Genomic DNA, 55,928 nt, shown 5'->3' with positions numbered 1-55,928 from the left:
CACCACAACCCCCCCCCCCGGGGGGGGTGGTGGGGGGCCCCCCCCGCCCCCCCCCCCCCGCCCCTGTTGACTCAGCGTTCGAATGCGCCGATGTCCGGCGCCGCGCCGCGCGTGCGCGCGAAGGGCGAGCCGCGCTGATCGAAGGATCGCGACAGCACGTTGTTGCCGCGATCGATCAGCGGGCTGCCCGCAAGCACTGCGTGCGTGCGCGTCGGGCCGCCGTTGTTCGAGAGCGCGCCGAGGCCGAGCGGTGCCGACGAGACGATCGTGTCGGGCGGCAACGGCAACGCGGAGCTGCCGACGAAGTTGTGGCTGCCGGTGATGGCGTCGCCGAAGTCGGCGAAGCCGCCGATGTCGCGCGGCCCCGTGCCGGCGCACGTATTGCCCGCGACCACGGTGCTTTCCATGCGCGCACTGCCGAACACCGCGCCCCAGCATTCCTCACCGGCCTGCGTGCCTTCGGCGTTGAAAACGATCGAACTGTTGAAGATCGAGGCATCGGTGCGGATCAACGACACCGCGCTTTCCACGAAGGTCGATCCGTTGCCGGAGATCGTGCTGTCGGCGATGACCACCGTGCCGTCGAAGAGCCACAGGCCACCGGCGCCCTGGCTCGCGTAGTTGCCGGAGATCGTCGACTTGTTGATCTCCGCGTCGCCGCGCACGTTGGCGCCGCCCCCTTCGGCGTACGAGTAGTTGTTCTGCAGCAGCGAATAACTCATGCGCAGGCCACCGATGGCTCTCACGCCGCCGCCGTCTCCGCCTCGGTTGTTGTAGACCTGGCTCGACAACATCGTGGTGCGGCCGTCGGAAGCGACGCCGCCGCCGTAGGAATCGCTGATCGCTTCGGCGACGTTCTCGAACACGCTGCTTCGATCGAGCAGGATGTTGCCGTCGGCCATCAGGGCGCCGCCGGTCGCGGTCGGTTCGAGGCCGCCGCGGCCCTCGGCCGTGCAATGGTGCGCACGCGATTGGCGCAGCGTGATGTTGCCGGTCGACACGATGCACCCGCCGCGTGCGCCGCCGTTGCTGACGAAGCCGTACGACACGCTGAGACGCTCGAGCGTCAGCGTGCCCGCGCCTGAATGGTTCAGCACGCGCGTCACGCGGTTGCCGTGCAGCGTCATCGCAAGGCGGTCGCGCCCGAGCAGGCGGATCGTGTTCTGCGGCAACGCGATTTCGCTGGCGAGCGTGATGCGCGTGCAGGACAGGCCCGAGAGGTCGAGCGTGTCGCCGCTGACGGCGATGGCTGCTGCGTTGCGCAGGCTGCCAGCGCCGGTGTTGTTGCAATTGGTGACGGGAATGTTGGCCGCGCGCGCTTCCTGCGCAGGGACGAGGAGGCCGCCTGCGACAAGCGCGGAAATGAATACGAAAGCAGGGAATTCCATCTCGCGAGTGCTCCAGCGTTGGGGGGTGCCCAACCTAACGGCGCGCCTCGCATGCGACGGTCAGTGTTGACCAACACTCTCTCGCGCCCGGGGTTCACCACTGCCGAATGGATATGCCGCACCTGAAGTCGCGCAGCTATTGGACTAAGATTCGGTAGGCAGTCGCTCGGAGGCGTTATGTGCAGGAACATCAAGACGCTTTACAACTTCGAACCTCCGGCCACGCACGATGAGATTCGCGCGTCGGCGATTCAGTTCGTGCGCAAGCTGAGCGGATTCAACGCGCCATCGAAGGCGAACGAAGCGGCGTTCGATCTGGCGGTACAGCAAGTCACCGACGCGGCCACGACGCTCATCAATTCGCTCACCACGTTCAGTCCGCCGAGGAACCGCGAGGTCGAGCGCAGCAAAGCGGCGATGCTTTCGGCCAAGCGTTTCGGTGCGCCGGTGCGTGCCAACCGGTGACTGATGGGGCGCCGATCGCGGCCATGGCAGCGCCCGTGCCTCCGCTTGCCGACCAGATCGCCGCGAGGAACATCGCCTGCCAGAGGCGACGAAGTCACGACGGTGCGCGCGCCGAGGTGGGCGAGGTTCCGTCCGTCTGGTGTGCTGGCAGTCGGCGCGCACCACTCAGCGATCAACGCAACCACTCATCAGGGGCTGGCGCGAGACCGTCACCCGTACCGCGCCGCGGGGCGTGGTGCTGGATGTCCTTTTGCGGAGCGTGGCTCGCTCTTCGCGGAGTCAAAAGGACATCCAGCACGGCGTGCCGATGCGCCCATCGGGTGGCGCCGCAATCAAGCCACGACGACAATCCTGCGCATCAAAAAAAGCCCCGCATCGCGGGGCTTTTTGTTTACTTCATCGACTTCAGCTGCAAGTCGACTTCATCGCTGCCGTCCTTGCGCTGCAGGATCCGCGCCGGCGCCGGCATGCCATCGACGACCCACACCACCGTCTGCTTGTTGCCATCGGTGCGCTGCACCTTCGTGGCCTGGTGCGACTTGCCGCCGATTGTGATCGTTTCCTTTCCGGCGACCGTGTACACGAGGTCCTTCGCGCGGCCGTCGTCGACCATGCGATAACGCAGCGGCTTGCCCGCGGCGACGTCGCGCGCGATGGCCAGGTTCACCAGCATCGCGTCGAGATCGCCGGGCTTGAGTTCGACCGGGCCCGCACGATCGGGCTTCACGTTGCCGGTCCACGTGGCGACGCCCTTGTTCCAATCGTATTGCGCGTTCTTCGACGACTTCTTGATCAACACCGCCGCGTTGTCGCTGCCCGTCAGCGGGCGCCACTGCCCGCCGTTCTCCTCGAAGGTGGTCACCTGGCTCACGTTGGCCAGGCTGCTCTGGATGCGCAGCGAGTACTTCCACTGCGCGCCGGTCTGCGCGAGTTGCATGTGCGCGTCGCCTTCCATGCCCATGTAGTTCGCGACGTACTCGGCGTCGAAAGGCTTGAGCGACGGCGCGGCGGCGAGCGCGGGCAAGGACGCGAGCGCGACGAAAGCGGTCGCGGCGAAGGCGTTGCGGAAACGATGGAAAGTCGGACGCATGGGCATTGTTTCCTATTGGTACTCGACCAGTTGCAGTTCGAGATCGCCGTCATCGTCTTGCTGCACGATGCGGATGGGCGTCGGAACGGATTCGACGACCCAGAACGTGGTGGTGTTCCCGCCGCCGCGCACGCGGTCCACGCGCAATGCGGCGTAAGCGAGGTCTTCGACGACCTGGGGCTCGCGCGCGGCGCTGACGCGGAACTCCTCGTCGCGCGCGCGGCCGTAGTCGACGAACCGGTAGTGCAGAGTGGCGCCGGGCGCGGCGTCGCGCAACATCGCCAGGTTGATCAGCAGGGCGTTCATGTCCCCGGGCTGCAGCGGCACGGCTGCCCGGCGGTTCTTTTTCACGTCGCCGGTCCACTGCGCCACGTTGCGCGACCAATCGTAGGTCCCCGTGGCCTGCTTGCGGCTGAAGATCGCCTTGCGGACGGTGCTCTGGCTCAGCGGTCGGAAGCCGGCCGCGGTTTCGTCGAAGACCGTGCTCTGCTGCAGATCGAGGTTGGCCAGGGAGTACAGGCCATGCGTGGCTTCGATGCGCAGGTCGATCCGCCAGCGTGCGCGCTCGACCGACACCAGGTTCAAGGTCGCTTCGCCCAGCGGTTTGCCGCCGCGGAACACGACGTAACGCGCGTTGAAGGGCGCGAGCGCCTGCACCTCCGGCGCCGGCAGCGCGGGCGCCACGGTGGACGCAGACACAGGCGTCTGCTGCACGGCCGCCGGGCACGCCCCTGCGACCACGACAAGCGCGGCAACCAGCAGGGGTGGCGTGAGGGATTTCACCGGGTGGGGAGGGCCATGCAGTCGGAATTGGCGGAATCTAAGCTCAGCGGGGCCAACAGGGGGTGACCGTCGAACACGACCGTTTCGCCCTGTTCAGCGATCCGGCCAGCGACGGCGAGCCGGACGACCTGGACCAGCAGCGGATGTTCGACCGCCAGCACGCGTTCGGCCAGTGCATCCGGCGTATCGCCGGCCAGCACCGGGACGCGCGCTTGCGCGATCACCGCGCCGGCGTCGAGTTCGGGGCTGACGAAATGGACGCTGACCCCGTGTTCGGCGACGCCATCGGCGATCGCGCGCGCATGCGTCTTCAAGCCGCGATACGCCGGCAGCAGCGAGGGATGGATGTTGAGCACGCGCCCGCGGAAGCGTTCGACGAATTTTTCGTCGAGCACGCGCAGATATCCCGCGCATACGATCCAGTCCGGTTGCACCGCATCGATCGCATCGGCGAGTTCGGCGTCGAATTCCTCGCGCGGCGAATACGACTTCGCATCGCGACTCCAGCGCAGCGCGGCCGGCACGCGTTCGAGCGCCGGCGCGTTGAGCCGATTGGAAAACACGCCGACGATCTCCGCATCGAGCGTGCCCGCAGCGATCGCATCCAACAACGCCTGCAGGTTGCTGCCGCGTCCGGAGGCGAGGACGGCGAGCCGGCGCTTCATGCGGTCACCGGCTTGCGTGGGAATGCGCGCGGAAAAGCGAACAGCGCCCCGATCGTGGCGAGCAACATGTCCGCGTGCGCGTCCCACGCATCGCCCTGCTGGCCGTTGTAGGACTCCGCATCGGTGGGCGAAAGCGAGAGCGCGACGCCCCATTCGAACCACTCGTACGCAAGGCTGCTGCACATGATCGCGCCCACGGCGAGCGCGAAGGCCTGGCGGGGCGACAACGCGGGCCAGCGACGCAGCGCGTGCTCGCGCAAGGCGGGTGCAAAGCACAGGCCGTAGAGGAAGTGGATGACGCGATCGGCGGGATTGCGTTGCAGCGCGAACGCTTCGGTCGGCGACCACGTGAACAGCGTGCGCGACCACGCATCGAACGGCACGTACGAATACAACCAACGCGACGCGATGGCGTGTGCGGCGATGAAACCGCAGATCGCGACGAAGTCCTGCACGCGCATCGACCAGCGGCGATCATGCAAGACCAGCCACGCGAGCGCGACGACGGTCAGGCTCGAATGCAGCGCTTGTTCCGCCGGCCACATCGGTTTGATCCACGACGCGGCGAACACGATCAACGTGAGCGCCAACGCGACGTGCTTGCCGCGTTGCGCGGGGGCCGCGTCGACCGGCCGGGGAAGAGGGCGGGCCGACACGATGCCGTTCCTCAGGCGATGCGCACGCGTTCCGCGCCGCTCGCCGCCACGACCTGGCCGATTTCGCGATGGGCGAGGCCGAGGCGTTGCAGGTCGTCGGACACCGCGGACACCGCTTCGCGCGCGAGCACGAGCACGAAGCCGACGCCGCAGTTGAACGTGCGCCACATCTCTTCGCGCGGCACCGCGCCTTCGCGCTGCAACCAGTCGAACACGGGCGGGAGCACGATGCTCGAGGCTTCGATGTCGAGGCCCAGGCCGTCGGGGATCACGCGGATGATGTTCTCGGTCAGGCCGCCGCCGGTGATGTGCGCCATCGCGTGCAGGTCGTGCTTGCCGAGCAGTTCGAGGATCGGCTTGACGTACAGCTGCGTGGGCGCCATCAGCGCGTCGACGAGCTTCACGCCACCGACGTCGAGGTCGGCCGGGCGACCCGCGCGATCGTAGATGCGACGCACGAGCGAGTAACCGTTCGAATGCGGACCCGAGGACGCGATGCCGAGCAGCACGTCGCCCGCGCGCACCTTCGCGCCGTCGAGGATCTGCGACTTCTCGACCGCGGCGACGCAGAAGCCGGCCAGGTCGTATTCGCCCGGCGGATACATGTCGGGCATTTCGGCGGTTTCGCCGCCGATCAGCGCGCAGCCGGAGAGTTCGCAGCCCTTGGCGATGCCGCCGACGACGGCGACCGTCGTGTCGACATCGAGCTTGCCGGTGGCGAAGTAATCGAGGAAGAACAGCGGCTCGGCGCCCTGCACGAGGACGTCGTTGACGCACATCGCGACCAGGTCGATGCCGATGGTGTCGTGGCGATTGAGCTGCTGGGCGAGCTTGAGCTTGGTGCCCACGCCGTCGGTGCCGGAGACCAGCACGGGCTCCTTGTACTTGCCGGACAGGTCGAACAGCGCGCCGAAGCCGCCCAGGCCGCCCATCACTTCGGGCCGGAAACTGCGCTTGACCAGCGGCTTGATGCGTTCGACGACTTCGTTGCCCGCGTCGATGTCGACGCCGGCGTCCCGGTAGGTAAGCGGAGTGGGGGTGGTCACTGCGGGTGGCCGTGGGGCGCCGGAAAGCGGCAAGGACGGAGATTTTAGCAGGCGTGGCGGACCGGCCGGGTTGGCGCTGCGTGCCTGCCTGCGGCACCATGCAGGCCGTCGAGCAGGCAAGGATGGATCGATGCACCTGGCATTTCGCAATGGCAAGGCGTTCGTGGCGGTCGCTGTGTTGTGGCTCGCGTTCGGGACGGCGTTCGCGCAACGCACCGAAGGCGACGTCGTCGCCGGCGCGCGCGGCCTGTACGAGGCCGAAGTCCGGGTCAACAGCCAGGGCGAGGCCGAACGCAACGGTGGTTTCGCGCGGGCCATGACCATCGTGCTGGGCAAGCTCACCGGCGATCGGTCCGCGCAGAGCCGGCCGGGCGTGGGCCAGGAGCTGCGCCACGCCAAGGATTTCGTGAAGAGCTACGACTACCGCCAGGACGAAGGCCGCTCGGTCACCGGCGCGCCCACGTTCAACACGACGCTGGTCGTCCGCTTCGACAAGGACCAGATCGATGGCGTCGCCGCCACCCTCGGCCTGCCGGTGTGGGCCGAGCCGCGGCCCAAGCCCGTGCTGTGGCTGGCGATCGACGACGGCCGCGGGCCGCGCCTGGTCGCGCTGGCCCAGACCAACGCGGCGCGCGCGGTGCTCGATCGCGCGCAGGAACGCGGGTATCGCCTCGGCCTGCCCTCGGGCAGCGCCGCCGAACAGGCGGCCGTCGGCGCCATCTGGCGCGGCGACACGGCCGCCATCGCGCGCGCGTCCTCGCGCTACAGCCCGCCGATGCAGCTGATCGGCAAGCTCTACCGCGCGAAGGAAGGCGGCGGCTGGACCGCCGAATGGACCTTCGTCGATGCGGGCAAGGTGCTGTCGACCTGGACCGCCTCGCAGCCCGACGCGCGCCGCGCGATGGCCTCCGGCGCCGATGGCGCCGCCGATGCGCTGTCGAGGAAGTACGCCAAGCGCAGCACCGCGGCCGGCGAACCGGGCCGCTACACCGTGCAGATCGACGGCGTGCGCAACGCCGCCGACTACATCCGCCTGATGTCCTACCTGCAGGGCCTGCCGGTCGTGCGCGGCATGGCGCCGGTGCGCGCGGCGCCCGACGGCTTCATCGTCGAACTGGAGCTGATCACCGGCATGCCGGGCCTGCGCCGCATGGTCGCCAACGGCGACGTGCTGCTGGCCGAAGAAGACCAACCCGTCCTGCACCTGCGCTGATGAACACCGTCCTGTCGCCCTTCGCGCGCCGCATCCAATGGGCGGCGATCATTCTGATCGCCGGCGTGCTGGTTTGGTTGCTCGCGCCGATCCTCACGCCCTTCGTGTTCGCCGCGATGCTCGGCTGGCTCGGCGATCCGCTGGTCGATCGCTTGCAGAAGCGCGGTTGGTCGCGCCACATCGCGGTGGTCATCGTGTTCTGCGCGATGACCTTCGTCGTGCTGATCACGCTGGTGTTGTTGCTGCCGTTGATCGAGCGGCAGATCGTCACGCTCGTCGAATCCTTGCCGACGTATCGCGATTGGTTCATCGGCACCGTGCTGCCGTGGTTCGAACGCCACACGGGCCTGGATCTGATGGCGTGGCTGGATCCGGACCGCCTGTTCCAACTCGTGCGCACGCACTGGGAAAGCGCGGGTGGCGTGGCGACGACCGCGCTCGGCTACCTGTCGAGCTCCGGTTTCGCGCTGATCGGCTGGATCGCGAACATCGTGCTGGTGCCGTTCCTCACCTTCTATTTCCTGCGCGATTGGGACGTGCTGGTGGAGCGCGTCGCGGCGCTCGTGCCGCGCGACCACATCGAAACGGTCACGCGCCTGGCGAAGGAATCCGACCAGGTGCTCGGCGCTTTTCTGCGCGGCCAGTTCAGCGTGATGCTCGTGCTCGGCGTGTTGTATGCGCTCGGGTTGTGGGCGGTGGGCCTGGATCTCGGGCTGCTGATCGGCTTCATCGCGGGCATCGTCAGCTTCGTGCCCTATCTCGGTCCGGCCAGTGGCGTCGTGCTCGGCGTGATCGCCGCGCTCGTGCAGTACGGCGATTGGAAGCACGTGGCGCTGGTGCTCGGCGTGTTCGGCATCGGGCAGGTGATCGAAAGCTATTTCCTGACGCCGCGCCTGGTCGGCGACAAGATCGGCCTGCATCCGGTCGCGGTGATCTTCGCGATCATGGCGGGCGGGCAGTTGTTCGGCTTCCTCGGCGTGCTGCTCGCGCTGCCGATCGCGGCGGTCGCGAACGTGTTGCTGCGTTACGCGCACGACCGTTACACGCACAGCCGCCTGTTCACGGGCGACCGGGCGGGCATCGACCTGGATCCGTATGTCGACGCGGGACTCGAACGGCCGGCGCCCGACGAAGACCACATCTGACCGCATGCCTGCGCCGCAACTCCCGCTTGCCCTGCGCTATCCGCCGGACCAGCGCCTCGAAACCTTCGTCGGCGCGCCCGAGGGCGCGCTCGCGCAAGTGCGTGCGCTCGCGGAAGGGACGGGGGGCGATTGGTTGTTCGTCGCCGGTCCCGCCGGTGTCGGCAAGACGCATGTGTTGCTCGCGGCGTGTGCGGCGGCGGAATCGGCGGGACGCACCGCCGCGTACCTCCCGCTGAAAACCGCCGCAGGGCGTTTGCGCGATGCGCTCGAAGCCTTCGATGGTTTGGCGCTCGTCGCGCTCGATGGGCTCGAAGCGATCGCGGGTGTGCGCGAGGACGAAGTCGCGCTGTTCGACTTCCACAATCGCGCGCGGCAATCGGGCACGAGCGTGTTGTATGCGGCGCAGGCAGCGCCGGATCAATTGGCGTTGACGTTGCCGGACCTGCGTTCGCGCCTGTCGCAATGCGCGCGCGTGGTGTTGTCGCCGCTCGACGATGCCGCGCGTCGCGATGTGTTGCGTTCGCGTGCGCAGCGTCGCGGGCTGGTGCTCGATGAGGCGGCGATCGATTGGTTGTTGCGTCGGCGCGGGCGGGATCTTGCAACGCTGACCGGATTGCTCGACGTGCTGGATCGTGCGTCGCTTGCGGCGCAGAGAAAAATTACAGTTCCTTTCCTGCGCGAAGCGCTGGAAAAATAAGCACGCACTGCGCGAAGCCTTACACGACGAGTGACGCGTCCAACTCCGCGAGTCGTTGCGGCGTTCCCACATCCGTCCAACGCCCCATGTGGTGCGCCCCCTGCACCGCGCCGCGCGCCATCGCCGCGACCAACAGCGGCGGCAGCTTGAATCGCGGCGGCGTGCGCTCCACGCCTTCCACGTCGCCGATGATCTCGCGCCAGCCTTCGAACAAGGCCGCGCGATACACGCCGATGCCGGCGTACGTCAGCTTCTCGTGGCCGTGCGCCCTGACCGTGCCGTCGGATTGCAGATCGTAATCGCCGCCCGGGTGCTGCGGCGGGTTGTCGACGAACACCAGGTGCGCCTCGCGATCCAGCGTGCGCGGCAACAGTGCGAAATCGAAATCCGTCCACACATCGCCGTTCACCGTGAGGAACGGATCGTCGCCGAGGATCGGCAGTGCGTTGAGCATTCCGCCGCCGGTTTCCAGCGGGGTTTGGCCTTCGTAGCTGTAATGCAGCTTCATGCCCCAGCGGCTGCCGTCGCCGAGCGCTTCGGGGAATCGCTCCGCCAACCAACTCGTGTTGACGACCACCTCGCGCACGCCGAGCGCCGCGAGCTTTTCCAGGTGCCACACGATCAACGGCTTGCCGCCCGCTTCCAGCAGCGGCTTGGGCGTCGTGTTCGTCAGCGGCCGCATGCGTTCGCCGAGGCCGGCGGCGAAGATCAGGGCCTTCACGATTCGTCGCCGGTGCCGTCGGTCCAGTGCGTGTATTCCTTCAGCGTCGGCCGGATGTGGCGATCGATGATCGCGACGAGCGGCGCGAGTTCCGGATACTTCGGCAACACGCGATCCAGGTACGCGAAGAAGCGCGGTGCATCTTCGAGGTAATGCGGCTTCGCGTCGCGATGGTGCAGCCGCGCGAAGATGCCGATCACTTTCAGATGGCGATGCACGCCGATCCAGTCGACATCGCGGCGGAATTGCTCCAGCGACGGCACCGGCAAACCGGCCGCTTTCGCGCGCTGGTGGTAGCGCTCCAGCCATCCATCCACGCGCGCCTGCGGCCAGCTCACGAACGCGTCCTTGAACAGGCACAGCGGGTCGTACGCGATCGGGCCGCGCACGGCGTCCTGGAAATCGAGCACGGCCGGACCATCGTTCGCGGGCATCAGGTTGCGCGGCATGAAGTCGCGATGCACGAAGACCTGCGGTTGTTTCAGCGCCGCGTCGATCAGCAGGCGGTGCACCTGTTCGAGGTTCTTCTCGTCGTGCACGTCCGGCACCACCGCGAGGTGCTTGCCGAGGAACCATTCGTCGAACAGGCGCAGCTCGCGCAACAGCAGCGCTTCGTCGTACTTCGGGAAGTTGTCGGGCACCGGCACGGCCTGGATGCGCAGCAACTGGCCGATCGCGTCGTCGAACAGCGCGTCTGCGTTGTCCGCGTGCAGCGCGGCCAGATAGGTATCCGCACCGAGGTCTTCCATCAGCAGGAAGCCTTGTGCGTCGTCCTCGCAGGAGACCTGGGGCACGCGCACGCCGGCGTCTTCGAGCATCGCGCGGATGCGCAGCCACGGCTTCACGTCTTCCTTGTCGGGCGGGGAGTCCATCACGATGCGGCTGGGCTCGGCGCCGAGGGTGCGCCAGTAGCTGCGGAAGCCGGCATCGGCGGAGGCGCGCGCCAGGCCCACGTTCCGGTCCCCGAGGATCTGCCGCGTCCAGGCCAGGCGCTGTTCTTCGCGCGGGAGGGTTCCGGAGTCCATGGGCGTGTCTGCGGCGGTCGGGATCGCGAAGGGTAAACTGCCGGCAATGAATTGGGCGAGACGGACATGATTCCAGTGCGGCCGGTGTTGCTGTCGGGGGGCTCGGGCACGCGGCTGTGGCCGTTGTCGCGCGAGGCCTATCCCAAGCAGTTCCTGCCGCTGGTGGGCGAGGACACGATGCTGCAGGCGACGTGGGCGCGCATCGGTCCGCTCTCGGGCGATGCCCCCATCGTGGTCGCCAACGAATCGCATCGCTTCCTCGTGGCCGAGCAGTTGCGGCAGGTCGGTGCGCCGGTGCCGCGCATCCTGCTCGAACCGGTCGGCCGCAACACCGCCCCGGCGATCGCGGTAGCGGCGCTGCAGGCGCTCGCCGATGGCGGCGATCCTTTGCTGCTGGTGCTGCCTTCGGATCACGTGGTCGCCAATGTCGATGCGTTCCGCGCCGCCGTGCGCGAAGCATCGAACGCGGCGAACGACGGCGCGCTCGTCACATTCGGCATCGTGCCCACGGCGCCGGAGACCGGCTTCGGTTACATCGAGGCGGATGGCGCGGGCAACGGCGTGCGCCCGGTGAAGCGCTTCGTCGAAAAGCCCGACGCGCAGACGGCGCAGCAATATCTCGATGCGGGCGGCTATTACTGGAACAGCGGCATGTTCCTGTTTCGCGCCTCGCGCGTGCTGGAAGAACTCGAGCGCTATCGCCCCGACATCGTCGCGGCATGCCGCGCGGCGTTCGACGACGCCAAGCGCGACGGCGACTTCGTGCGCCTGGATGGCGATGCCTTCGCTGCGTGCCCGTCGGATTCGATCGACTACGCGGTGATGGAACGCACCGACGCGGCGATGGTCCTGCCCGTCGACATCGGTTGGAACGATGTCGGTTCGTGGTCGGCGTTGTGGGATGTCACCGAACGCGATGCGGACGGGAACGCGCACCACGGCGACGTGATCGCCGTCGATACGCGCAACTCGTATGCGTATGCGCGCAGGCTGGTGGCGCTGGTGGGCGTCGACGATCTGGTCGTGGTCGAAACCGACGACGCCGTCCTCGTCGCGCGCAAAGACCGCGTGCAACAGGTGAAGGATGTCGTCGCGCAACTCAAGGCCGCCGATCGCACGCAGGTCGCACTGCATCGCGAAGTGCATCGTCCGTGGGGCAGCTACGATTCGGTGGATGTCGGCGACGGCTTCCAGGTCAAGCGCATCAAGGTCAAGCCTGGTGCGACGTTGTCGCTGCAATCGCATGCGCATCGCGCCGAGCACTGGATCGTCGTGCGCGGCTTGGCACGCGTCACGCGCAACGACGAGGTGTACGACCTGCGCGCGAACGAAAGCACCTACATTCCCATCGGCGCCAAGCATCGCCTGGAAAACCCCGGCCGCGAGACGCTGGAACTGATCGAAGTGCAGTCCGGCGAATATCTCGGCGAGGACGACATCGTCCGCTACGATGATGTCTACGGCCGCACGGGCCAGGGAGCCTGATCGATGGCGTTGAGCCACCTGGATCGCCTCGAGTCCGAAAGCCTGCACATCCTCCGCGAGGTGGCGGCCAGCTTCCGCAACCCCGTGCTGCTGTATTCGATCGGCAAGGACAGCTCGGTGTTGCTGCACCTGCTGATGAAAGCGTTCGCGCCGGGCCGGCCGCCGATTCCGCTGCTGCACGTCGATACCGGCTGGAAGTTCCGCGAGATGATCGAATTCCGCGACCGTCGCGCGGCGGAAACGGGTGTCGATCTGCGCGTGCATACCAATCCCGACGGCGTCGCGCGCGGGATCGGCCCGATCACGCACGGTGCAACCGTGCACACCGACGTGATGAAGACGCAGGCGCTGAAGCAAGCGCTGGATCAATACGGGTTCGACGCCGCCATCGGTGGCGCGCGCCGCGACGAGGAGAAGTCGCGCGCGAAGGAACGCGTGTTCTCCTTCCGCAATGCGCAGCACCGCTGGGATCCGAAACACCAGCGTCCCGAGTTGTGGGACCTGTACAACGCACGCATCGCCACCGGTGAGAGCGTGCGTGTGTTCCCGCTGTCGAACTGGACCGAGCTCGATGTGTGGCTCTACATCTTCCGCGAAGGCATCCCGGTGCCGTCGCTGTACTTCGCGCAGGAACGCCCGGTCGTCGAACGCGACGGCGCGCTGCTGATGGTCGACGACGCGCGCCTGCCGTTGCGCGAAGGCGAAGCGCCGCAGATGCGTCGCGTGCGCTTCCGCACGCTCGGTTGCTATCCGCTCACCGGCGCCATCGAATCGGACGCCGACACGCTGGAGAAGATCATCGCCGAGATGCTCGTGGCGACGACCTCAGAACGCCAGGGGCGCGTGATCGATCAAGATCCCACCGCGTCGATGGAGAAGAAGAAGCAGGAGGGCTACTTCTGATGAGCGTCATCGATCCCGCGGCCAGCGTCGCCGAAGCCCTGCGCCGGCACGAACACAAGGACCTGCTGCGGTTCATCACCTGCGGCAGCGTCGACGACGGCAAGAGCACGCTGATCGGGCGATTGTTGTACGACAGCAAGCGCCTGTTCGACGATCAGCTCGCAGCGCTCGCCGCCGACAGCCGACGCCACGGCACGCAAGGCGCGGAGATCGACTACGCACTGCTGATGGACGGCCTGGCTGCCGAACGCGAGCAGGGGATCACCATCGATGTCGCGTATCGCTTCTTCGATACCGAACAGCGCAAGTACATCGTCGCCGATTGCCCGGGGCACGAGCAGTACACGCGCAACATGGCGACGGGCGCATCGACCGCGGAACTGGCGGTGGTGCTCGTCGATGCGCGCAAGGGCTTGCTGGTGCAGACGCGCCGGCACACCTACATCGCGGCGTTGCTTGGGCTGCGGCACGTCGTGCTTGCGGTCAACAAGATGGACCTCGTCGGGTACGACCAGAGCGTGTTCGAAGCGATCGCCGACGATTACACGCACCTGGCGCACGCGCTCGGCATTCCGCATGTGCAGTGCATTCCCCTGTCGGCGCTGAAGGGCGAGAACCTCGTGCATCGCGGCGAATCGATGCCGTGGTACGAGGGTCCGGCGCTGCTCGAATACCTGGACACGGTGGAGATCGAACGTCCGCAGGTCGAAGGCGGGTTTCGCTTGCCGGTGCAGTGGGTGCAGCGACCGGATCGCAGCGACGCGGATCGTGATTTCCGCGGTTACGCGGGCACGCTCGTCGCGGGCAGCGTGAAGCCGGGCGATGCCGTGGTCGTGTTGCCGTCGGGCCGGCGTTCGCGCATCGCGCGCGTGCTCGGGCCCGAAGGCGCGCTCGAAGTCGCCGTCGCGGGACAAGCGGTGATGCTCGTGCTCGACGATGAAGTGGACATCAGCCGCGGTGATGTCATCGCAGCGGCGGAGGACGCGCCGGAAGTCTCCGACCAATTCGCCGCGCACGTGTTGTGGATGGGCGAAGGGCAGTTGCTGCCGGGGCGTCCGTACTGGTTGAAGCTCGGAACGCGCACGGTCGGTGCGACCGTGACTTCACTCAAGCACAAGGTCGACATCGATACGCAGGCGCCGCTCGCGGCGACGCACCTTTCGCTGAACGAAGTCGGTTACTGCAATCTGTCGCTCGACCAGGCGATTCCGTTCGAACCCTACGCGCGCAATCGCGCGCTGGGCGGTTTCATCCTGATCGATCGCATCGACAACGCCACGGTCGCGGCGGGCACGCTCGATTTCGCGCTGCGTCGCGCGGGCAACCTGCATTGGCAACACATCGACGTCGACCGCGCCACGCGTGCGCGCAGCCTCGGGCAGGCGCCGCGCTGCGTGTGGTTCACGGGTCTGTCGGGTTCGGGCAAGTCGACAGTGGCCAACCTCGTCGACAAACGCCTGCACGCGATGGGCAAGCACGCGTTCGTGCTCGACGGCGACAACGTGCGCCACGGCTTGAATCGCGACCTCGGCTTCACCGACGAAGATCGCGTCGAAAACCTGCGCCGCGTGGCCGAAGTGGCGAAGCTGATGACCGAAGCGGGCCTGATCGTGCTGGTCAGCTTCATCTCGCCGTTCCGCGGCGAACGTGCGGCGGCGCGCGCGATGTTCGACGAAGGCGAGTTCATCGAAGTGTTCGTCGACACGCCGCTGTCGGTGGCCGAGTCGCGCGACGTTAAAGGCTTGTACGCGAAGGCGCGGCGCGGCGATCTGCCGAACTTCACCGGCATCGATTCGCCTTATGAAGCGCCGGAAGCGCCGGAATTGCGGCTGGAGACGACGGTGGAAACGCCGGAGGCGATGGCCGAGCGCGTGGTGCGGATGTTGCTCGGCGAGTAACGACTCGACCTCAACGCAACCCCACCCCAACCCTCCCCTGCATGCAGGGGAGGGAGCTGAGTCGGAATGCTGTTACGCAGCCCGCGGCTTCTTGCCGCGCACCGCTTCCCAAAGGAACAACAACACGATGGCCGCGACGATGGCGATCGCCCAGACGACCATGCGGTTCGTTACGTTGAGCATGCCTGCGATGTAGCCGCCGGCCGCGGCGCCGAGTGCGCCGAGCAGGATGGTCATGATCCAGCCGACCGGGTCCGCACCGGGCTTGAAGAAGCGCGCCAGGATACCGATCACCGCACCACCCACGATGTACATCAGGAGCCCGTCGAACATGGTGTTCCTCCTCGTGGCGCCGGATGACGCCGAGGGGGATGCTAGCGATGTGTGCGCCGCAGCAAGCCGCGACGCCGACCGGCGGTTGAGCCCCTCTCCCCCCGGGAGAGGGGTTGGGGAGAGGGTTGGGACTTCAGCGCGTTAGCAACACCCGTGGTCGCCGCGTTCCTTCCCGCCCGCGACCACCGCGCTGCCACGCGTGTCGCCGCGCTGGCTGGCTTCATGGTGCCGCGCGATCACGCGCGCCACGCACGAGGTCACGCGCTTGCCCATCGGGATGTGCAGGAATTCGTTCGGGCCGTGCGCATTCGAATGCGGGCCCAGCACGCCGGTGATCATGAACTGCGCGTCGGGGAACTTCTCGCCGAGCATGCCCATGAAGGGGATCGTGCCGCCTTCGCCCATGTACATCGCCGGCTGGCCGAAGAACTCGCGGCTCGCTTCGTCGATCGCCTGGTTCAACCACGGCGACATCGCCGGTGCGTTCCAACCGGTCGACGCCTTTTCCAGGTCGAGCGAGACGTGCGCGCCGTACGGCGGATCCTTTTCGAGCGTCTGCTTGAGCAGATCGCCGGCGCGCTTGCCGTCGAGCGTGGGCGGCAGGCGCAGCGAGAGCTTCACCGACGTATGCGGGCGCAACACGTTGCCGGCCGACGACAGCGGCGGCATGCCGTCGACGCCGGTCACCGACAGCGCGGGGCGCCACGTGCGATTGAGCACGAGTTCGGTCAGGTCGTCGGCCATCGGCTTTTCGCCGGGCAGGAAGGGGAACTTGTCGTACACCGCGGTGCCGACGACCTTCGCCGCTTCCTTCGCCTGCACCAGGCGTTCGTCGGGAATCTTGTCGTGCAGGCCGTCGATCAGGATGCGGCCGGTGTCTTCGTCCTCGATGCGCGAGAGCAGGTCGCGCAGGATGCGGAAGCTCGAAGGCACGATGCCGGACGCGTCGCCCGAGTGCACGCCTTCGCTCAACACCTTCACCGTGAGGTTGCCGCCGGCCAGGCCGCGCAGCGAGGTGGTGCACCACAGTTGTTCGTAATTCGCGCAACCCGAATCCAGGCACACGACGAGCGAGGGCATGCCGATGCGATCGGCGAGGTGATCGACGTAGGCGGGCAGGTCGTAGCTGCCCGATTCCTCGCAGGCTTCGATCAGGATCACGCAGCGCGCATGCGGCAGCTTCTGTTCCTGCAGCGCGAGGATCGCGGCGAGCGAACCGAAGATCGCGTAACCATCGTCCGCGCCACCGCGGCCGTACAGGCGATCGCCCTTGATCACCGGCTTCCACGGGCCGAGGTCGTCGTCCCAGCCGGTCATCTCCGGCTGCTTGTCCAGGTGGCCGTAGAGCAACACGCAATCGTCGTCGGTGCCGCCGTTGGCCGCGGGGATCTCCAGGAAGATCAGCGGCGTGCGGCCGGGCAGGCGCACGGTTTCGACCACCATGCCGGGGATCGTCTGCGCCTTCGCCCAGGTTTCCATCAGCGCGACGGCCTGGTCCATGTAGCCGTGCTGCACCCAGTCGGTGTCGAACATCGGCGACTTGTTGGGGATGGCGATGTATTCGATCAGGCGCGGGACGATGTCGTCGTCCCACTTGCCGTCGACGTAGCGTTCGAGGGCGGGGGCGTCGAGGGAACGATCCATGCGGGGAGTACCTGGGTCGGGAAAGCCGCGATTCTAACGCGGGGGGTCTGAAGGGATCAGACATTCCCTACACGCAGGGCCTGAAAACAGCGACGCGGCGGCGCGGCAAACCCTGATGGGTTCAGCGGCCCCGGATCGGGAGACTGCACCTGTCCGTCGCATCGTGCGGCGGGCAAAGGAAGCACTGCCCATCCTCGTCAGGGAGAGACCCATGCACTCGTTCGTCAAGACCACCACCGCCGCGCTGCACGCGGTGGCCCTGTCCATCCTGTTCGCCGGTGCCGCCCACGCGGCGGAGTCGGTGGACATCAACACCGCCGACGCAAAGACCATCGATCGCGTCCTGGTCAACATCGGCCCGTCGAAGGCCGAGGCCATCGTCGCCCATCGCGAAGCCAACGGGCCTTACAAGAGCCTGGAGCAACTCGCGAAGGTAAAGGGCATCGGGCTGAAGACGGTGGAGAAGAACCGCGACCGGATCCAGCTGGGCGCCAGCGCGAAGGGGTCGGCCAAACCGGCAACGGCGGCCGCCGCCCCCTGATCGCGCGCCAACGCGACGGGCTCCAGAGGTGACGCCCCGGCGGCATGCGCCGTGGGGCGGGGCGTCGTGCAGGGATGGGTCGCAATGGATTGCGCCCATCCCCGCCCTTTTTGTTCCTGCCTTTTTTGCAGGTAGGCTTGCCCGCATGCCGACCGCTCGCTCCCGCGTGGTGCCCGCCAACGAATATCGCCGCGAACGCTGGCGCAACGGCGCCGGCTGGACGCGCGAGATCGCGGCCGAACCGGCGCACGGCGAATGGGCGTGGCGCTTGTCGATCGCGGAGATCGAGCAGGACGCGCCGTTCTCGCGCTTCGAAGGCATCGATCGCGAAATCGTGTTGCTGTCCGGCAACGGTGTTCGCCTGCATTTCGACGATGGCAACGTGCATGCGCTGGAACCGCCACACGGGCGTTTGCGTTTCGCGGGCGAGGCCGGCGTCAACGGCGTGCTGATCGACGGCGCGACGCAGGACTTCAACCTGATGTGGCGACGCGATGCGATCGAAGCGCAACTCTGGCATCGGCCGCTCGTGGGGCCGATGGTGATCTTCGCCGACCCGGGCACGACCTGGGTCGTGCATCTGCTCGCGGGGCAGGCGCGCTTCGCGGATGACTCGGGTTTGCGGCCGCTCGCCGCGGGCGACACTGCGCTGTTGCAGGCGGGCGATGCGCGCCTGCGGCATGTGCTCGATGGTGGCGGCGAAGTGTTGCTCGCGCAGTTGCGGCCGCGCTGAGCGTCAGCGCGAATCGCTTAGAACAACGCCGGCACCAGCACCACCAGCATCACCACGACCGAGACGCCGAGGACACTGACCACCAGTTCCTTCGCGTTACGGCCGCGCGCCCACATCCAGATGCCGGAGAGGCCGAGCAACAACATCGCGATGGCGAAACTGTCGGCGAGGATGCGCCAGCCGATGCCGCCGCCGACGGCCTTGTGCAAACGATTCAACGCAGCGAGCGTGTCGTTCTGCGTGTGCTTCACTTCGGCGGTCGGCTTGCCCGGCGTGTAGTCCATCGACCACGCGTCCTTCGCCGTGCCGCCGGACAGCGTCCACTTCGGCGCGTCGGGCTTCTTCGCTTCACCGCCCTTCGCTTCACCACCCTTCGCTTCACCACCCTTCGCGCCTTCCTTGCCGCCACCCGGCGGACCCTTGCGGATCACCTGCGCGTCGAGACCCTGCGTCGAACGCAGCCACAACGAGAGCGCTTCCGGCGAAGTCTGCGCATCGGCCGGGATCTGCAGCGTCACGCGCGCGACTTCATCGCTCTTGCCCTGCGGCCAGGCGCTGTCGCCGAAGCGGTGGTTCATCATCAGGCCGGTGAAGCCGTAGATCACGGCGGCGAGTGCGCCCCACGCGCCGATCCACAGATGGATCTGGCGGATCCACCGATACGTGGTGTTGCTGCGGCGAACGGACGTGGCGGCGGTGGCGGTGGTGGCGTTCATGGCGTTCCGTAGTGCGCGTGCGTCAGGTGTCGGACCAGCGACGCAGGAGGTTGTGATAGACGCCGGTGAGTTGCACGAGCGCCGGATGATCGGGCACGTCCTGCGTCAATCGACGGATGGAGAGGTCCAGTTCGAACATCAGCCGGCGTTGCGCGTCTTCGCGCAGCAGGCTCTGGATCCAGAAGAACGAAGCGATGCGTTCGCCGCGCGTGACCGGCGTGACCTGGTGCAGGCTGGTGCCGGGATACAACACCAGGTCGCCGGCCTGCAGCTTCACGCGTTGCATGCCGTAGGTGTCTTCGATGACCAGTTCGCCGCCGTCGTACTCCTCGGGCGAGGAGAGGAACAAGGTCGCCGACAGGTCGGTGCGGATCGCTTCCGCGCCACCGCGACTGCGGTCGTAGCGGATCGCGTTGTCGACATGGAAGCCGAAGGACTGCCCGCCGCCATAGCGATTGAACAGCGGCGGGTAGATGCGTTGCGGCAGCGCGGCGGAGAAGAACGTCGCGTTGCGCGCGAGCGCTTCGAGCACGAGCGCGCCGAGTTCGCGCGCCACCGGATCGGTCTCGGGCAGCTGCGCATTGTCCTTCGCCTTGCCCGATTGATGACCCGCAGTGACGCGGCCATCGGCCCACGCGGCGGCCGCGAGCCGATCGCGGCAATGCGCGACCTGCTCGGGTGTCAGCACCTGCGGAATGGGCAACAGCATCGCACTCTCCGGGTCGGTGGACCCGTTCGACTAGAACGCGTACGTCGCGGTCAACACGAGCGATCGGGCATCGCCCGGCGTCGCCCAGCCGTTGTTGCGCACGCGCACGTAGTACTCCTTGTCGAACAGGTTGTTGGCGTTGAGCTGGAAGGACAGTTGGTCGTTCACGGCGAAGGAGACCATCGCTCGGTGCGTCGTGTAGCCATGCACGTTGCCGAACGAGGTCGCCAGGTTGTTGCCGTAGAACACGTAGTCGCTCTGGTAGGTCACGCCGTAACCGAAGGTCCAGCGCTCGAGGTCGTACGTGGTCCAGATGCTACCCGAACGCTCCGGCGTGCCGCTGATCGGCAGGCCCTTGAGCGGATCGCCCGTGGTGGCGGCAACGTAGTCCGACACGCCGTGCAGCACTTCGCTGTCCAGCCAGGTCACGTTGCCGAAGATCGCCCAGTCGTGCGTGATCTGCCCGGCGACGCCGAGCGAGACACCGTCCACGCGCGCTTCGCCGTCGAGCTGCTGCTCGCCGCTGGGATTGGCGGGATTGCCCGGGTCGGCGACCTTGAAGTTCTGGCGGTCGTTGCGGAACAGCGCGCCGGTGACGGCGAGCGCGTTGGTCACGTCCCACTTCGCGCCGAGTTCGATGTTGACCGCGGTTTCCGGATCGACGTTGCAGGTCTGCGCGGTGCACGCGCCGTTGACCGAGGTCTTCGAGGGCGTCTTGCTGTTGGAGTACGACAGGTACAGCGTGCCGGCCTCGACCGGCTTGAACAGCACGCTGGCGCGATACGAGAACAGGTTGTCCGAGTTTTCGAACACCGCGCGCGTGGACGTCCCGAACGCCGGGTCGCCGGGGACGATGTTGAACGTGTCGACGACCGAGTCGCCCTCGTTGTGTTCCCAGCGTGCGCCGAGGTTGAGCATCCAGCGCTCGTCGAACTTCAGCGTGTCGAACGCGTACACCGCTTCGTTGTCGAGCGTGCCGTTGTTGATGCTGCTGCGGATGTAGTTGCGCTGGCCGTCGTAGAAATGGTGGGGGTTGGAGATGTCCATCACCGGAAGGGTGGGCAAGGACCCGTCCGCGTTGCGCTGCAGGTTGCCGGTATCCAGTTCGAAGTCTTCGCGCGCGAGCGAGAAGCCGGCCACCATCGCGTGCTCGACCGTGCCGGTGTTGAAGCGCATCACCAGGTCGGACTGCAGCGTCGAGATGCCGTTGGTGGTGTCGCGCGAGTTGCCGCGCGGGCCGCTCGGCTGGTACTGGCCCGGGAGCAGCGTGCCGCACGTACCGTTCGGTGCGGGGTTGATGCCGCCGGCCAGGCACCAGGTGCCCTGCGGCGGATTCACGATGCTCAGCTGGTCGACCTGCTGCACGCGCGCCAGGGTGCGCAGCGTCGCGTTGTCGGAGATGTCGTGTTCGATCACGCCGGTGAGCATGTCGACGTCGATGTCCTGCGAGTCGACGTTCGCGTAACCGTAGTAGTTCGACGGATCCACGCCCGGGAGCGCGCCGCCCACGCCGCTGAAGTACGGCACGCCGTACTGCGGGGTGTTGTTGTCGGTCTGGTGGAAGTAGGCCAGCGTGACGCGCGTGTCCGTGCCCAGTCCGAAGACGATCGACGGTGCGATGCCCCAGCGCTCGAAGGTTTCGACGTCGCGGCCGGGCGCGTCGTTCTGGTGCGCCATCGCGTTGATGCGGAACGCGGCGCCGTCGCCGATTTCCATGTTGGTGTCGAGCGTCGCGCGGCCGTAGCCGTCGGTGCCGCCGCCGAGTTGCACGGTGGTGAACTCACCTACGCCGGCGACCTTGCTCACCAGGTTGATGTTGCCGCCGACCGAACCGGCGCCCGAATACACCGAGTTCGCGCCGTTGACCAATTCGATGGCCTGCAGGTTGAACGAGTCGGTGCGCGAGTACTGCGCGCTGTCGCGCACGTTGTCGGTGGTGATGTCGGAGTTGGCGTTGAAGCCGCGCAGCGTGATGCTGTCGCCGTAGCCGCCGCCGCCTTCGCCCGCGCCGAAGGTGATGCCCGGCAGCGTGGTGAGCGCATCGCGCAGGCCGAGCAGGTTCTGCTCGTCCATCACTTCGCGGTTGATGACGGTGATCGTCTGCGGCGTGTCGCGCAGTTGCTCGGTGTACTTCACCGACGCCGGCTTCTCCACGTACTTGCCCACCACTTCGACCTTGTCCAGGTCGGAGGCCTTCTTCGACTGCTCGGGGGTCTCGGCGGCGAAGGCGGCGGGGGTGGCAATGACGGTGGCAAGCGCGAGCGCAAGCGGCGTCGCGCGGAAAGCGGCGTGGGGCATGACGTCCTCAGGATTGTCGGTGCGGCGTGGGGGGCCGCGGCGGGCGCCATGTTAAATGCGAGCCATTCGCAAATGCAAACGAATTGCATCAAGGGCCGATCAGCGGTCGCGAAACCCGCTGGAAAGGCCGGGAAATCAGGTGTCGTCGCGGGTCCAGACCGCCCCGTCTTCGACCTTCACCGGGAACTTGCGCACCGGCGCATAGGCGGGCGCGTTGAGCGCACGGCCATCGCGCACGTCGAACTTCGAACCGTGCAATACGCATTCGATCGTCGCTTCCTCGCCGTCGTACGGGCCGGAGGAGAGGTCGAAATCTTCGTGCGAGCAGCGGTCTTCGAGTGCGTAGAAGTCGCCGTCGTAGTTGAAGACGACGATGGGCGTGTCGCCGTCCCAGGCGACCTTCGATTCGCCGGGCAGGATCTCCGACGTCGCGCACACCCGCACCCAGGTCACAGCGCCTTCTCCATCACTTCGAAGCGCAGGTCGTCGCGCAGCGGAATGCCGAAGCGCGTGTCCCCGTAAGGGAAGGGTTTCTTGATGCCGGTGCGCACGTAGCCGCGGCGTTCGTAGAAGGCCATCAGTTCGTCGCGGATGTCGATCACCGTCATGCGCATCGTGGGCAGCGCCCATTCGTCGCGCGCGATGCGTTCGCCTTCGGCGAGCACCGCCTTGCCGATGCCGCCACCCTGGATGCCGGGCTGCACGGAGAACATGCCGAAGTAACCCGCGCCGCCTTCTTCGCACACGTGCGCGCAGGCGAGCAGCGCGCCGTCGCGTTCGGCGACGAGCACGCGGCTGCGGTCGCGCGTGATGTCTTCGCGCAACACGTCGACATCGATGCGTGCGCCGTCGAGGAAGTCGGCTTCGGTGGTCCAGCCCACGCGGCTCGCATCGCCGCGATAGGCCGAGGTGACGAGCGCGACCAACGCGTCGAGATCTTCGACGCCGGCCGCGCGGAAGTGCAGTTCGCCCATGTGCTGCGCAGTCCCGGATTTCACAGGGGGCACAGTCTAGCCGAGCAGGCGCCGCACCTTGCGCAGGGCGGCTGCGAAGGCTTCGATTTCGTCGTGCGTGTTGTAGAACGCGAGCGAGGCGCGGCACGTGGCCGGCACGCCGTAGAAGGCCATCAGCGGATGCGCGCAATGGTGGCCGGAGCGCACCGCGACGCCTTCGAGGTCGAGCAGCGTGGCGAGGTCGTGCGCATGCGCGCCTTCGACGAGGAACGACACGACCGCGGCCTTGCGCTGCGCCGTACCGATGATGCGCACGCCGTCGATCGCCGTCATTTCTTCGGTCAGGTGCGCGAGCAGTGTGGCTTCGCGCGCGGAGATCGCATCCATGCCGATGTCGTCGAGATACGTGACGGCCGCGCCCAGGCCCACGTGGCCCGCGATGTTCGGCGTGCCCGCTTCGAAACGATGCGGCGGATCGGCGAAGACCGTGCCGTCGTAGCGCACTTCCTTGATCATCTCGCCGCCGCCGAGGAAGGGCGGCATCGAGGCGAGCAGTTCCCGACGCGCCCACAAGGCGCCCGTGCCGGTCGGTCCGCACATCTTGTGGCCGGTGAAGGCGTAGAAGTCGCAACCGATCGCGGCGATGTCCACCGCCATGTGCGGCAGCGCCTGCGAGCCGTCGACGACGCTCGTGATCCCGCGCTTGCGGGCTTCCTTGCAGATGGCCGCGACCGGATTGATCGTGCCGAGCACGTTCGAGACGTGCGCGACGCCGAGCAGCTTCACTTCGGGCGTCATCGCCGCGTACAGCGCGTCGAGATCCAGCGAGCCGTCGGGATGCAGGTCCGCCACGCGGATCGTCGCGCCCGTGCGTTCGCAGATCAGCTGCCACGGCACGATGTTCGCGTGGTGCTCCATGCGCGTGAGCAGGACGACGTCGCCGGCCTTCAGGCGCGGCAGGCCCCACGAATATGCGACGAGGTTGATCGCGAACGTGGTGCCGCTGGTGAGCACGAGGTCTTCGCTGGCGACATTCAGATGCTTGGCCAGACGCACGCGCGTGGCTTCATAGGCTTCCGTCGCCTCGCTGCCGAGCGCATGCACCGCGCGGCTGACGTTGGCGTTGTGGTTGCGATAGAACGCATCGACTTTTTCGATCACGCACGCCGGCTTCTGCCCGGTGTTCGCCGAATCGAAATAGATCAACGGCTTGCCGTGGACTTCGCGGCGCAGGAGCGGGAAGTCCGCGCGAATGCGGGCCCAGTCGATGTCGACGACCGGTGCGACGGTGCTCATGCGGTGCGCTCCAGGGCGGCGAGGGCGCGATCGAGCGCGGTCTCCGCGAACGGACGCAGCGCTTCGTCGAGGCCGATGAGCACGTCACGGCAGAACGCCGCGGTGAGCAGGCGACGCGCATCGGCTTCGGGCAGGCCGCGCGAACGCAGGTAGAACAACGCATTCGGATCGAGGCCGCCGACCGACGCGCCGTGCGCGGCCTGCACTTCGTCGGCGTGGATTTCGAGCACGGGCTGCGCGTCGATTTCCGCGTTCTCGCTGAGCAGCAGGTTGCGACTGGACAACGCGGCGTTGCTGCCGTCCGCACCAGCGCGAATGAGGATACCGCCGTGCAGGACGGCGCGGCTGCGATCGGTCGCGAGGCCGCGCCACTTGAGATCGCAACGCGTGTCGCCGGCGACGTGGTCGATGTTCAAACGCGTGTCGATGTGGCGGCGGCCGGTGCCGAGCAGAACGCCGTCGGCTTGCACGTTCGCATTGGCGCCGATCAGCCGGCAGCCGAATTCGTGTCGCGACAGCGCGCCACCGAGCTCGAGGTCGAGGCGGCGATAGAGCGCATCACCTTCCAGCGACGCCTCCGTGCGCGCGAACAAGGTCGCGCCCGCCGATTCATCCTGCACCCGCACATGCGTCAACGTTGCGCCCCGTGCGACGCGCACGGTCGCGATGCTGTTCGACAGATGCGCATGTGCGCCGGAAGCAAGGTGATGTTCGACGATTCGCACCGACGCGCCTTCGGCCACGTCGATGGCATGCCGCAGATGCCACGCCTGGTCCTGCGCGGCGGCGACGCCGACGAACACGAGATGCACCAGCGCATCGACCTGCGCATCGGCAGCCACGCGAACGATCGCACCCGTGGTCGCCAATGCGAGATTGAGCGAAGCGAAGACGCGATCCGGCCCGCCGACATCGACCGGCTCGGCGATCGAACCGGCCTCCAGCGTCACGCCATTCGGAAGCGCATCGCGCGATGAGAGACCCGCATCGAACACGCCATTGACGAACACCAGACGCGGTCCGTCGATGCCGGCAAGCAACGCCGGATCGATCGCGCCAGCCTGCGCAGGCGCGAACTCGCGGCGCTCCAGCGCACGCAACGACGTGTACTTCCACGCCTCGCTGCGCGGCTTCGGCAGCCCGTCGCGCAGCGCGGCATCGAGCGTCGCGCGACGCGCGTCGTCGCCTTCAAAACCGCGAGCCAACGATTCCAGCAACGCGCTCATCAGGCAGCGGCCTCCGGCGCCTTGCGATCGGCGACCCACGAATAACCGTGTTGCTCGAGTTCGAGCGCCAGTTCCGGACCGCCCGATTCGACGATGCGGCCATCGGCGAGCACATGCACCACGTCCGGCTTGATGTAATCGAGCAGGCGCTGGTAATGCGTGATCACCAGGAACGCGCGATCCGGCGAGCGCAGCGCGTTCACGCCGTCGGCGACATTGCGCAGCGCATCGATGTCCAGGCCCGAGTCGGTTTCATCGAGGATCGCGAGCTTCGGTTCGAGCACGGCGAGCTGGAAGATCTCGTTGCGCTTCTTCTCGCCGCCGCTGAAGCCTTCGTTGACGCCGCGATGCAGCAGCTCGTCCTTCAGGTGCAGCACGGCGAGCTTTTCGCGCACGAGCTTGAGGAACTGCATCGAATCCAGTTCGGGCTCGCCGCGCGCCTTGCGCTGCGCGTTGAGCGCCGAGCGCAGGAAGTAGGTGTTGTTCACGCCCGGGATCTCGACCGGGTACTGGAACGCGAGGAACACGCCGGCCGCGGCGCGTTCTTCCGGTTCCTGCGACAGCAGGTCCTGGCCGCCGAACGTGACGGCGCCCTCGACGATGTCATACCCGTCGCGCCCGGCGAGCACGTTGGCCAGCGTGGACTTGCCCGCGCCATTGGGACCCATGATGGCGTGCACCTGTCCGGGCGCCACGTCCAGCGAGAGGCCCTTGAGGATGTCGCGCCCGGCGACGCGGACGTGGAGGTTGTCGATCTTCAACATGTGTGGGGTTGTCCTGTTCGGTCAGCCGACTGCGCCTTCGAGCGAAACCTCGAGGAGCTTCTTGGCTTCCACCGCGAACTCCATCGGCAGTTCGCGGAACACGCTCTTGCAGAAGCCGTCGACGATCATCGACACGGCGTCTTCTTCGGTAATGCCGCGGCTGCGGCAGTAGAACAGCTGGTCGTCGCTGATCTTCGAGGTCGTCGCTTCGTGCTCGACGATCGCGGTCGGGTGCTTCACTTCGATGTACGGATGCGTGTGCGCACCGCACTTCTTGCCGATCAACAGCGAGTCGCACTGCGTGTGGTTGCGTGCGCCTTCGGCGCTGCGTTCCACCTTGACCAGGCCGCGATACGCGTTCTGCCCGCGACCGGCGCTGATGCCCTTGCTGACGATCTTCGACTTCGTGCGCTTGCCGACGTGGATCATCTTCGTGCCGGTGTCGGCCTGCTGGCGATGGTGCGTCAGCGCGACGCTGTGGAACTCGCCGACCGAGTCGTCACCGAGCAGCACGCAGCTCGGGTACTTCCACGTGATCGCCGAACCGGTCTCGACCTGCGTCCACGAGACCTTCGAACGCGCGCCCCGGCACTCGGCGCGCTTGGTCACGAAGTTGTAGATGCCGCCGCGACCTTCTTCGTCACCCGGGTACCAGTTCTGCACGGTGCTGTACTTGATCTCGGCGTCTTCGAGCGCGACGAGTTCGACGACCGCTGCGTGCAGCTGGTTCTCGTCGCGCATCGGCGCGGTGCAGCCTTCCAGGTACGAGACGTAACTCTTGTCTTCGGCGATGATCAGCGTGCGTTCGAACTGTCCGGTGTTCACCGCGTTGATGCGGAAGTACGTGCTCAATTCCATCGGGCAACGCACGCCCTTGGGAATGAACACGAAGCTGCCATCGGAGAACACGGCCGAATTGAGCGCGGCGAAATAGTTGTCGCCGGTCGGCACGACGCTGCCGAGATACTGCATCACCAGCTCGGGATGTTCGCGTATCGCTTCGGACATCGAGCAGAAGACGATGCCTTTCTCGGCGAGTTCCTTGCGGAAGGTCGTGCCCACGGAGACCGAGTCGAACACCGCGTCGACGGCCACGCCCGCGAGCTTTGCGCGCTCGTGCAGCGGCACGCCGAGCTTTTCGTAGGTGTCGAGCAGTTCCTGCGGCACTTCGTCGAGCGAGGCGTACTTGGCCTTCGGCGCGGAGTAGTAGCTGATGGCCTGGAAGTCGATCGGCGCGATGTCGAGCTTCGCCCAGTTCGGCATCGGCATCGTCAACCAATGGCGATACGCGGACAGGCGCCACTGCAACATCCACTCCGGTTCGTCCTTCTTCGCGGACAAAAAGCGAATGGTGTCTTCCGACAAACCCGGCGGCAGTGCGTCGGATTCGATGTCGGTGACGAAGCCGGCGTCGTAACGACGGCCGAGCTGTTCGAGGATTTCGGCGTTGCTTTCGTGGTTCATGGCAGCCTCACGCCGTCGCCAACGTGGCGGGAATCGAACGGCGCGACTTGATGGGAGTGGGGGAGAGCATGTCGGCGAGCGAGACTTCACGCAGCGCGTCGGCGACGACGTCGTTGATGCGGCGCCAGTTCGCGCGCACGCCGCAGGAGGATTCGATGCCGCAGTTGCTTTCGTGCAGGCTGCATTCGGTCATGCCGAGCGGGCCTTCCATCGCTTCGACGATGTCGACCAGCGAGATGGCGCGGGCTTCGCGCGCGAGGCGATAGCCGCCGTGCGCGCCGCGGAAACCGGCGACGAGGCCGGCCTGCGCCAGCGGCTTGAGCAGCTTGGCGACGGTGGTGACTTCCAGGCCCGCGCGTTCGGCAAGCTCGGCCGCGCTGTGCACGCGCTCGGGCGCGGCAGCGAGCACCGTCAGCACGACGGTGGCGTAGTCGGTGAGTTTCGTAACCCGCAGCATGGGCAGGGCGACCTGTAAAACGGACTGAAATTGTACGTTTTACCGGCCGCCGGTCCAACTCCCACGTGCGCGAAGGGGCGCTCCCTCCCCCGCGAAGGCAGGGGAGGGTTGGGGAGGGGTTAAGTCTGGAGCCCCCGTTTCAGCCCGCAGAAGCAGGCTTGGCCTGAGCCGCACCAGCCGCCGCAGGCGGCGGCGGAAGATTGAATTCAACAAACGGCACCGGCGGCTTCTCCCCCGGCGGCAGGTAGGCCGGGGCCGGTTCGCCGCCCGCGCCCAGCGACTTCACGAAGCGCAGGATCGCCAGGCGGTCCTGTTCGCTCATGTCGCGCACCGCGAAGTCGGGCATCGGCGGGCGCGTGTGCAGCGTGGCGGTGTAGGCCAGCCATTTCGCATCGTCCATGTCGGCGGCTTTCAGGCGCAGGTTGGCGGGGTAGGTCGTGCCCCACGGGCCGTTCCAGCCCAGGCGCGTGCCGACCAGCCATTGCGCCTTCGGCACCTTGCCGCCGCTCTCCGGATAGCCCGGCGTGTGGCAATCGTTGCAGCCGGCGATGCGCACGATGTAGTCGCCGCGCTCGATCAATTGCGCATCGGTCAATGCGACGGGCATGGCGGACGGGTGCGGGGTCGCGACTGCGGCATCGGTCTTCGCGTCATTGGCGGCGGGCTTGCACGCAGCCATCGCGAGGACGAGGGCGGCGGGAATCATGAGGTTCGAAACGCGCATCGGTGGGGGTCGGTACTTGGATGGAACCGGTGAATACGCGCGCCGCGAATCCGAACGGCCACGAAGATGGCGACTTCACCGAGGAACCCGCACAATCCGCATCTTTCCTCGTTCGGATGCCTGCATGCCCCGCAAGATCATCGCCCGTCGTTCGCAGATCCATGGCAACGGCGTGTTCGCCGCGGCCGCCCTCAAGAAGGGCGAACGCCTGATCGAATACAAGGGCCAGCGCCGTACCCACGAAGAAGTCGACAACGACACCACCGGCGACATCGAGAGCGGCCACACGTTCTTGTTCACGCTCAACGACGAGTACGTGATCGACGCCAACCATGGCGGCGGCACCGCGCGCTGGATCAACCACAGTTGCGATCCCAATTGCGAAGCCGTGCTGGACGAAGCCGACGGCGACGACCGCCGCAAGGATCGCGTATTCATCGAGGCCATCCGCGCCATCAAGCCGGGCGAAGAGCTGACCTACGACTACGGCATCACCCTGGACGAGGCCCACACGGCCCGCCTGAAGAAGATCTGGGCCTGCCATTGCGGGTCGAAGAAGTGCACGGGGACGATGCTCAAGCCCAAGCGCTGAGCCACCACCCCAAAGGGCACGATGCCCGGAGTAGGGAAAAGGTTTGCATGACTCTCGGGACGCGGCGCGCGCGTCCCGCGTGAATAGCCTGCGCGCATCTTCCACGACTCGGATGTCCCTCCCCATGCGCAGCCGCTTGCCCGCCGCAACGCTGACCGCCGCAATCCTGCTCGCGCTCTCGGGACAGGCCTTGGCCATCACGGTCGACGGCAAGATCGATCCGGCCGAGTGGCAAGGTGCGCAACACATCACCGACTTCCGCATCACCCAACCGCTCACCGGCGCGCCCGGTTCGCAGGTGACCGAAGCGTGGGTGCTCGCCACGCCCGAAGGCCTGGCGATCGGTTTCCGCAACGTGCAGCCGGCGTCCATCCCGCGCAACCGCCAGAAGATCCGCCGCGACGAGCAGGCGCAGGTCGACCGCAACAACCTCATGATCGACTTCGACGGCGACGGTCGCACCGGCTACAACTTCATGGTGACCTCGACCGACGGCATCAACGATGCGGTCATCACCAACGAGAACCGCTTCTCGACCGACTGGGACGGCAACTGGCAACACGCCGCGAGCGAAGACGAGACCGGTTGGTACAGCGAAATGCTGATCCCCTGGTACATCGCGCCGATGGCCAAGGGCAAGGACGGCAAGCGCACGTTCCGGATCTACCTGGATCGCGTGATCGGCAGCACCGGCGAACGCAGTGCGTGGCCGGCGGCGAGTTTCGAGCGCCCGCGCTTCTTGTCGGACTTCACGCCGATCGAGTTGCCCGTCTACAACCAGGCGCTGATCGCGATCACGCCGTATGTGTCGGGGCTGTACGACAACATTGCGAAGGACAACAACTTCGACGCGGGCGCCGACATCTTCTGGAAGCCCAACGGCCAGTTCCAACTGACCGCGACGCTCAACCCCGACTTCGGCCAGGTCGAGAGCGACGACATCGTCGTCAACTTCGGCGCGAACGAAACCTTCTTCAGCGACAAGCGCCCGTTCTTCACCGAGAACCAGGGCCCGTTCGAATTCACCACGCCGTCGGACTTCAGCCAGCTCGTCTACACGCGCCGCGTGGGCGGCAACGCCGACGACGGCAGCGGCGCGGGCGACATCACCGCCGCGGTGAAGGCCAACGGCAGCTTCGGCGCGACCAAGTACGGCGTGCTCATCGCCGACGAAGCCGATGAAGCGGGCCGCACGTTCTCCGCGTTGCGCCTGTCGCACGACTTCGCCAAGCAGAACGTCGGCATGATGGTCACGCAGGTCGACCGCCCGTATTACGACCGCACGGCGACGGTGGTCGGCTTCGACCAGAACTGGCGCCCGAACCAGAAGTGGAACATCCAGAACCGCCTGATCTTCAGCGACATCGACGAAGGCGCGCTCGGCAGCCGCGACCTCGGCCGCGCAGGCAAGGGCGACGGCTTCACCACCATCATCGATTACGAGATGGACCACGGCTGGCGCCAGCAGCTGCTCGGCATGCACTTCAGCGGCGATTTGCAGATCAACGACTTCGGCTTCCTCTCGCGCCCGAACCTCAATTACCTGCACTACGAGGTCAAGAAGCGCATCACCGACCTGCCGAAGGACTCGCGCTACTCCTCGAAGGATTGGCGCGGCCGCGTCAGCGCGACGTACAACGACCATGGCCTGAACCTGTCGGAGCAGTTCCGCCTCAGCCGCCAGGACCAGTTCAAGAACGGCGGCAGCGGCTACCAGCAGATCAACGTCAACAGCTTCGGCTACGACGACCGCGTGCTGCGCGGCAACGGCATCCTGCGCATCCCGCCGAACTTCAACGCGTTCATCGAACGCTCGCGTCCGCGCAAGGGCGACTGGGAGTTCTACGGCAACTTCGGCCTGAGCAACTACGGCATCGGCGACGAATCCAACGAGCGTCGCGTCGGGTGGAATACGCAATTCCAGCCGACGTACTACATCAACGATTCCTTCAGCGTGTACACGATCCTGTTCGCCGAGAGCACGCCGCAGTGGGTGGTCTGGCAGGGCGAGAATCTCGTGGGCTCGTTCGACGAGCACGCGCAGCAGCTCGACTTCGGCGTGAACTGGAACATCGGCAACCAGCACGAGATCCGCGTCAAGATGCAGGCCCTCGGACTGGATGCGGATCTGCGCCAGGCGTATCGCGCGTCGGCCGACGGCACGCCGGTCCCGACCGATGATCCCGTCCAGGATTTCAGCCTGAGCAACCTGGGCTTCCAGGTGCGCTATCGCTGGGAGTTCAAGCCGCTGTCGTATTTCTACGTCGTCTACGGGCGCGGCGGCGATCTGTTCAACGAATACTCGCAGCGTTCGCAGGACGCGCTCACCGACGCGTTCTCGCTGCGCGACGACGAGCAGCTGGTCGTGAAGCTCAGCTACCGCTTCGAGCTGTAAGGGTTACTGCGCGAGTTCGCGCAGGTCCGCCGAAGAAATGCGCCACGCACGCTGGTCGGGCGTGGCGCCATCGACCACCGAACGGCGCAGCGTGTACGCACCGACGAAGCGGCGCACCTTGCCATCGCGCGCGGTGGCTTCCACCGAAACCGGCACTTCGATGTAGCGCGATCCCATCGCGCCTTCCAGGCGCGCGGGCGCATCGAGCGTCACCAGGACATCGGTCGTATCGGCGAAGCCCGCGGCGAACTGCTCCGGCGTCTGCCCGCTCGCGCGGCCGCCGTCGCTCCACAACGCGTAGGCGCTGGGGTAATTCTTCGAACGGATCGCGTCGTAGTACTGCTGGATCGCCTGCACGGCGTCGTCGGACGTGGGCTCGGCGTCGGTCGCGGCGCCCTCTTCGCTCGCGGTGTCGTCGTTTTCCGCGAGGTCCGACTCGTCGATCGCGATGTCCTCTTCCGCCGCGATGCTCGCGTTGTCGTCGGGCTGCCCCGGGCCGGGCGTGGTCGGCATGCCGGTGACGGAACCACGCGCGCCTTCGGGCGTGGGCAAGGGATCCATTGCGCTACCGTCGGGGCGGCGCGCGACGCCTTCAGGCTCCTTGCTGCACGCCGCGATCGACAAGGCGGCGAGGAGCGACAACGACATCAGGCTAACGCGCGGCATGGAAGGTCCGAAGGCTATTGGTCGAGGTGCAGGACGATCTTGCCGTCGCCGATCGTGGTTTCCCCGATGCGGCGCCCGGCCAGCGTCCCCCACGCATTATCGTCGAGACGGTAGACCGGTTCCTGCTTTGCGTAGTCCACGAGCCAGGTGTTGATCGCGCTGCGGGCCGGCGCGGTCATGGCGCCGCCGAGCGCCGGGACGTCGACGTCGATCAGTTCCGGGTTCACCAGGTGCAGGCCGCGCGTCGACGGATCGAATCGCAACCCGCTTTGCAGCGCGAAGTGCCCGGCTGTCGTTTCGGTATTCATCCCGAGCCCGCCGAAGCCGACGTCGAAATCCATCTGCAGGCGATTGCTGTTCTGCGGGATCGTCAGCCGCGGGTGCATCACGCGCAGCGTGACCAGGCCGCCGAGCTTCTCGTAGTCGCGCGGGAATTGCCGATCCAGGTAGCGCTGCAACTGTGGTTCGGTAAACGAGACCTGGTTGCCCACCAGGGCACTGATCGTCGTACAGGCCGTCAGCGCGGCGGCGAAGGTGGCGGCAAACAAAGCGAAGGCGAGGGCGGGGCGGCGCATCCGGCGGTTCTCCATCGAGCGATGCGCGCAGCGTGCGCCACCGCACGTGAATCGTCGACCCACCGCCGCCAGGCAAAAAAAACGCCCGGACAAGCCGGGCGTCTTTCATGAAGCCTTGGTCAGGCGCCTCAGGCGGCCGCGTCCTTGAGCTTCTTCAGCGGGCGCACCTTCACCTTGACGGTGGCCGGCTTGGCGGCGAACCACTGCTCTTCCTTGGTGAACGGGTTGATGCCCTTGCGCTTCGGCTTGGCCGGAACGTTGACGACGGTGATCTTCAGCAGGCCCGGCAGGGTGAACGCACCCGCGCCCTTCTTGCTGACCGAACCGTGCACGGCGCCTTCCAGCGACGACATCACGGCGCGCACGTCGCGCGGCGCGACGCCCGTCTGTTCGGAAATGTGCGCAACCAGACCCGACTTGCCCAGCGCTTCCTTGATCGGCTTCGGCGCGGCCGACTTGGCAGCGGACTTCGGAGCGGCCTTCTTCGATGCGGCTTTCTTCTTCGCCATATGTGTCCTGATGACTCTTGTGTGAGTTGATGGAATGCCTGGTTGTCCCCCTCGGCCAGCGGAATGTAGGGCATGCCCGCGTTGCCGCCAAGCCCCGGAGGCGGTTTTTTTCGGGCTTTTTTTCATCGCGCGGACGAGCGGGGCTTGTTTGGCCGGTCAATCCTCTTCGATCCGTGGCTTGAAGGCTTCCACCAGGCGTGATTGCACCTGCGCCGGAACCGGCTCGTAATGGCTGAAGTCCAGCGCGTAGCGACCGCGGCCGGCGGTCACCGATTTCAGCTCCGCGGCGTAGCCTTCCAGTTCCGAAAGCGGCACCTGCGCCCGGATGACGATCTCGCCGCCGCGCAGCGAATCGGTGCCGCTGATGCGCGCGCGCTTGGACGACAAGCCGCCGCTGATGTCGCCCATGTGCTGCTCGGGCGCGGCGACCTCCAGGTCGACGATGGGTTCGAGCACCTGCGGGCGCGCCTTCGCGATCGCATCCAGGAACGCCTTCTTGCCCGCGGCGACGAACGCCACTTCCTTGCTGTCCACGCTGTGGTGCTTGCCGTCGTAGACGACCACGCGCACATCCTGCAACGGATAGCCCGCGACCGCGCCGGCGCCGAGCACCTGCCGCACGCCTTTTTCCACCGCGGGCATGAATTGGCCGGGGATCGTGCCGCCTTTGACTTCATCGACGAATTCGAAACCCGCACCGCGCGGCAAGGGTTCGATGCGCAGGAACACTTCGCCGAACTGGCCCGCGCCGCCGGTCTGTTTCTTGTGGCGATAGTGACCTTCGGCGTTCCCGCTCACGGTTTCGCGATACGCGATACGCGGCGGGCGCGTCTTGACTTCCACGCCGTGCTTGTCCTTCAGGCGCTGCAACATCACGCGCAGGTGCAGGTCCGACAGGCCACGCACGACGGTTTCGTTGAGTTCGCCATGATGTTCGACGGCGAAGGCCGGATCTTCTTCGGCCAACTTGTGCAGCGCGGTGGAGAGCTTCTGCTCCTGCCCCTTGTGCGCGGCTTCCACCGCCAGGCCGAACATCGGCTTCGGGAATGCGCCCGGCGCCAGGTGGATCTGGTCCTCGTCGTGGGAATCGTGCAGCACCGCGTCCAGGTGCAGGTCGTCGATCTTGGCGACCGCCGCGATGTCGCCGGGCACCGCCTGCGCGACTTCGACGTGGTCCTTGCCCTTGATCTTGAACAAGTGCGCGACCTTGAACGGCTTCTTGCCGTCGTCGATGAACAACTGCGAATCCTTTTTCACCGTGCCCTGATAGACGCGGAAGATCCCGAGCTTGCCGACGAAGGGATCGTTGACGATCTTGAAGACATCGGCGATGACGTGTTTCGACGGATCGGGCTGCGCGTCGATCGACGTGGCGTCGTCGCCGAGCCCCTTGATGAAGTTCGGCGGATTGCCTTCGCCCGGATGCGGGAACAACTTGCCGGTGATCTGCAGCAGGTCGTCCATGCCCACGCCGCTGCGCGCGCTGACGAAGCACACGGGCACCAGGTGGCCTTCGCGCAGGCATTGCTCGAACGCGTCGTGCAACTCCTGGCCCGACAGACCGTCCTCGCCGAGGTCGAGGTAATGGTCCATCACCGTTTCGTTCACTTCGACGACCTGGTCGAGGATCTTTTGGTGCCATTCGGCGACGGGGCCGAGGTCGGTGTCGCCTTCGCCGAGCTTGCCGGAATACCCGAAGCAATCCACCACGCGCGTGCCGCCATCGGCGGGCAGGTTGAGCGGAAGGACTTCGGGGCCGAAGGCTTCGCGCAGCGCTTCGAGCAGGCGCGCGTTGTTGGCTTCGGCGTGGTCGATCTTGTTGACGATGATGACGCGGCACAGGTTGCGCGCCTTGGCGTACTCCATCATGCGGCGCGTGCCGTATTCCACGCCGGCGCCGGCGTCGCACACGATCGCGACGGTTTCCACCGCGGCGAGCGTGGAGAGCGTGGGCCCGCGGAAATCCGGATAACCGGGCGTGTCGAGGAGATTGACGTGCACCGGCGCGTTGTCGCTGGCGGTGTCGATGCTTGCGATCGCTGCATCGATCGAGTGGCCGCGTTCCTTTTCGATCGGGTCGAAATCGGACACCGTCGTGCCGCGCTCGATGCTGCCTGCCGTCTGGATCGCGCCGCCGGCATGCAGCAGGGCTTCGAAGAGCATTGTTTTGCCGGCGCCGGGGTGGCCTGCCAGGGCCACGTTGCGGATGTTTTCGGTCGTATAGGACATGAGGCCGTCTCTCCCGATATGCGGGTGGAAGGAGGCCGTCATGGCTGTCCGCGGGTGCGAGACGAACCGGAGCGTGTCTGCCGTCCTGGCTGTTCGCCGGGCGGGCCGTCATGGCGGGAGCCCCGGCGACGATGCCGCCGGGACAGCAAATCTCCCGCAGCAGCGGTGAAGGGTCAAGCATGGCGGTGGAGTAGGCTGCCCATCCCCCACCCGTGACTCACGGAGCGCAAGCCATGGCCTCGATCACCCGCAAAGCCACCGCCCATTGGGAAGGCGACCTCAAGTCCGGCCAGGGCCGGCTCGACACGCCGCAAAGCGGCCTGATGGCGGGCACGCGCTATGGCTTCAACACACGCTTCGGTGCCGAGAAAGGCACCAATCCGGAAGAACTGATCGCCGCCGCGCACGCGGGCTGCTTCACGATGGCGCTGTCGGCCAAGCTGACCGAAGCCGGCCACCCGCCGCAATCGCTCGACACCCAGGCCGAAGTGGAACTGGGCATGGAAGGCGGGCCGACGATCGTCGAGATCCGCCTGAAGACGCAGGCGCGCGTCGCCGGCCTGGATGCGGCGAAGTTCCGCGCGCTGGCCGACGATGCGAAGCAGAACTGCCCGGTGTCCAAGGCGCTGAGCGCCGTGCCGATCTCGCTCGACGCAGAGCTTGTCGAGTAACGCATCGACGCTACGCACAACGCGCGCTGACGCCGTGCTGTCGGCGCGCTAAACGATTTTGGCTGCAAGCGTTTCCACCCGCGATCGATTCAGGGTGCATTGCCCGCGCCGACCCGACGATCCCCTCCGCGCCATTCCGGCGCCTGGAGTGACGCCATGAAGCGCTTGTCCGCCACCTTGCTCGCACTGGGCCTGGCCGCTGCCGTGGGAACGGCGTCGGCGCAGAACTACGGCGGTTACACCAACCAGCAGAACGCGATCTACGACTGGGCGCGCGTGGTGCGCGTGGATCCGGTGATCGACTCGCGCTACTCCAATGGCTACGGCAACAACGGCTACGCGAACAACGGTTACGTCAACAACAACGGCAATCGCTGCTACACCTCGGGCGGTTCCTATCCGACCAATGGCGGATACGCGTCGAATGGCCAGTACCCTTCGAACGATCCGTACTACCCGCAACAGGGCCGCTATGGCACCGACACGGGCCGCACGATGGCGACCGTCGTCGGCGGGCTCGCCGGTGCGGTGCTCGGCAGCAAGGTCGGCGGTGGTAGCGGACAAGTGGCCGCGGCCGCGATCGGTTCGATGGTCGGTGGCCTGGCCGGTCGCCAGATCTACGAGGGCACGCAGCGCCGCAAGTACGAGCGCAGCAGCGTCACGGTGTGCGACGACCAGTACGGCAACAACACGTCCAGCAACGGCGGCTACAACGGCAACAACAATTACGGCAGCTACAACGCCAACAACGATGGTCGCGTCGTCGGTTACGACGTGACGTACGAATATGCGGGGCGCCAGTTCAAGACCCGCACCGATCACCACCCGGGCGATCGCATCCGCGTGCGCGTCGACGTCAACGCCGAGCAGTAAGTTTCAGGGAAGGGGGGTCGCATCTTGCGGCCCCTTTTTTTGTCACGGCCAGTTGATGTGGCCTTCGACTACCGTGCAGGTGCGGCCTCCCGACCACACTTCGCCTTCGGCATCGACCGTGAGTTCGATGATCGCGTCGTGGCCGACTTCGCGCCCCTGGCTGATGCGATAGAAGCCGCCGCTTCCCGGCAACGCACCCTGCGACGCGAGGAACGCGGCAAGCGTCGCGTTCGCCGCGCCCGATGCCGCATCTTCGAACTGCGCCGGCGCACCGACCCACGCACGCACCGCGAGGTAGTACACCGGATCGTGGCTGCGCGCGAAGACGCACACGCCCATGCTTTCGGTGTCCTGCGCGAGCTTGCCGATCGCGGCCCAGTCGGGGGACGCGGCGCGCAAGGCCACTTCGTCCGCCATTTCGACCAACCACCAGCGGCGCCCACCTTCGACCAGCGCCGGCGGCAGCGCGCCGAGCGGCAGGCCGGCGAGGGCGGGGCGCAGGCGCGGATCGTCGGGCGAGGCGATTTCCACGACATTCGTGTGCGGCGTGCGCACGGCGATCGTGCGTTTTTGCCCCGAGCCCGTCACGCGCAGGGGAAGTTTGCCGGCGATGCCGTCCTGCACGAGCAGCCCGTCCTTCACCTGCGCCAAGCCCGCGGCCAGCGCGACGTGCGCGCTGCCCACGCTCGGGTGGCCGGCGAAGGGCACTTCCCGGCGCGGCGAGAAGATCCGGAGCCGGTAGCTGCTGTCCGGCGACGCGGCCGGGAACAGGAAGGTCGTCTCCGGCAGGCGCGTCCAGCGCGCGATGGCCTGCATCGCCGCATCGTCCAAGCCCTGCGCATCCAGCACGACCGCCAGCGGGTTGCCCGCCCCGGGCCGATCGGCGAACACGTCCACCTGCATGTAGCGGCGCAAGGCCATGGCAATACCCTAGAATCCCGGAGCCGCATTTTGCAGGCAATCTCGCGCGCGCGTCGCGCATTCCTTCGAACGCAACGAGGATCGGTGGTGTCGCAACCAGTGCGGTGGGTGGTCTTGAAGTTCGGCGGCACCTCGGTGTCGCGTCGCAATCGCTGGGACACGATCGGCCGCCTCGCCGCGAAACGGATGGGCGATGAAGGCGTGCGGGTGCTGGTGGTCGTTTCGGCGCTTTCGGGCGTCACCAACGAGCTGCAGGCCATCGCGTACTCGGCGGTGGGCGAGAATTTCGACGCCCGCATCGACGCCTTGGTCGAACGCCACCGCGCGTTCTGCGCCGAACTCGACCTTGATGCCGATGCAGTCCTCGGCTCGCGCCTGGAAGCGTTGCGCACCCTCGCGAACGACCCGCGCGCAAAAAACCGCGAACTGACGTGGCAAGCCGATGTGCTTGCGCAGGGGGAGTTGCTCTCTTCGACGCTCGGCGCGGCCTACCTGCGTTCGCAGGGCCTCGATTTCGGTTGGAGCGATGCGCGCGACTGGCTCGATGCCGTGTCGCTGCCCAACGCGAGCCCGTGGGCGCAGCGCCTGTCGGTCAATTGCCGTTGCGCGCCCGATGGGGCCTTGCAGGCGCGCTTCGATGCGCAGCCCGCGCCGATGTTGGTGACGCAAGGCTTCATCGCGCGCCACGCCGATGGCGGCACCGCGATCCTGGGCCGCGGCGGTTCCGATACCTCGGCCGCGTACTTCGGCGCGCTGCTGCGTGCATTGCGCGTGGAAATCTGGACCGACGTGCCCGGCATGTTCAGCGCGAACCCGCGCGACGTCCCCGACGCACGCCTGCTCACGCGCCTGGATTACGCCGAAGCGCAGGAAATCGCGACGACCGGCGCGAAGGTGCTGCATCCGCGTTCGATCGCGCCCTGCCGCGATGGCGGCGTGCCGATCACGATCCTCGATACCGAACGCCCCGATTTGCCCGGCACGCGCATCGACGCGAGCGCCACGACGGTGCCGGGCGTCAAGGCGATCAGCCGCCGCAACGGCATCGTGCTCGTGTCGATGGAAAGCATCGGCATGTGGCAACAGGTGGGCTTTCTCGCCGACGTGTTCGAGCGCTTCAAGCGCAACGGGCTGTCGGTCGACCTGATCGGTTCGTCCGAAACCAACGTCACCGTGTCGCTGGATCCCAGCGAGAACCTGGTGACGACGAACGTGCTGGAAACATTGTCGGCGGACCTGGCCGAAGTCTGCCGCGTGAAGGTCATCGCGCCGTGCGCGGCGATCACGCTCGTCGGGCGCGGCATGCGGTCGCTGCTGCACAAGTTGTCGGATGTGTGGGCGACCTTCGGCAAGGAACGCGTGCACCTGATTTCGCAGTCGTCGAACGACTTGAACCTGACCTTCGTCGTCGACGAAACCGACGCCGACGGCATGCTGCCGCAACTGCACGCCGAACTGACCCGTGGCGGCGCGATGCCGGTTCAGGACGCTTCGGTGTTCGGCCCGAGTTGGCGCGACATCGCGCACGGCAAGCCGGTGCGCCGCGTGCCGTGGTGGGTGGGCAAGCGCGAACCCTTGCTTGCGCTCGCCGCCAAGGCCACGCCGACCTACGCCTACGATCTGGCGACCGTGCGCAATCGCGCGCGCGACCTGATGTCGATCGATGCGATCGACCGCCGCTTCTTCGCGATCAAGGCCAACCCGCATCCGGCGATCCTGCGCACGCTGGTCGAAGAAGGCTTCGGCCTGGAATGCGTGTCGATCGGCGAACTCGAACACGTGTTCCAACATCTGCCGTCCTTGTCGCCCGAGCGCGTGGTGTTCACGCCGAGTTTCGCGCCGCGCAAGGAATACGAAGCGGCCTTCGCGCTGGGCGTGACGGTCACGCTCGACAATGTCGAAGCGCTGCATCGCTGGCCCGACGTGTTTCGCGGGCGCACGATCTGGTTGCGCCTGGACATCGGCCACGGCGGCGGGCACCACGCGAAGGTCAACACCGGTGGCGTCGCCGCGAAGTTCGGTTTGTCGCTGCAACGCTTCGACGAGTTCGTCGAACAGGCGCGCAAGCTCGACGTCCGCATCAGCGGCCTGCACGCGCACATGGGCAGTGGCATCGACGATCCGCGCCATTGGCGCTTGATCTACGCCGAACTCGCGGGCATGGCCGACAGCGTGGGCACCATCGAATCCATCGACATCGGCGGCGGCCTGCCGGTCGCGTATACGCCGGATTCGGAAGACTTCGATCTCGTCGCGTGGCGCGCGGGGCTCGAGGAAATCCGCGCTGCGTATCCGCGTTTCCAGCTCGTCGTCGAACCCGGCCGCTTCATGGTTGCCGAATGCGGCGTGCTGTTGCTGCACGCCACGCAGGTCGTCGAAAAGGACGGCGTGCGCCGCGTGGGTTGCGACGCGGGCATGAACGCACTCGCGCGCCCGGCGATGTACGGGGCGTACCACGGCATCCACAATCTCTCGCGCCTGTCCGACGTCGATACGCTGGAATTCGACGTCGTCGGCCCCATCTGTGAAAGCGGCGACGTGCTGGGCCATTCCCGCCTGTTGCCCGCGGCGACGATGGAGGGGGACGTCATCCTCGTCGCCGACGCGGGCGCCTACGGCATGGCCATGGCGAGCACCTACAACCTGCGCGCATTGCCCGCAGAGGACACGATCGAATGACCGGCTGGACTTTCTCGCGCGACGCGATCCGCGCGTTCCGCTTCGTGCGCAACACCTTCGACGCCGCCACGGGCGTGGCGCAACTGATCTACGCGTTCGACGACGGCCCGGAGCTGATCGAAACGATCACGTTGCCGGGCGCGCCCTTCGCGCTGGACGGCGCGCGTGCGGAGGCGGCGCAGCGTGCATTGCGCCTGCTGCATCTGCTCGCGGGCGTGAGCTATTACAAGGCGGCGGTGCCGGCGGAGATCCGCATCGAAGGCGAGCCGATCGACGCGGCGACGGCGGCGATGCTCGATTCGTTCTATCTCAACGGATTGGGCGAGTTCGCGTATCGCAACGGGCTGCACCTGCACGAGCGCATCAAGTTCCCGCATGCGGCGAACGATGCGCCGGCCGCGCCCGCGATCGGACTGCCCGAACATGCGCTCGTCGCGATCGGCGGTGGCAAGGATTCGCTGGTGTCCATCGAGGCGCTGCGCGCCGCGGGCGTCGAACAGACGGTCACGTGGATCGGCGGTTCGCAATTGATCAAGGCCTGCGCGGAACGCACGGGCTTGCCGACGCTCAACATCGGGCGCGCGCTTGCACCGGAGTTGTTCGAGTTCAATCGCCAGGGTGCGTTGAACGGGCACATCCCGGTGACGGGCGTGAACTCGGCGATCATGCTGTTCGCCGCCATCGTGCTCGGCGCCAACCAGGTCGTGTTCTCGAACGAACGCTCGGCGAGTTACGGCTCGCTGATCCCGGGCACGGGCGAGGTCAACCACCAATGGTCGAAGGGCTGGGCGTGGGAACAGACGCTCGCCGGTTTCGTGCAGTCGCACGTCGCCTCCGACCTGCATTACTACTCGTTGCTGCGGCCGTTGAGTGAGCTTGCGGTCGCCCGGCAGTTCGCGAAGACCGACCACTACGACGCGCACTTCTCCAGCTGCAACCGCAACTTCCATCTCCTCGGTGAGCGCCCCGCGAGCCGTTGGTGCGGCGTGTGCCCGAAGTGCCACTTCGTGTTCCTTGCGCTCGCGCCGTTCATGTCGAAGCCGCGCCTGGTCGGCATCTTCGGGCGCAACCTGCTCGACGATCCGGCGCAGACCGCCGGTTACGACGCGCTGCTGGAATACCAGGACCACAAGCCGTTCGAGTGCGTGGGCGAAGGCCGCGAATCGCGCGCCGCGATGGCCGCGCTGGCCGCGCGTCCGGAATGGCGCGAAGACGCGCTGGTCGAACGCTTCGCGCGCGAGATCGCGCCGCAGCTCGACGCGGGCGAACTCGACGTCGCGGGCCTGATGGCGATCGACGACGAACACCGCATCCCAGCTTCACTCTGGGCCAGGCTGCGTGCGCATTTCGTCGCTTGACGGCAAGCGGGTCGCCCTCTGGGGCTGGGGCCGCGAAGGTCGCGCGGCGTATCGCGCGCTGCGAGCACGACTTCCGCATCAGCCGCTGACGCTGTTCTGCGACGCGGCCGAAGCCGAGGACGCCGCGACGCTGCACGATGCCGCGTTGACGACGCACACGCACGTCGACGCCGATGCGCTTTCCGCGTTCGATGTCGTCGTGAAGTCGCCGGGCATCAGCCCGTATCGCGTTGAGGCGGTGTCGGCGTGCGCGCGCGGCACGCGTTTCATCGGCGGTACGGCGCTGTGGTTCGGCGAACACGCCGCGACGGGCCATGGCCGCACGCTCTGCGTGACCGGCACGAAGGGCAAGAGCACGACGACCGCCTTGCTCGCGCACTTGTTGCGCGCGGGCGGCCATCGCACGGCGCTCGCGGGCAACATCGGTTTGCCGATGCTCGAGTTGCTGGACGCCGATGCTTCCGCGCAGGAAGCACCCGCGTACTGGGCAATCGAGTTGTCGAGTTACCAGACCGGTGATGTCGCCGACTCCTGCGCGCGGCCCGATGTCGCCGTCGCGCTGAATGTGTTTCCCGAACACCTCGATTGGCACGGCGGCGAAATGCGCTATGTCGCCGACAAGTTGCGCCTGGTCACCGACGCGCGCCCGCGCATCGCGGTGCTCAACGCCGCCGATCCGACGCTCGCCGCGTTGCGCCTGGACGAGGAAACGCAGGTGCGCTGGTTCAATCGCGAAGACGGTTGGCATCTGCGCGGCGACGTGTTGTATCGCGGCGATCGCGAGGTGTTCGATACCGCGTCGTTGCCGCTGCCCGGCCGCCACAATCGCGGCAACCTGTGCGCGGTGCTGACGGCGATCGAAGCGCTTGGGCTCGATGCGGCCGCGCTCGCGCCGCACGCCGCGGCCTTCCGTCCGCTGCCGCATCGCTTGCAAACCATCGGCGTGCGCGACGGCATCGCCTACGTCAACGATTCGATCAGCACCACGCCGCATGCGAGCCTCGCGGCGCTGGCGTGCTTCGCCGATCGGCGCGTCGCGTTGATCGCCGGTGGCCATGATCGCGGCATCGATTGGTCGGGGTTCGCCGAACAGATGCGCACGCACGCGCCCGCGGCCATCGTCACGCTCGGGCAGAACGGGCCGAAGATCCACGACCTGCTCGAACCGGTGGCGCTCGGCGGGGCATTCGCCTTGCGCGAAGCGCGGGACCTCGCCGATGCGATGGCCCAGGCCCGCGATGCGCTGGCGGGCGAGGGCGTCGTGCTGCTTTCGCCCGGCGCGCCCAGCTTCGGCGCCTACAAGGATTACGTCGCGCGCGGGCGCCATTTCGCCAGCCTCGCCGGCTTCGATCCCGACACGATCAGCGCCATCCCGGGCCTCGGCATCGCGTGAGCGTTCACGCGGCGGACGCGCTTCGGGGGTAGGCTCGCGCACAGCCAAAGGCAAACGGAGTCCGCCATGCGTCGCACGATCTTCGGTCGCACGTTGTTCGCGTTGTTGCTCTGCGCTTTCGGGATGTCGGCCGCGCACGCCGAGATGCAGGCCAAGCCGGTCGAATGGAAGGTCGGCAAGGACAGCTTCAGCGGTTATCTCGTGTACGACGATACAAATGCGATCAAGCGCCCCGGCGTTTTGATGGTGCCCGACTGGTACGGCGTCACCGATTCGGCGATCGCCAAGGCCAAGCACATCGCCGGCGACGATTACGTCGTGCTGCTCGCAGACGTGTACGGCAAGGGTGTGCGCCCGAAGACCGACGAAGACGCGATGGGGCAGGTGAAGAAACTCCGTGCCGACGTCGCGACCTTGCGCGCACGCACGGGCAAGGCGCTCGACGTGTTGCGCACCGCGAAGGATGTACCGCTCGATGCGAAACACATCGGCGCGATCGGCTACTGCTTCGGCGGTTCGGCGGCGCTGGAACTCGCACGCAGCGGCGCGGACGTCGATGCCGTCGCGACTTTCCACGGTGGCCTGGCGACGACGACGCCCGCAAAACCCGGCACGGTGAAGGCGAGCCTGCTCGTGCTCAACGGCGCCGACGACCAGGGCACGGCGGGCGACATCCCCGGATTCGAAAACGAGATGAACGCGGCGAAGGTGGATTGGCAGTTCGTGAACTTCAGCGGCGCGGTGCATTGCTTCGCGCTGCCGGATGCGAACAAGCCGCCGGGCTGCGTTTACAACGAACTGGCGGCGCGCCGTTCCGAACGCATGATGCGCGTCTTCTTCGCCGAGAAATTCGCGAACTGACGGCCTTCATCCCCCTTCCAAGGGGGATCGAGCGCGCAAAGCGCGCTCGAGGGGGATAACGCACTAGCGATCCCGCGACACCGCATACCGCGCCAACCCCCGCAACGCATCCACCGCGACGTTCGACGGCATCCCGTCGAGCGCCGCTTCCGCGGCCTGCGCGAATTCGAACGCGCGCCCGCGGCTGTATTCCAGCCCGCCCGTCGCGTTGATCGCGGCGACCACCTGCGGCATCGCATCGACGTCGCCATGTTCGACGGCGTTGCGCAGCGCGGCACGCGTGGGCGCATCGCTGTGCGCGATCGCGTGGATCAACGGCAGCGTGGCCTTGCCTTCGGCGAGATCGTCGCCGAGGTTCTTGCCCAGCGCGTCGGCGTCGGCGGCGTAGTCGAGCACGTCGTCGGCGATCTGGAAGGCGTAGCCGAGCTGCAGGCCGTATTCGTGCATGGCATCGCAGGTCTTCGCATCCGCGCCGGCGAGCAGCGCGCCCAGGCGCGTGGCGGCGGCGAACAGGACGGCCGTCTTGCGCTCGATGACGCGCAGGTAGGCGGCTTCGTCGGTGTCGGGGTTGCGCACGTGCAGCAGCTGCAGCACTTCGCCTTCGGCGATCTGGTTGGTCGTGTCGGCGAGGATGCGCATGACTTCCATGCGGTCGAGTTCGACCATCAGCTGGAAGCTGCGCGAATACAGGAAGTCGCCGACGAGCACGCTCGCGGCGTTGCCCCACACCGCATTGGCCGTGCGGCGGCCGCGGCGCAGATCGGATTCGTCGACCACGTCGTCGTGCAGCAAGGTCGCGGTGTGGATGAACTCGACCACCGCCGCGAGCTGGTGCGCATGCGGGCCGCGATGGCCGAGCGCGCGCGCGGCGAGCAACAGCAACATCGGGCGCAGGCGCTTGCCGCCGGCGCCGATGATGTACTCACTGACCTGGTTGATCAGGACGACGTCGGAGGCCAGGCGCTTTCGGATCAGCGCATCGACGGCGGCCATGTCCTCCTGCGCGAGGGCCTGGATCGCGGGCAGGTCGGGGAGGCTGCGGTCGGGGGCTGCGTTCACGTCGGAGGCGGGCAGGGCGGCGGGGGCGGGCGGCAATTATAGGCAGGCCCACACATTCACGGTCCCGCGTTTGCCGCGCGGGGTGGGGGCATGAGACCATTCGCGGGCTTTATTTAGCAGCACCTGTCGCGTGGGAGAGACCGGCCCAGTGCCGGCGCCGAAGGAGCAACCGCCCCGGAAACTCTCAGGCAAAAGGACCTCGCGGCAGACACAATCTGAAAAGTGACCGGCGGTCTCGCACCGTGCGTCCCGGAGATCCTCCCCCATCCGGCCGCGCGACCCTGTATGCGAACCCGTCCCCGGCCCGCCGAAGGAGTAACGCTCTCAGGCGAATAGACAGATGGGGCGCCCTATTTTCCCAAGGCGCGCCCATGACGACCCCGCTCGACACCCGTAACGAATTCATCGCGCGCCATATCGGCCCGCGCGAGGCCGACACCAAGGCGATGCTCGACCTGCTCGGTCACGCCTCGCTCGACGCCCTCACCGACAGCGTCGTTCCCGCCAGCATTCGCGGCACCGCGGTCCTTCCGGCCAGCGATGGCCTCGGGGAAGCCGAAGCGCTCGACCTGCTGCGCACCATCGCCGACAAGAACAAGGTGCTGCGCTCGTTCATCGGCCAGGGCTACTACAACACGCACACGCCGGCGCCGATCCTGCGCAACCTGCTCGAGAACCCCGCGTGGTACACGGCCTACACGCCGTACCAGCCGGAAATCTCGCAGGGCCGCCTCGAAGCGCTGCTCAACTTCCAGACGCTGGTCGCGGACCTCACCGGCATGGAAATCGCCAACGCCTCGCTGCTCGACGAAGGCACCGCCGTCGCCGAAGCGATGACGTTCTGCAAGCGCCTGTCGAAGAACAAGGCGGCGAATGCCTTCTTCGTCTCACAGCATTGCCATCCGCAGACCATCGATGTCGTGCGCACGCGCGCCGAGCCGCTGGGTTACGAAGTGATCGTCGGCGACGAGTTCGCGCTGGAAGACGTGTCGAAGTTCTTCGGCGCCGCGCTGCAATACCCGGCGACCAACGGCGACGTGCACGACCTGAAGGCCATCGTCGCCAAGTTCCATGCGGCCAATGCGCTCGTCGCGGTCGCGGCCGACCTGCTTGCGCTCACGCTGCTCACGCCGCCGGGTGAATTCGGCGCGGACCTCGCGATCGGCAGCGCGCAGCGCTTCGGCGTGCCGCTCGGCTTCGGCGGCCCGCACGCCGCGTACTTCGCGACGAAGGATGCCTTCAAGCGCGACATGCCGGGCCGCGTGGTCGGCATCTCGATCGACCGCCACGGCAAGCCGGCCTATCGGCTTGCGATGCAGACGCGCGAGCAGCACATCCGCCGCGAGAAGGCGACCTCCAACATCTGCACCGCGCAGGTGCTGCTGGCCAACATCGCGAGCATGTTCGCGGTCTACCACGGTCCGGAAGGGCTGCAGGCGATCGCCGAGCGCACGCACGCGCTCACCGTCATCCTCGCCGCCGGCCTGAAGCAGCTCGGCGTGCAGGTCGAACAGAAGACCTGGTTCGACACGATCACCCTCGCCACCGGCGGCCGCACCGGCGCGCTGCACGACAAGGCGCGCGACGCGGGCTACAACCTGCGCGAGATCGATCCCTCGCGCCTGGGCATCTCCGTCGACGAAACCACCACGCGCGCCGACATCGAAGCGCTGTGGCACGTGTTCGCCGGCGAAGGCGCGGCGATCCCGGATTTCGACGCGCTGCACGACACCGACGCCACGCTGCCCAAGGGCCTGCGCCGCACGTCGAAGTTCCTGCAGCACGTGGTGTTCAACACGCATCGCTCCGAAACCGAGTTGATGCGCTACCTGCGTCGCCTGGCCGATTACGACCTCGCGCTCGACCGCACGATGATCCCGCTGGGCTCGTGCACGATGAAGCTCAACGCCGCGAGCGAGATGATCCCGGTGACGTGGCCGGAGTTCGGCGCGCTGCATCCCTTCGCGCCGGAAGACCAGGCGCTGGGCTACGCGAAGATGACGCAGGACCTCGAGCGCATGCTGTGCGAGGCCACCGGTTACGACGCGGTGTCGCTGCAGCCCAACGCCGGTTCGCAGGGCGAATACGCGGGCCTGCTCGCCATTCGCGCGTACCACGCCAGCCGCGGCGAAGGGCATCGCGACATCTGCCTGATTCCGTCCTCGGCGCACGGCACCAATCCCGCGACGGCGAACATGGCCGGCATGCGCGTGGTCGTCACCGCGTGCGACGCGCGCGGCAACGTCGACCTCGACGACCTGCGCGCGAAGGCTGCCCAGCATGCCGACAAGATCGCGGCGATCATGATCACGTATCCCTCCACGCACGGCGTGTTCGAAGAAGGCGTGCGCGAGATCTGCGAGATCGTGCACGGCCACGGCGGCCAGGTGTACATCGACGGCGCGAACATGAACGCCATGGTCGGGCTGTGCGCGCCGGGCAAGTTCGGCGGCGACGTCTCGCACCTCAACCTGCACAAGACCTTCTGCATTCCGCACGGCGGCGGCGGCCCGGGCGTCGGCCCGATCGGCGTGAAGTCGCACCTCGCGCCCTTCCTGCCGGGGCATCGCACCGGGCACCTCGCGCGCAAGGACGGCGCGGTCGCGGCGGCGCCGTACGGCAGCGCGAGCATCCTGCCGATCACGTGGATGTACATCCGCATGATGGGCGGCACCGGCCTGCGCCTGGCCTCGCAGATGGCGATCCTCAACGCGAACTACATCGCGCGTCGCCTCGAAGAGCATTACCCCGTGTTGTACGCCGGCCACGAAGGCCTCGTCGCGCACGAATGCATCCTCGACCTGCGCCCGCTCAAGGACAGCAGCGGCATCAGCGTCGAAGACGTGGCCAAGCGCCTGATCGACTTCGGTTTCCATGCGCCGACGATGTCCTTCCCGGTCGCCGGCACGTTGATGATCGAGCCGACGGAAAGCGAGTCGAAGGAAGAGCTCGATCGCTTCTGCGAAGCGATGATCGCCATCCGCGAAGAGATCCGCGCGGTCGAAAACGGCACGCTCGACAAGGACGACAACCCGCTGCGCAACGCGCCGCACACCGCGCAGGAAGTGGTGGGCGAGTGGACGCATCCGTATTCGCGCGAAGCGGCGGTGTATCCGTTGCCGTCGCTGGTGGCCGGCAAGTACTGGCCGCCGGTGGCGCGCGTGGACAACGTCTACGGCGACCGAAACCTCGTCTGTTCCTGCCCGCCGCTCGAGGCTTACGCCGAGTAACGGCAACGGCCGGCGTTGTGCAGTGCGCAATGCCGGCCCCGCGAACGACCGTCCTTCCCCTGCAGCGCGCCGCCGGTCCGGGCGGCGTGCCTGCCGACGCCTCGTCGTACGCGCTCGTCACGAATGGCGCAATGCAGCGCTAGCATCCGTGCATGGAAACCTCTGCCGCCGTCGCCGCCGACAAGCGCAAGCACGCTCGGTTCAACGTGTTGTGCGCGGTGCTCGTCGCGCCCAACGGACATTCGCACGAGGGGTACATCCTCGATCTTTCCGAAGGCGGCGCGCGCGTGGACCTCGTGCCGGGCTGGACGCCGGCGGACGGCACGCAACTGCGCATGTTCTTCGACGTGCCCGACAGCGATTCGGTCACGCTGCAGACGCACGTGGCGTGGGTGGCGGTCGACCACATGGGCCTGCGGTTCGACCCCGAGCAGGACGCCGAGATCGGACGCCTGATGGAAGCTGCCGGCGCGGTGTGATCCGGCAGCGCTTGCTTATGCCGAATCGGTTTCGCGCGCGAGCTCGATGAGGTCGCGGATGTTGCGTGCGCCGAGCTTGCGCATGATCTTCATCTTGTACGCACTGACGGTCTTGTTGCTCAGGCGCATGTGTTCGCCGATGTCGCGGTTGGACTGGCCGGCGACGAGGCAGCGGAAGACTTCGAACTCGCGCTCGGTCAGGCGCGTGACCGGACGGCCGTCGGTCTGGCCATCGCCTGCGAGCACCAGCAGTTCCTGGTTGAAGTAGGACTTGCCGCGCGCGACCACGAGCGCGGCCATCGCGATCTCGCTCATCGCATCGGTCTTGTGCACGAAGCCGTTGGCGCCGGCGCGCAGCGCACGCAGGCCGCTTTCGTGCGCTTCGCCACCCGACACGACGAGGATGCCGACGCCCGAACCGCCTGCGCGCAGGCGCGAGATCACTTCGACGCCGCCGAGCACGGGCACGCCCAAGTCGATGATCAACAGATCGGGTTGCAACGTGCGCACCGCCGACAGTGCCGCGCCGCCGTTGTCGTGCACGGCGACGACTTCGAAGGTCTCGTTGGTTTCCAGCAGGTCTTTCAGTGCGGCCGAGACCATGGGGTGGTCGTCGACGATGATCACTCGATACATGGATCTGGCCCTGGGTTGAACGAAGGTGGCGAGCGAGCGCGCCCCCGCGATCGCATGCGATCCGATTCTAGGCACGCGATCGCCGTGGACGACGGCACGCGATGCAGATCTGCACCAAGGGGCACGTGTGTCGCACAGGGGCGACATCGCGAAGGCGCGGATTAGAAGGCAAGCGCGGAGTCGACGAAACGAACGTCGTCCGAACATTTGCGGAGTGGAGACGTTTCCTGTCCGCATCCGCGCTGATTCATCGATGCGCAAGCTGCGTTTGTTCGAAGCGAGCGTATTTCGCATCGCGCCGTGGACGCGTTGGGGGGCGATGGGGCCCGGATCGGCGCGGGCCGCGGGCGCATCGCCCCGGCGCGACCCGGCGCGGGATGCGCGATGGCGGGCCCCGCCAGCGACGGGTCGGAGAGCCACATGCGAATCCGCCGACAGGTCGGCAGGCGGCGTCCCCGGCCGCTGGTACCATGTGCCACTGGCCAGCCGGCCCCCGCGACCGGCCGTACCCAACCCGCATTCGAGGACACGCATTCCATGGCACGTGGCATCAACAAGGTGATCCTGGTCGGCAATCTCGGCAACGACCCCGAAACCAAGTACACGCAGGGCGGCATGGCCGTCACCTCGATCAGCCTCGCCACGACCAGCGTGCGCAAGGACAAGGACGGCAACACCCAGGAGCGCACCGAGTGGCACCGGGTGAAGTTCTTCGGGAAGCTCGGCGAGATCGCCGGCGAATACCTGCGCAAGGGCTCGTCGGTCTACGTCGAAGGCTCGATCCGCTACGACAAGTTCACCGGCCAGGACGGCGTCGAGAAGTACTTCACCGACATCGTGGCCGATGAGATGCAGATGCTCGGCGGCCGCAGCGAAGGCGGTGGCGGTGGCGGCGGTGGTGGCGGCGGCAGTCGCGCCGAGCGTCCGCAGCGTTCCGCGCCTCCGCAGCGCCAGGAAGGCGCGCCGCGTCGTGATTCGGCACCGGCCGGCCCGGCCGCGCGCGACTTCGGCGACGACTTCGCCGACGACGACATCCCGTTCTGATTCCTCGCCGCCCGCGGCCTGAAGTCGCGGGCGGCATCGATGCAACACACGCGGCCCGGGAGAGGGGTCGTTTCTGAACGCCGGACGGGGCGGCGACACAGCAAGGCACTGGAGGCTGATGTGACGACCTGGTTGGTGACCGGCGGTGCCGGTTTCATCGGCGGTAATTTCGTACTCGACGCGGTGCGCCGCGGCGTGCGCGTGGTGAACCTCGACGCGTTGACCTACGCGGGCAACGTCGACACGCTGGCGCCGCTTTCCGGCAACGCGAACCACGTGTTCGTGGAAGGCGACATCGGCGATCGCGCGCTGGTCGACCGCCTGCTGCGCGAACACGCGCCCGACGCGGTGATCAACTTCGCGGCCGAGAGCCACGTCGATCGCTCCATCGACGGCCCGGCGGCATTCGTGCAGACCAACGTCGTCGGCACGCTGGCCTTGCTGGAATCCGCGCGCGATTACTGGAAGGCGTTGCAGGGCGACGCGAAGTCCGCCTTCCGCTTCCTGCATGTTTCCACCGACGAGGTCTACGGCTCGCTCGGCGAGACCGGCAAGTTCACCGAGACCACGCCGTACGCGCCGAACTCGCCGTACTCCGCATCGAAGGCCGCTTCCGACCACCTGGTCCGCGCCTTCCACCACACCTACGGCTTGCCGGTCCTCACGACCAATTGCTCGAACAACTACGGGCCGTACCAGTTCCCGGAAAAACTCATCCCGCTGATCATCGCGCGCGCGCTCGCCGGTGAGCCGCTGCCGGTGTACGGCGACGGCAAGAACGTGCGCGACTGGTTGTATGTCGGCGACCACTGCGCCGCGATCCGCGCCGTGCTCGAAGGCGGCCGCGTCGGCGAAACCTACAACGTCGGCGGCGATGCCGAACGCCAGAACATCGATGTCGTGCGCACCATCTGCGCGCTGCTCGACGAACGCCGCCCGCGCGAAGACGGCAAGAAGCGCGAAACGCAGATCACCTTCGTCGCCGATCGTCCGGGCCACGACCGCCGTTACGCGATCGACGCCGACAAGCTGAAAGCCGAGCTCGGCTGGAAGCCCGAACACACCTTCGAACAAGGCATCGCCGACACCGTCGACTGGTACCTCGCGCACCAGGACTGGGTCGGTCGCGTCACCGACGGCAGCTATCGCCTCGAACGCATCGGGACGGCCGCATGACGCCCGCGCGCACGACCAACCGCAAGGGCATCATCCTCGCCGGCGGATCGGGTACGCGCCTGTATCCGATCACCAAGGCGATCAGCAAACAGCTGCTGCCCGTGTTCGACAAGCCGATGATCTATTACCCGCTGAGCGTGCTGATGCTCGCCGGGATCCGCGACGTGCTGATCATCAACACGCCGCACGAGCAGGCCCTGTTCCAGAACCTGATCGGCGACGGTTCGCAGTGGGGCATGAACATCGAGTACGCCGTGCAGCCCAGCCCCGATGGCCTGGCGCAGGCGTATCTGATCGGCCGCGAGTTCGTCGACGGCAAGCCGAGCTGCCTGGTCCTGGGCGACAACATCTTCTACGGGCACGGCCTGACGGAGCTGTTGCAGCGCGCGGACGATCGCACCGACGATGCCGCGACGGTCTTCGGTTACTGGGTGCGCGATCCGGAGCGCTACGGCGTCGCCGAGTTCGACACCGACGGCCGCGTCGTCGGCCTGGAAGAAAAGCCCGCCAAGCCGCGTTCGAACTACGCCGTCACCGGCCTGTACTTCTACGACGGCAACGCCAGCGAGTACGCCGCGCAGCTCAAGCCGTCGGCGCGCGGCGAACTCGAAATCACCGACCTCAACCGCGTGTACCTGGAGCAGGGCCGCCTGCACCTGGAGAAACTCGGTCGCGGTTACGCCTGGCTCGACACCGGCACGCACGAATCGCTGGTCGAAGCTTCGACCTACATCGAGACGATCGAAAAGCGCCAGGGCTTGCGCGTCTGCTGCCCCGAAGAAATCGCCTACTTCAACAAGTGGATCGATCGCGCGCAGCTCGAGGCGCTGGCGAAGCCGCTCGCGAAGAACGGCTACGGACAATACCTGCTCAGCCTGCTGGAACACGGACGCGTCGAATGAAAGTCGTCGAAACCGGATTGCCCGGCTGTGTCGTGATCGAACCCGCGGTGTGGGGCGACGCGCGCGGCTTCTTCTATGAAGCCTGGAACGCCGAACGCTTCGGTGCACTCGGTTTGCCGACGCACTTCATGCAGAGCAATGTGTCGTCGTCCAGTCGTGGCGTCCTGCGTGGCCTGCACTATCAGTGGCCGAATCCGCAGGGCAAGCTGGTGAGCGTGCTGGAAGGCGAGGTGTACGACGTCGCGGTCGACATCCGCCGCGGCTCCCCGACCTTCGGCCAATACACCGGCGTGATCCTCAGCGCCGACAACAAGCGCCACTTCTGGGTACCGGAGGGTTTCGCGCACGGGTTCGCGGTGCTGTCCGAACGCGCGCTCTTCAGCTATCTGTGCACCGCGCCGTACGACAAGGCCGCCGATGCCAGCCTGCGCTGGAACGACGCGCAGATCGCGATCGACTGGCCGATCGGGCATCCGTCGCTGTCGGAGAAGGATGCGAACGCGCCGTTCCTCGCCGACGTCGCGCAGGAGCGCTTGCCGATTTACACCGCGCCATGACCGTCCTGCTCCTCGGCGGCGATGGCCAGCTCGGGCGACGCCTGCGCGGCACGCTCGCGCCGCTGGGCGATCTCGTCGTCACCTCGCGCGGCGGCACGCTCGCTGATGGCACGGTGTGCGAAGCCCTCGACCTCACCGACCTCGAGTCGATCGATGCGCTGATCGCGCGCGTCGCGCCCGACATCGTCGTCAACGCCACCGCGCACACGGCGGTCGACCGCGCCGAATCCGAACCCGACCTCGCGCATCGCATCAACGCGCAGGCGCCGGCCCGCATCGCGGCCGCGTGCGCCGCGCGCGGTGCGTACTTCGTGCATTACTCGACGGACTACGTTTTCGACGGACAAGGCAAGCGCCCGTATCGCGAGGACGATGTCACCGCGCCGCTCGGCGTCTACGGCATTTCCAAGCGCACCGGCGAGCTCGCGATCGAGCAAAGCGGCGCACGCTACGCGATCTTCCGCACGGCGTGGGTGTACGACGTGCACGGCCACAATTTCCTGCGCACGATGCTGCGCGTCGGTGCCGAACGCGACGAACTGCGCGTCGTCGACGACCAGGTTGGCACGCCGACGCCCGCATGGCTGCTCGCCGACGTCACCGCGCAGGTGTTGCGCGCACCCGTGCGCCGCACCGGGTTGTGGCACCTGGCGACGACCGGCAAGACGAGTTGGCACGGATTCGCGACCGCGATCTTCGAAGGCGCCGTTGCACGCGGGTTGCTCGCGAAGGCACCGCGCGTCGTGCCGATCCCGACGTCCGATTACCCCACGCCCGCCGCGCGTCCGGCGTATTCGGTGCTCGACACCACCGCCGTGCAGCGTGACTTCGGCATTGCGTTGCCCGATTGGCGCGCGGCGCTCGACGCCACGCTCGACCGGATGCAGCCCGTTATTTGACGCCGTGCATCCACCGCTTCAACAGCGGCGTGATCACGAGGAACACCACCGCGGATCCGATGCCGATCCACAGCATCAGCTGGAACAGGTGCGCGTAGCGCCCCGCGGCATCGACGACATCGATCGCGCCGCCTTCGGGAATCTCGATCGACGCCAGCTTGCCGAACGAGGCCGCCAGCACTTCCGAATACGCCGTCGCGAGCCAGAAGCCGCCCATCATCAAGCCCACGACTTTCGCGACGGACAACTGCGTCACCGCCGACAGTCCGATCGGTGACAGGCACATCTCGCCGACCTCGAGCAGGAAGTAGGCGAGCACCAGCCACCACACGCTCGCCATCGCATTCGGCCCAACGGTCTGCGCCGCCGCCAGCAGGGGCAGGAACGACAAGGCCGCGAACAACAACCCGATCGCGCTCTTCAACGGTTTGCTCGGATTCGCGCCGCGCTTTTCCAGCCACGGCCACAGCCACGCGAAGATCGGCGAGAGCAGAACGACGAAGAACGAGCCCAGGAAGGTCAGCGACCCGGCGGTCTGCGGCACCAGCACCACGTCGCGGAAACACGCGACCGCCATCGCGACCACCCAGAGGGCGACCAGCGCGCGTGCAAAACCGCGCTGCCCCGCATCGCTCGCGCGCAACGCCATCACGATCAGGATCGGCGAACCCGCCATCAGCCAGATCGACCACGGCAGCGTGCCGCTCGCATCGCTCACCAACGACGGGAACATGTCCTTGGTCATCAGGCGATCGGTGAACGTCAGCCATGAGCCGTAGGTCTGCTCGTACAGGGTGAAGAACACCAGCACGCCGAGGATGCTGACCAGCAGCGCCATCATCTGCTGGCGTTGCTCGCGCGTGCAGCGCGCGATGACGTACCAGAGGAACCACGCGAAAAACAGCGCGGCCACGACGTGCATCGACCAATGCACCGCGCGCGTGGTCTGGATCAATTGCCACACCACCGCCACGCCGGCGAACGAACCCAGGTAGATCCACCACTCGCGCGAGATGCCCGCCACGCGCGCGCGCAACGCGCCCGGATCACGCGGCTCCGCGTGGCCATGCAAATACTTCTGTCCCCACAGGAACATCGCCAGGCCCGCGAGCATGCCCACGCCCGCCGCGCCGAAGCCGTATCGCCAACCGTAGGTCTCGCCGAGGAACGCGCAGATCAATCCCGC

The 55,928-nt window shown here is 67.0% G+C and carries 53 protein-coding genes and 1 riboswitch (1 of these 54 running past the window's edge); of the genes, 24 read left to right on the top strand and 29 right to left on the bottom strand.

All coding sequences use genetic code 11. The annotated features are described in order from the left end of the window. Nucleotides 1-71: 71 nt before the first annotated feature. Nucleotides 72-1,388 (bottom strand): choice-of-anchor Q domain-containing protein, encoded by a 1,317-nt coding sequence (locus GN331_RS15515; protein WP_156643189.1) that lies wholly within the window; start codon nucleotides 1,386-1,388, stop codon nucleotides 72-74. Between the two features lie 177 nt (nucleotides 1,389-1,565). Between GN331_RS15515 and GN331_RS15510 the strand changes: the two genes are divergently transcribed. Beyond that, a complete protein-coding gene (locus GN331_RS15510; RefSeq protein WP_156643188.1) occupies nucleotides 1,566-1,853 on the top strand; it encodes a DUF2277 domain-containing protein in 288 nt (95 codons plus the stop codon). A gap of 391 nt (nucleotides 1,854-2,244) precedes the next feature. On the opposite strand, the gene GN331_RS15505 is transcribed toward GN331_RS15510, so the two are convergent. From GN331_RS15505 to purM, 5 genes are all read right to left on the bottom strand, one after another. Beyond that, nucleotides 2,245-2,943: a DUF3108 domain-containing protein gene (locus tag GN331_RS15505; protein ID WP_156643187.1), complete on the bottom strand. Its 699-nt coding sequence runs from the start codon at nucleotides 2,941-2,943 to the stop codon at nucleotides 2,245-2,247. A 12-nt stretch (nucleotides 2,944-2,955) separates the two neighbouring features. Continuing rightward, a complete protein-coding gene (locus tag GN331_RS15500) occupies nucleotides 2,956-3,657 on the bottom strand; it encodes a DUF3108 domain-containing protein (protein ID WP_197427182.1) in 702 nt (233 codons plus the stop codon). 65 nt (nucleotides 3,658-3,722) lie between these two features. Beyond that, nucleotides 3,723-4,391 (bottom strand): phosphoribosylglycinamide formyltransferase, encoded by a 669-nt coding sequence (gene purN / locus GN331_RS15495; RefSeq protein ID WP_156643185.1) that lies wholly within the window; start codon nucleotides 4,389-4,391, stop codon nucleotides 3,723-3,725. After that, on the bottom strand, nucleotides 4,388-5,047 hold the full coding sequence (locus tag GN331_RS15490; protein WP_425489303.1) for a DUF2238 domain-containing protein: 660 nt from the start codon (nucleotides 5,045-5,047) through the stop codon (nucleotides 4,388-4,390). The genes purN and GN331_RS15490 overlap by 4 nt, the downstream gene beginning before the upstream one ends. A gap of 11 nt (nucleotides 5,048-5,058) precedes the next feature. After that, nucleotides 5,059-6,126, bottom strand: a complete 1,068-nt coding sequence (gene purM, locus GN331_RS15485) for a phosphoribosylformylglycinamidine cyclo-ligase (RefSeq protein ID WP_156643184.1) — start codon at nucleotides 6,124-6,126, stop codon at nucleotides 5,059-5,061. A 97-nt stretch (nucleotides 6,127-6,223) separates the two neighbouring features. On the opposite strand from purM, the gene GN331_RS15480 reads away from it, so the two are divergent. From GN331_RS15480 to hda, 3 genes are read left to right on the top strand one after another with little or no spacing between them, the layout of a single operon-like run. Further along, complete coding sequence (locus tag GN331_RS15480; RefSeq protein ID WP_156643183.1) at nucleotides 6,224-7,306, top strand: DUF2066 domain-containing protein; 1,083 nt, start codon at nucleotides 6,224-6,226, stop codon at nucleotides 7,304-7,306. Beyond that, a complete protein-coding gene (locus tag GN331_RS15475; protein ID WP_156643182.1) occupies nucleotides 7,306-8,451 on the top strand; it encodes an AI-2E family transporter in 1,146 nt (381 codons plus the stop codon). Before GN331_RS15480 ends, GN331_RS15475 begins: the two co-directional genes overlap by 1 nt. A 4-nt stretch (nucleotides 8,452-8,455) precedes the next feature. Further along, entirely contained in the window at nucleotides 8,456-9,148 is a 693-nt protein-coding gene (gene hda / locus GN331_RS15470; RefSeq protein ID WP_156643181.1) for a DnaA regulatory inactivator Hda, read from the top strand. Nucleotides 9,149-9,167: 19 nt separating this feature from the next. On the opposite strand, the gene murU is transcribed toward hda, so the two are convergent. After that, on the bottom strand, nucleotides 9,168-9,869 hold the full coding sequence (gene murU, locus GN331_RS15465) for an N-acetylmuramate alpha-1-phosphate uridylyltransferase MurU (RefSeq protein ID WP_331713512.1): 702 nt from the start codon (nucleotides 9,867-9,869) through the stop codon (nucleotides 9,168-9,170). Further along, nucleotides 9,866-10,894 carry an aminoglycoside phosphotransferase family protein gene (locus tag GN331_RS15460; protein WP_156643180.1) on the bottom strand — a complete coding sequence of 343 codons (1,029 nt, stop codon included), beginning with the start codon at nucleotides 10,892-10,894 and terminating at the stop codon, nucleotides 9,866-9,868. Before GN331_RS15460 ends, murU begins: the two co-directional genes overlap by 4 nt. A 66-nt stretch (nucleotides 10,895-10,960) precedes the next feature. Between GN331_RS15460 and GN331_RS15455 the strand changes: the two genes are divergently transcribed. Genes GN331_RS15455 through cysN form a run of 3 tightly spaced genes read left to right on the top strand, consistent with a single transcriptional unit; the run spans nucleotide 10,961 to nucleotide 15,180 of the window. After that, entirely contained in the window at nucleotides 10,961-12,379 is a 1,419-nt protein-coding gene (locus tag GN331_RS15455; RefSeq protein WP_156643179.1) for a mannose-1-phosphate guanylyltransferase/mannose-6-phosphate isomerase, read from the top strand. Between the two features lie 3 nt (nucleotides 12,380-12,382). Continuing rightward, nucleotides 12,383-13,282, top strand: coding sequence for a sulfate adenylyltransferase subunit CysD (gene cysD, locus GN331_RS15450; protein WP_156643178.1), 900 nt, complete (start codon nucleotides 12,383-12,385; stop codon nucleotides 13,280-13,282). Then, on the top strand, nucleotides 13,282-15,180 hold the full coding sequence (gene cysN, locus GN331_RS15445; RefSeq protein ID WP_156643177.1) for a sulfate adenylyltransferase subunit CysN: 1,899 nt from the start codon (nucleotides 13,282-13,284) through the stop codon (nucleotides 15,178-15,180). Before cysD ends, cysN begins: the two co-directional genes overlap by 1 nt. Before the next feature lie 72 nt (nucleotides 15,181-15,252). Here cysN and GN331_RS15440 read toward each other — a convergent pair whose 3' ends face one another. Both GN331_RS15440 and GN331_RS15435 read right to left on the bottom strand, forming a co-directional pair. Beyond that, nucleotides 15,253-15,513 (bottom strand): GlsB/YeaQ/YmgE family stress response membrane protein, encoded by a 261-nt coding sequence (locus tag GN331_RS15440; RefSeq protein ID WP_156643176.1) that lies wholly within the window; start codon nucleotides 15,511-15,513, stop codon nucleotides 15,253-15,255. A 141-nt stretch (nucleotides 15,514-15,654) separates the two neighbouring features. Then, entirely contained in the window at nucleotides 15,655-17,157 is a 1,503-nt protein-coding gene (locus tag GN331_RS15435; protein ID WP_156643175.1) for a M20 family metallopeptidase, read from the bottom strand. Between the two features lie 211 nt (nucleotides 17,158-17,368). Between GN331_RS15435 and GN331_RS15430 the strand changes: the two genes are divergently transcribed. Both GN331_RS15430 and GN331_RS15425 read left to right on the top strand, forming a co-directional pair. Beyond that, a complete protein-coding gene (locus GN331_RS15430) occupies nucleotides 17,369-17,698 on the top strand; it encodes a ComEA family DNA-binding protein (protein ID WP_156643174.1) in 330 nt (109 codons plus the stop codon). Nucleotides 17,699-17,843: 145 nt separating this feature from the next. Beyond that, the gene (locus GN331_RS15425) at nucleotides 17,844-18,431 is read left to right on the top strand and encodes a HutD/Ves family protein (protein ID WP_156643173.1); all 588 of its coding nucleotides are present in this window, start codon (nucleotides 17,844-17,846) and stop codon (nucleotides 18,429-18,431) included. Between the two features lie 17 nt (nucleotides 18,432-18,448). Here GN331_RS15425 and GN331_RS15420 read toward each other — a convergent pair whose 3' ends face one another. From GN331_RS15420 to GN331_RS15370, 11 genes are all read right to left on the bottom strand, one after another. Continuing rightward, complete coding sequence (locus tag GN331_RS15420; RefSeq protein WP_156643172.1) at nucleotides 18,449-19,147, bottom strand: PepSY-associated TM helix domain-containing protein; 699 nt, start codon at nucleotides 19,145-19,147, stop codon at nucleotides 18,449-18,451. Nucleotides 19,148-19,169: 22 nt separating this feature from the next. Further along, the gene (locus GN331_RS15415; protein WP_156643171.1) at nucleotides 19,170-19,856 is read right to left on the bottom strand and encodes a Fe2+-dependent dioxygenase; all 687 of its coding nucleotides are present in this window, start codon (nucleotides 19,854-19,856) and stop codon (nucleotides 19,170-19,172) included. A 30-nt stretch (nucleotides 19,857-19,886) separates the two neighbouring features. After that, nucleotides 19,887-22,154 (bottom strand): TonB-dependent receptor, encoded by a 2,268-nt coding sequence (locus GN331_RS15410; RefSeq protein WP_156643170.1) that lies wholly within the window; start codon nucleotides 22,152-22,154, stop codon nucleotides 19,887-19,889. Nucleotides 22,155-22,289: 135 nt separating this feature from the next. Beyond that, a complete protein-coding gene (locus GN331_RS15405; RefSeq protein WP_331713511.1) occupies nucleotides 22,290-22,607 on the bottom strand; it encodes a Rieske (2Fe-2S) protein in 318 nt (105 codons plus the stop codon). Next, nucleotides 22,604-23,128 (bottom strand): GNAT family N-acetyltransferase, encoded by a 525-nt coding sequence (locus GN331_RS15400; protein ID WP_156643169.1) that lies wholly within the window; start codon nucleotides 23,126-23,128, stop codon nucleotides 22,604-22,606. Before GN331_RS15400 ends, GN331_RS15405 begins: the two co-directional genes overlap by 4 nt. A gap of 36 nt (nucleotides 23,129-23,164) precedes the next feature. Beyond that, complete coding sequence (locus GN331_RS15395; RefSeq protein WP_156643168.1) at nucleotides 23,165-24,403, bottom strand: cysteine desulfurase; 1,239 nt, start codon at nucleotides 24,401-24,403, stop codon at nucleotides 23,165-23,167. Then, nucleotides 24,400-25,629 (bottom strand): Fe-S cluster assembly protein SufD, encoded by a 1,230-nt coding sequence (gene sufD, locus GN331_RS15390; protein ID WP_156643167.1) that lies wholly within the window; start codon nucleotides 25,627-25,629, stop codon nucleotides 24,400-24,402. Before sufD ends, GN331_RS15395 begins: the two co-directional genes overlap by 4 nt. Then, the gene (gene sufC, locus GN331_RS15385; RefSeq protein ID WP_156643166.1) at nucleotides 25,629-26,393 is read right to left on the bottom strand and encodes a Fe-S cluster assembly ATPase SufC; all 765 of its coding nucleotides are present in this window, start codon (nucleotides 26,391-26,393) and stop codon (nucleotides 25,629-25,631) included. The genes sufD and sufC overlap by 1 nt, the downstream gene beginning before the upstream one ends. Nucleotides 26,394-26,414: 21 nt before the next feature. Next, nucleotides 26,415-27,857: a Fe-S cluster assembly protein SufB gene (sufB, locus tag GN331_RS15380; RefSeq protein WP_156643165.1), complete on the bottom strand. Its 1,443-nt coding sequence runs from the start codon at nucleotides 27,855-27,857 to the stop codon at nucleotides 26,415-26,417. 7 nt (nucleotides 27,858-27,864) lie between these two features. After that, nucleotides 27,865-28,314: an SUF system Fe-S cluster assembly regulator gene (locus tag GN331_RS15375; protein ID WP_156643164.1), complete on the bottom strand. Its 450-nt coding sequence runs from the start codon at nucleotides 28,312-28,314 to the stop codon at nucleotides 27,865-27,867. A gap of 139 nt (nucleotides 28,315-28,453) precedes the next feature. After that, entirely contained in the window at nucleotides 28,454-29,038 is a 585-nt protein-coding gene (locus GN331_RS15370; RefSeq protein ID WP_156643163.1) for a cytochrome C, read from the bottom strand. A gap of 124 nt (nucleotides 29,039-29,162) precedes the next feature. Between GN331_RS15370 and GN331_RS15365 the strand changes: the two genes are divergently transcribed. Then, nucleotides 29,163-29,630: an SET domain-containing protein gene (locus GN331_RS15365; protein ID WP_156643162.1), complete on the top strand. Its 468-nt coding sequence runs from the start codon at nucleotides 29,163-29,165 to the stop codon at nucleotides 29,628-29,630. 124 nt (nucleotides 29,631-29,754) lie between these two features. After that, nucleotides 29,755-32,025 (top strand): DUF5916 domain-containing protein, encoded by a 2,271-nt coding sequence (locus GN331_RS15360; RefSeq protein WP_156643161.1) that lies wholly within the window; start codon nucleotides 29,755-29,757, stop codon nucleotides 32,023-32,025. A gap of 3 nt (nucleotides 32,026-32,028) precedes the next feature. Here the strand turns inward: GN331_RS15360 and GN331_RS15355 are convergent, their stop codons facing one another. From GN331_RS15355 to fusA, 4 genes are all read right to left on the bottom strand, one after another. Continuing rightward, nucleotides 32,029-32,673 carry a hypothetical protein gene (locus tag GN331_RS15355; RefSeq protein WP_231734534.1) on the bottom strand — a complete coding sequence of 215 codons (645 nt, stop codon included), beginning with the start codon at nucleotides 32,671-32,673 and terminating at the stop codon, nucleotides 32,029-32,031. A gap of 32 nt (nucleotides 32,674-32,705) precedes the next feature. Further along, entirely contained in the window at nucleotides 32,706-33,266 is a 561-nt protein-coding gene (locus tag GN331_RS15350; protein ID WP_197427181.1) for a DUF1439 domain-containing protein, read from the bottom strand. A 128-nt stretch (nucleotides 33,267-33,394) separates the two neighbouring features. Continuing rightward, nucleotides 33,395-33,775: an HU family DNA-binding protein gene (locus GN331_RS15345; RefSeq protein ID WP_156643158.1), complete on the bottom strand. Its 381-nt coding sequence runs from the start codon at nucleotides 33,773-33,775 to the stop codon at nucleotides 33,395-33,397. 156 nt (nucleotides 33,776-33,931) lie between these two features. Next, a complete protein-coding gene (fusA, locus tag GN331_RS15340) occupies nucleotides 33,932-36,004 on the bottom strand; it encodes an elongation factor G (protein WP_156643157.1) in 2,073 nt (690 codons plus the stop codon). A gap of 233 nt (nucleotides 36,005-36,237) precedes the next feature. Here fusA and GN331_RS15335 point away from each other — a divergent pair, with 233 nt between their 5' ends. Beyond that, a complete protein-coding gene (locus tag GN331_RS15335; protein ID WP_156643156.1) occupies nucleotides 36,238-36,675 on the top strand; it encodes an OsmC family protein in 438 nt (145 codons plus the stop codon). Between the two features lie 156 nt (nucleotides 36,676-36,831). Further along, nucleotides 36,832-37,548, top strand: a complete 717-nt coding sequence (locus GN331_RS15330; protein ID WP_156643155.1) for a glycine zipper 2TM domain-containing protein — start codon at nucleotides 36,832-36,834, stop codon at nucleotides 37,546-37,548. Nucleotides 37,549-37,590: 42 nt separating this feature from the next. On the opposite strand, the gene GN331_RS15325 is transcribed toward GN331_RS15330, so the two are convergent. Next, entirely contained in the window at nucleotides 37,591-38,469 is an 879-nt protein-coding gene (locus GN331_RS15325) for a PhzF family phenazine biosynthesis protein (RefSeq protein WP_156643154.1), read from the bottom strand. Nucleotides 38,470-38,556: 87 nt separating this feature from the next. Here GN331_RS15325 and GN331_RS15320 point away from each other — a divergent pair, with 87 nt between their 5' ends. The 4 genes from GN331_RS15320 (at nucleotide 38,557) to GN331_RS15305 (ending at nucleotide 44,760) form a co-directional block, all read left to right on the top strand. Next, nucleotides 38,557-41,148, top strand: coding sequence for a bifunctional aspartate kinase/diaminopimelate decarboxylase (locus GN331_RS15320; RefSeq protein ID WP_425489302.1), 2,592 nt, complete (start codon nucleotides 38,557-38,559; stop codon nucleotides 41,146-41,148). Continuing rightward, complete coding sequence (gene murL / locus GN331_RS15315; protein ID WP_156643152.1) at nucleotides 41,145-42,506, top strand: UDP-N-acetyl-alpha-D-muramoyl-L-alanyl-L-glutamate epimerase; 1,362 nt, start codon at nucleotides 41,145-41,147, stop codon at nucleotides 42,504-42,506. Before GN331_RS15320 ends, murL begins: the two co-directional genes overlap by 4 nt. Continuing rightward, nucleotides 42,487-43,899 (top strand): UDP-N-acetylmuramoyl-L-alanine--D-glutamate ligase, encoded by a 1,413-nt coding sequence (gene murD, locus GN331_RS15310; protein WP_331713509.1) that lies wholly within the window; start codon nucleotides 42,487-42,489, stop codon nucleotides 43,897-43,899. Before murL ends, murD begins: the two co-directional genes overlap by 20 nt. Before the next feature lie 123 nt (nucleotides 43,900-44,022). Then, a complete protein-coding gene (locus tag GN331_RS15305; protein WP_425489308.1) occupies nucleotides 44,023-44,760 on the top strand; it encodes a dienelactone hydrolase family protein in 738 nt (245 codons plus the stop codon). Between the two features lie 63 nt (nucleotides 44,761-44,823). Here GN331_RS15305 and GN331_RS15300 read toward each other — a convergent pair whose 3' ends face one another. Next, nucleotides 44,824-45,819, bottom strand: a complete 996-nt coding sequence (locus tag GN331_RS15300; protein WP_331713508.1) for a polyprenyl synthetase family protein — start codon at nucleotides 45,817-45,819, stop codon at nucleotides 44,824-44,826. 121 nt (nucleotides 45,820-45,940) lie between these two features. Beyond that, nucleotides 45,941-46,029, top strand: a riboswitch (glycine riboswitch). Nucleotides 46,030-46,190: 161 nt separating this feature from the next. Between GN331_RS15300 and gcvP the strand changes: the two genes are divergently transcribed. Together gcvP and GN331_RS15290 are read left to right on the top strand one after the other, a co-directional pair. Beyond that, entirely contained in the window at nucleotides 46,191-49,049 is a 2,859-nt protein-coding gene (gcvP, locus tag GN331_RS15295; protein ID WP_156643150.1) for an aminomethyl-transferring glycine dehydrogenase, read from the top strand. A 152-nt stretch (nucleotides 49,050-49,201) separates the two neighbouring features. Continuing rightward, nucleotides 49,202-49,528: a PilZ domain-containing protein gene (locus GN331_RS15290; protein ID WP_156643149.1), complete on the top strand. Its 327-nt coding sequence runs from the start codon at nucleotides 49,202-49,204 to the stop codon at nucleotides 49,526-49,528. Between the two features lie 15 nt (nucleotides 49,529-49,543). Here the strand turns inward: GN331_RS15290 and GN331_RS16605 are convergent, their stop codons facing one another. Beyond that, a complete protein-coding gene (locus GN331_RS16605; protein WP_197427180.1) occupies nucleotides 49,544-50,164 on the bottom strand; it encodes a response regulator transcription factor in 621 nt (206 codons plus the stop codon). Between the two features lie 537 nt (nucleotides 50,165-50,701). Between GN331_RS16605 and ssb the strand changes: the two genes are divergently transcribed. The 5 genes from ssb (at nucleotide 50,702) to rfbD (ending at nucleotide 54,742) form a co-directional block, all read left to right on the top strand. Further along, nucleotides 50,702-51,208, top strand: coding sequence for a single-stranded DNA-binding protein (ssb, locus tag GN331_RS15280; protein ID WP_156643147.1), 507 nt, complete (start codon nucleotides 50,702-50,704; stop codon nucleotides 51,206-51,208). Nucleotides 51,209-51,328: 120 nt separating this feature from the next. Next, nucleotides 51,329-52,384 carry a dTDP-glucose 4,6-dehydratase gene (gene rfbB / locus GN331_RS15275; protein ID WP_331713507.1) on the top strand — a complete coding sequence of 352 codons (1,056 nt, stop codon included), beginning with the start codon at nucleotides 51,329-51,331 and terminating at the stop codon, nucleotides 52,382-52,384. Beyond that, nucleotides 52,381-53,286: a glucose-1-phosphate thymidylyltransferase RfbA gene (gene rfbA, locus GN331_RS15270; RefSeq protein ID WP_156643145.1), complete on the top strand. Its 906-nt coding sequence runs from the start codon at nucleotides 52,381-52,383 to the stop codon at nucleotides 53,284-53,286. The genes rfbB and rfbA overlap by 4 nt, the downstream gene beginning before the upstream one ends. Next, on the top strand, nucleotides 53,283-53,843 hold the full coding sequence (rfbC, locus tag GN331_RS15265) for a dTDP-4-dehydrorhamnose 3,5-epimerase (protein ID WP_156643144.1): 561 nt from the start codon (nucleotides 53,283-53,285) through the stop codon (nucleotides 53,841-53,843). Before rfbA ends, rfbC begins: the two co-directional genes overlap by 4 nt. After that, a complete protein-coding gene (rfbD, locus tag GN331_RS15260) occupies nucleotides 53,840-54,742 on the top strand; it encodes a dTDP-4-dehydrorhamnose reductase (RefSeq protein WP_156643143.1) in 903 nt (300 codons plus the stop codon). Before rfbC ends, rfbD begins: the two co-directional genes overlap by 4 nt. On the opposite strand, the gene GN331_RS15255 is transcribed toward rfbD, so the two are convergent. Then, nucleotides 54,735-55,928, bottom strand: the 3' portion of a protein-coding gene (locus tag GN331_RS15255) for a peptide MFS transporter (protein WP_156643142.1). Its footprint extends 540 nt past the window's final position; 1,194 of the gene's 1,734 nt are visible here — the last part of the coding sequence; the start codon falls outside the window, past its right edge; its stop codon occupies nucleotides 54,735-54,737. The genes rfbD and GN331_RS15255 overlap by 8 nt on opposite strands.

It is taken from the genome of Noviluteimonas gilva, from assembly GCF_009740395.1.
Taxonomy (GTDB): domain Bacteria; phylum Pseudomonadota; class Gammaproteobacteria; order Xanthomonadales; family Xanthomonadaceae; genus Noviluteimonas; species Noviluteimonas gilva.
The sequence above is the reverse complement of the archived record's forward strand: the minus strand, read 5'-3'. Positions and strand labels throughout refer to the sequence as shown.

Coding starts and splice junctions, on each gene's coding strand:
- GN331_RS15515 (WP_156643189.1), bottom strand. CDS start 1,388: ATGGAATTCCCTGCTTTCGTATTCATTTCCGCGCTTGTCGCAGGCGGC.
- GN331_RS15510 (WP_156643188.1), top strand. CDS start 1,566: ATGTGCAGGAACATCAAGACGCTTTACAACTTCGAACCTCCGGCCACG.
- GN331_RS15505 (WP_156643187.1), bottom strand. CDS start 2,943: ATGCGTCCGACTTTCCATCGTTTCCGCAACGCCTTCGCCGCGACCGCT.
- purN (WP_156643185.1), bottom strand. CDS start 4,391: ATGAAGCGCCGGCTCGCCGTCCTCGCCTCCGGACGCGGCAGCAACCTG.
- GN331_RS15480 (WP_156643183.1), top strand. CDS start 6,224: ATGCACCTGGCATTTCGCAATGGCAAGGCGTTCGTGGCGGTCGCTGTG.
- GN331_RS15475 (WP_156643182.1), top strand. CDS start 7,306: ATGAACACCGTCCTGTCGCCCTTCGCGCGCCGCATCCAATGGGCGGCG.
- hda (WP_156643181.1), top strand. CDS start 8,456: ATGCCTGCGCCGCAACTCCCGCTTGCCCTGCGCTATCCGCCGGACCAG.
- GN331_RS15460 (WP_156643180.1), bottom strand. CDS start 10,894: ATGGACTCCGGAACCCTCCCGCGCGAAGAACAGCGCCTGGCCTGGACG.
- GN331_RS15455 (WP_156643179.1), top strand. CDS start 10,961: ATGATTCCAGTGCGGCCGGTGTTGCTGTCGGGGGGCTCGGGCACGCGG.
- cysD (WP_156643178.1), top strand. CDS start 12,383: ATGGCGTTGAGCCACCTGGATCGCCTCGAGTCCGAAAGCCTGCACATC.
- cysN (WP_156643177.1), top strand. CDS start 13,282: ATGAGCGTCATCGATCCCGCGGCCAGCGTCGCCGAAGCCCTGCGCCGG.
- GN331_RS15440 (WP_156643176.1), bottom strand. CDS start 15,513: ATGTTCGACGGGCTCCTGATGTACATCGTGGGTGGTGCGGTGATCGGT.
- GN331_RS15435 (WP_156643175.1), bottom strand. CDS start 17,157: ATGGATCGTTCCCTCGACGCCCCCGCCCTCGAACGCTACGTCGACGGC.
- GN331_RS15430 (WP_156643174.1), top strand. CDS start 17,369: ATGCACTCGTTCGTCAAGACCACCACCGCCGCGCTGCACGCGGTGGCC.
- GN331_RS15425 (WP_156643173.1), top strand. CDS start 17,844: ATGCCGACCGCTCGCTCCCGCGTGGTGCCCGCCAACGAATATCGCCGC.
- GN331_RS15420 (WP_156643172.1), bottom strand. CDS start 19,147: ATGAACGCCACCACCGCCACCGCCGCCACGTCCGTTCGCCGCAGCAAC.
- GN331_RS15415 (WP_156643171.1), bottom strand. CDS start 19,856: ATGCTGTTGCCCATTCCGCAGGTGCTGACACCCGAGCAGGTCGCGCAT.
- GN331_RS15410 (WP_156643170.1), bottom strand. CDS start 22,154: ATGCCCCACGCCGCTTTCCGCGCGACGCCGCTTGCGCTCGCGCTTGCC.
- GN331_RS15400 (WP_156643169.1), bottom strand. CDS start 23,128: ATGGGCGAACTGCACTTCCGCGCGGCCGGCGTCGAAGATCTCGACGCG.
- GN331_RS15395 (WP_156643168.1), bottom strand. CDS start 24,403: ATGAGCACCGTCGCACCGGTCGTCGACATCGACTGGGCCCGCATTCGC.
- sufD (WP_156643167.1), bottom strand. CDS start 25,629: ATGAGCGCGTTGCTGGAATCGTTGGCTCGCGGTTTTGAAGGCGACGAC.
- sufC (WP_156643166.1), bottom strand. CDS start 26,393: ATGTTGAAGATCGACAACCTCCACGTCCGCGTCGCCGGGCGCGACATC.
- sufB (WP_156643165.1), bottom strand. CDS start 27,857: ATGAACCACGAAAGCAACGCCGAAATCCTCGAACAGCTCGGCCGTCGT.
- GN331_RS15375 (WP_156643164.1), bottom strand. CDS start 28,314: ATGCTGCGGGTTACGAAACTCACCGACTACGCCACCGTCGTGCTGACG.
- GN331_RS15370 (WP_156643163.1), bottom strand. CDS start 29,038: ATGCGCGTTTCGAACCTCATGATTCCCGCCGCCCTCGTCCTCGCGATG.
- GN331_RS15365 (WP_156643162.1), top strand. CDS start 29,163: ATGCCCCGCAAGATCATCGCCCGTCGTTCGCAGATCCATGGCAACGGC.
- GN331_RS15360 (WP_156643161.1), top strand. CDS start 29,755: ATGCGCAGCCGCTTGCCCGCCGCAACGCTGACCGCCGCAATCCTGCTC.
- GN331_RS15355 (WP_231734534.1), bottom strand. CDS start 32,673: ATGTCGTTGTCGCTCCTCGCCGCCTTGTCGATCGCGGCGTGCAGCAAG.
- GN331_RS15350 (WP_197427181.1), bottom strand. CDS start 33,266: ATGCGCCGCCCCGCCCTCGCCTTCGCTTTGTTTGCCGCCACCTTCGCC.
- GN331_RS15345 (WP_156643158.1), bottom strand. CDS start 33,775: ATGGCGAAGAAGAAAGCCGCATCGAAGAAGGCCGCTCCGAAGTCCGCT.
- fusA (WP_156643157.1), bottom strand. CDS start 36,004: ATGTCCTATACGACCGAAAACATCCGCAACGTGGCCCTGGCAGGCCAC.
- GN331_RS15335 (WP_156643156.1), top strand. CDS start 36,238: ATGGCCTCGATCACCCGCAAAGCCACCGCCCATTGGGAAGGCGACCTC.
- GN331_RS15330 (WP_156643155.1), top strand. CDS start 36,832: ATGAAGCGCTTGTCCGCCACCTTGCTCGCACTGGGCCTGGCCGCTGCC.
- GN331_RS15325 (WP_156643154.1), bottom strand. CDS start 38,469: ATGGCCTTGCGCCGCTACATGCAGGTGGACGTGTTCGCCGATCGGCCC.
- murL (WP_156643152.1), top strand. CDS start 41,145: ATGACCGGCTGGACTTTCTCGCGCGACGCGATCCGCGCGTTCCGCTTC.
- GN331_RS15305 (WP_425489308.1), top strand. CDS start 44,023: ATGTCGGCCGCGCACGCCGAGATGCAGGCCAAGCCGGTCGAATGGAAG.
- gcvP (WP_156643150.1), top strand. CDS start 46,191: ATGACGACCCCGCTCGACACCCGTAACGAATTCATCGCGCGCCATATC.
- GN331_RS15290 (WP_156643149.1), top strand. CDS start 49,202: ATGGAAACCTCTGCCGCCGTCGCCGCCGACAAGCGCAAGCACGCTCGG.
- GN331_RS16605 (WP_197427180.1), bottom strand. CDS start 50,164: ATGTATCGAGTGATCATCGTCGACGACCACCCCATGGTCTCGGCCGCA.
- ssb (WP_156643147.1), top strand. CDS start 50,702: ATGGCACGTGGCATCAACAAGGTGATCCTGGTCGGCAATCTCGGCAAC.
- rfbA (WP_156643145.1), top strand. CDS start 52,381: ATGACGCCCGCGCGCACGACCAACCGCAAGGGCATCATCCTCGCCGGC.
- rfbC (WP_156643144.1), top strand. CDS start 53,283: ATGAAAGTCGTCGAAACCGGATTGCCCGGCTGTGTCGTGATCGAACCC.
- rfbD (WP_156643143.1), top strand. CDS start 53,840: ATGACCGTCCTGCTCCTCGGCGGCGATGGCCAGCTCGGGCGACGCCTG.